Annotated in this window: 54 protein-coding genes and 2 pseudogenes (1 of these 56 running past the window's edge); 30 read left to right on the forward strand and 26 right to left on the reverse strand. The window is 68.3% G+C overall.

Features of this window, described 5'->3' with window-relative positions:
- Nucleotides 1–116 carry the 3' portion of a winged helix DNA-binding domain-containing protein gene (locus tag IU450_RS22690; RefSeq protein ID WP_324197774.1) on the forward strand. Its footprint begins 1012 nt before the window's first position, so only the last 116 of its 1128 coding nucleotides appear in the window; its start codon lies off the left edge, out of view; the stop codon is at nt 114–116.
- On the opposite strand, the gene IU450_RS22695 is transcribed toward IU450_RS22690, so the two are convergent.
- Nucleotides 97–864 (reverse strand): TetR/AcrR family transcriptional regulator, encoded by a 768-nt coding sequence (locus IU450_RS22695; protein WP_195151754.1) that lies wholly within the window; start codon nt 862–864, stop codon nt 97–99. The two genes, IU450_RS22690 and IU450_RS22695, sit on opposite strands and share 20 nt — an antisense overlap.
- 99 nt (nt 865–963) lie before the next feature.
- On the opposite strand from IU450_RS22695, the gene IU450_RS22700 reads away from it, so the two are divergent.
- Nucleotides 964–1926: an ATP-binding cassette domain-containing protein gene (locus IU450_RS22700; RefSeq protein WP_195151755.1), complete on the forward strand. Its 963-nt coding sequence runs from the start codon at nt 964–966 to the stop codon at nt 1924–1926.
- The gene (locus tag IU450_RS22705) at nt 1923–2747 is read left to right on the forward strand and encodes an ABC transporter permease (protein ID WP_195151756.1); all 825 of its coding nucleotides are present in this window, start codon (nt 1923–1925) and stop codon (nt 2745–2747) included. The genes IU450_RS22700 and IU450_RS22705 overlap by 4 nt, the downstream gene beginning before the upstream one ends.
- A 279-nt stretch (nt 2748–3026) precedes the next feature.
- Here the strand turns inward: IU450_RS22705 and IU450_RS22710 are convergent, their stop codons facing one another.
- Nucleotides 3027–4457, reverse strand: a complete 1431-nt coding sequence (locus IU450_RS22710; RefSeq protein ID WP_324197775.1) for an MFS transporter — start codon at nt 4455–4457, stop codon at nt 3027–3029.
- Nucleotides 4458–4470: 13 nt separating this feature from the next.
- Nucleotides 4471–5271, reverse strand: a complete 801-nt coding sequence (locus IU450_RS22715) for an acyl-CoA thioesterase (protein WP_195151758.1) — start codon at nt 5269–5271, stop codon at nt 4471–4473.
- Nucleotides 5272–5324: 53 nt separating this feature from the next.
- On the opposite strand from IU450_RS22715, the gene IU450_RS22720 reads away from it, so the two are divergent.
- The 6 genes from IU450_RS22720 to IU450_RS22745 all read left to right on the forward strand — a co-directional run bounded on the left by IU450_RS22720 (nt 5325) and on the right by IU450_RS22745 (nt 8982).
- Entirely contained in the window at nt 5325–5798 is a 474-nt protein-coding gene (locus tag IU450_RS22720; protein ID WP_195151759.1) for a winged helix-turn-helix transcriptional regulator, read from the forward strand.
- A 55-nt stretch (nt 5799–5853) separates the two neighbouring features.
- A complete protein-coding gene (locus tag IU450_RS22725; protein WP_324197776.1) occupies nt 5854–6267 on the forward strand; it encodes an NUDIX domain-containing protein in 414 nt (137 codons plus the stop codon).
- Between the two features lie 32 nt (nt 6268–6299).
- Entirely contained in the window at nt 6300–6797 is a 498-nt protein-coding gene (locus IU450_RS22730; protein WP_195151760.1) for a hypothetical protein, read from the forward strand.
- Between the two features lie 185 nt (nt 6798–6982).
- A complete protein-coding gene (locus tag IU450_RS22735; RefSeq protein ID WP_195151761.1) occupies nt 6983–7723 on the forward strand; it encodes a response regulator transcription factor in 741 nt (246 codons plus the stop codon).
- Between the two features lie 215 nt (nt 7724–7938).
- On the forward strand, nt 7939–8679 hold the full coding sequence (locus IU450_RS22740; protein ID WP_195151762.1) for a DUF2599 domain-containing protein: 741 nt from the start codon (nt 7939–7941) through the stop codon (nt 8677–8679).
- Nucleotides 8680–8694: 15 nt separating this feature from the next.
- The gene (locus IU450_RS22745) at nt 8695–8982 is read left to right on the forward strand and encodes a hypothetical protein (RefSeq protein ID WP_195151763.1); all 288 of its coding nucleotides are present in this window, start codon (nt 8695–8697) and stop codon (nt 8980–8982) included.
- A gap of 22 nt (nt 8983–9004) precedes the next feature.
- Here the strand turns inward: IU450_RS22745 and IU450_RS22750 are convergent, their stop codons facing one another.
- Nucleotides 9005–12763 (reverse strand): helix-turn-helix domain-containing protein, encoded by a 3759-nt coding sequence (locus IU450_RS22750; RefSeq protein ID WP_195151764.1) that lies wholly within the window; start codon nt 12761–12763, stop codon nt 9005–9007.
- 163 nt (nt 12764–12926) lie between these two features.
- Between IU450_RS22750 and IU450_RS22755 the strand changes: the two genes are divergently transcribed.
- Both IU450_RS22755 and IU450_RS22760 read left to right on the forward strand, forming a co-directional pair.
- On the forward strand, nt 12927–14363 hold the full coding sequence (locus tag IU450_RS22755) for a phenylacetate--CoA ligase family protein (protein WP_195151765.1): 1437 nt from the start codon (nt 12927–12929) through the stop codon (nt 14361–14363).
- On the forward strand, nt 14360–15502 hold the full coding sequence (locus tag IU450_RS22760) for a ThiF family adenylyltransferase (protein ID WP_195151766.1): 1143 nt from the start codon (nt 14360–14362) through the stop codon (nt 15500–15502). The genes IU450_RS22755 and IU450_RS22760 overlap by 4 nt, the downstream gene beginning before the upstream one ends.
- Nucleotides 15503–15509: 7 nt before the next feature.
- On the opposite strand, the gene IU450_RS22765 is transcribed toward IU450_RS22760, so the two are convergent.
- The 5 genes from IU450_RS22765 to IU450_RS22785 form a co-directional block, all read right to left on the reverse strand.
- Nucleotides 15510–16262, reverse strand: coding sequence for a response regulator (locus tag IU450_RS22765; RefSeq protein ID WP_228834960.1), 753 nt, complete (start codon nt 16260–16262; stop codon nt 15510–15512).
- A 112-nt stretch (nt 16263–16374) separates the two neighbouring features.
- Nucleotides 16375–16974, reverse strand: coding sequence for a GTP-binding protein (locus tag IU450_RS22770; protein WP_195151768.1), 600 nt, complete (start codon nt 16972–16974; stop codon nt 16375–16377).
- Complete coding sequence (locus IU450_RS22775) at nt 16955–17329, reverse strand: DUF742 domain-containing protein (protein ID WP_195151769.1); 375 nt, start codon at nt 17327–17329, stop codon at nt 16955–16957. The genes IU450_RS22770 and IU450_RS22775 overlap by 20 nt, the downstream gene beginning before the upstream one ends.
- Nucleotides 17326–17751, reverse strand: a complete 426-nt coding sequence (locus tag IU450_RS22780) for a roadblock/LC7 domain-containing protein (RefSeq protein WP_043691167.1) — start codon at nt 17749–17751, stop codon at nt 17326–17328. The genes IU450_RS22775 and IU450_RS22780 overlap by 4 nt, the downstream gene beginning before the upstream one ends.
- 1 nt (nt 17752) lies before the next feature.
- Nucleotides 17753–20107 (reverse strand): ATP-binding protein, encoded by a 2355-nt coding sequence (locus IU450_RS22785; RefSeq protein WP_228834961.1) that lies wholly within the window; start codon nt 20105–20107, stop codon nt 17753–17755.
- A gap of 253 nt (nt 20108–20360) precedes the next feature.
- Between IU450_RS22785 and IU450_RS22790 the strand changes: the two genes are divergently transcribed.
- Complete coding sequence (locus IU450_RS22790) at nt 20361–21914, forward strand: succinic semialdehyde dehydrogenase (protein WP_195151771.1); 1554 nt, start codon at nt 20361–20363, stop codon at nt 21912–21914.
- A 68-nt stretch (nt 21915–21982) separates the two neighbouring features.
- Here IU450_RS22790 and IU450_RS22795 read toward each other — a convergent pair whose 3' ends face one another.
- Entirely contained in the window at nt 21983–22477 is a 495-nt protein-coding gene (locus IU450_RS22795; protein WP_195151772.1) for a DUF779 domain-containing protein, read from the reverse strand.
- A gap of 72 nt (nt 22478–22549) precedes the next feature.
- A complete protein-coding gene (locus tag IU450_RS22800; RefSeq protein WP_195151773.1) occupies nt 22550–23764 on the reverse strand; it encodes a helix-turn-helix domain-containing protein in 1215 nt (404 codons plus the stop codon).
- Between the two features lie 143 nt (nt 23765–23907).
- Between IU450_RS22800 and IU450_RS22805 the strand changes: the two genes are divergently transcribed.
- Complete coding sequence (locus IU450_RS22805) at nt 23908–24330, forward strand: MmcQ/YjbR family DNA-binding protein (protein WP_195151774.1); 423 nt, start codon at nt 23908–23910, stop codon at nt 24328–24330.
- A gap of 4 nt (nt 24331–24334) precedes the next feature.
- Here the strand turns inward: IU450_RS22805 and IU450_RS22810 are convergent, their stop codons facing one another.
- The 4 genes from IU450_RS22810 to IU450_RS22825 form a co-directional block, all read right to left on the reverse strand.
- On the reverse strand, nt 24335–24658 hold the full coding sequence (locus IU450_RS22810; RefSeq protein ID WP_195151775.1) for a hypothetical protein: 324 nt from the start codon (nt 24656–24658) through the stop codon (nt 24335–24337).
- A 95-nt stretch (nt 24659–24753) separates the two neighbouring features.
- On the reverse strand, nt 24754–25893 hold the full coding sequence (locus tag IU450_RS22815; protein ID WP_195151776.1) for an alkaline phosphatase family protein: 1140 nt from the start codon (nt 25891–25893) through the stop codon (nt 24754–24756).
- A 43-nt stretch (nt 25894–25936) separates the two neighbouring features.
- Entirely contained in the window at nt 25937–26248 is a 312-nt protein-coding gene (locus tag IU450_RS22820; protein ID WP_043691172.1) for a nuclear transport factor 2 family protein, read from the reverse strand.
- A gap of 60 nt (nt 26249–26308) precedes the next feature.
- The gene (locus IU450_RS22825) at nt 26309–26935 is read right to left on the reverse strand and encodes a TetR/AcrR family transcriptional regulator (RefSeq protein ID WP_195151777.1); all 627 of its coding nucleotides are present in this window, start codon (nt 26933–26935) and stop codon (nt 26309–26311) included.
- Nucleotides 26936–27046: 111 nt separating this feature from the next.
- On the opposite strand from IU450_RS22825, the gene IU450_RS22830 reads away from it, so the two are divergent.
- From IU450_RS22830 to IU450_RS22840, 3 genes are read left to right on the forward strand one after another with little or no spacing between them, the layout of a single operon-like run.
- A complete protein-coding gene (locus IU450_RS22830) occupies nt 27047–28111 on the forward strand; it encodes an SDR family oxidoreductase (protein WP_195151778.1) in 1065 nt (354 codons plus the stop codon).
- Between the two features lie 11 nt (nt 28112–28122).
- On the forward strand, nt 28123–28323 hold the full coding sequence (locus IU450_RS22835) for a hypothetical protein (protein ID WP_195151779.1): 201 nt from the start codon (nt 28123–28125) through the stop codon (nt 28321–28323).
- 48 nt (nt 28324–28371) lie between these two features.
- On the forward strand, nt 28372–29256 hold the full coding sequence (locus IU450_RS22840) for an LLM class F420-dependent oxidoreductase (protein ID WP_195151780.1): 885 nt from the start codon (nt 28372–28374) through the stop codon (nt 29254–29256).
- Between the two features lie 10 nt (nt 29257–29266).
- Here IU450_RS22840 and IU450_RS22845 read toward each other — a convergent pair whose 3' ends face one another.
- From IU450_RS22845 to IU450_RS22870, 5 genes are all read right to left on the reverse strand, one after another.
- Nucleotides 29267–29533: a hypothetical protein gene (locus IU450_RS22845; protein ID WP_195151781.1), complete on the reverse strand. Its 267-nt coding sequence runs from the start codon at nt 29531–29533 to the stop codon at nt 29267–29269.
- Nucleotides 29534–29670: 137 nt separating this feature from the next.
- Nucleotides 29671–29832: a hypothetical protein gene (locus IU450_RS22850; RefSeq protein ID WP_195151782.1), complete on the reverse strand. Its 162-nt coding sequence runs from the start codon at nt 29830–29832 to the stop codon at nt 29671–29673.
- Nucleotides 29833–30352: 520 nt separating this feature from the next.
- Nucleotides 30353–31708 (reverse strand): MDR family MFS transporter, encoded by a 1356-nt coding sequence (locus tag IU450_RS22860; protein WP_416382896.1) that lies wholly within the window; start codon nt 31706–31708, stop codon nt 30353–30355.
- Nucleotides 31705–32832 carry a PLP-dependent cysteine synthase family protein gene (locus tag IU450_RS22865; protein ID WP_195151783.1) on the reverse strand — a complete coding sequence of 376 codons (1128 nt, stop codon included), beginning with the start codon at nt 32830–32832 and terminating at the stop codon, nt 31705–31707. The genes IU450_RS22860 and IU450_RS22865 overlap by 4 nt, the downstream gene beginning before the upstream one ends.
- 101 nt (nt 32833–32933) lie before the next feature.
- On the reverse strand, nt 32934–33329 hold the full coding sequence (locus tag IU450_RS22870; RefSeq protein WP_195151784.1) for a hypothetical protein: 396 nt from the start codon (nt 33327–33329) through the stop codon (nt 32934–32936).
- A gap of 358 nt (nt 33330–33687) precedes the next feature.
- Here IU450_RS22870 and IU450_RS22875 point away from each other — a divergent pair, with 358 nt between their 5' ends.
- On the forward strand, nt 33688–34263 hold the full coding sequence (locus IU450_RS22875) for a hypothetical protein (protein WP_195151785.1): 576 nt from the start codon (nt 33688–33690) through the stop codon (nt 34261–34263).
- Between the two features lie 41 nt (nt 34264–34304).
- On the opposite strand, the gene IU450_RS22880 is transcribed toward IU450_RS22875, so the two are convergent.
- On the reverse strand, nt 34305–34922 hold the full coding sequence (locus IU450_RS22880; RefSeq protein ID WP_195151786.1) for a TetR/AcrR family transcriptional regulator: 618 nt from the start codon (nt 34920–34922) through the stop codon (nt 34305–34307).
- 143 nt (nt 34923–35065) lie between these two features.
- On the opposite strand from IU450_RS22880, the gene IU450_RS22885 reads away from it, so the two are divergent.
- The gene (locus IU450_RS22885; RefSeq protein ID WP_195151787.1) at nt 35066–36058 is read left to right on the forward strand and encodes a Rieske 2Fe-2S domain-containing protein; all 993 of its coding nucleotides are present in this window, start codon (nt 35066–35068) and stop codon (nt 36056–36058) included.
- On the forward strand, nt 36055–37140 hold the full coding sequence (locus IU450_RS22890) for a dihydrodipicolinate reductase (protein ID WP_195151788.1): 1086 nt from the start codon (nt 36055–36057) through the stop codon (nt 37138–37140). The genes IU450_RS22885 and IU450_RS22890 overlap by 4 nt, the downstream gene beginning before the upstream one ends.
- 47 nt (nt 37141–37187) lie before the next feature.
- Here IU450_RS22890 and IU450_RS22895 read toward each other — a convergent pair whose 3' ends face one another.
- Both IU450_RS22895 and IU450_RS22900 read right to left on the reverse strand, forming a co-directional pair.
- Entirely contained in the window at nt 37188–38471 is a 1284-nt protein-coding gene (locus IU450_RS22895; protein ID WP_195151789.1) for an IS256 family transposase, read from the reverse strand.
- Between the two features lie 92 nt (nt 38472–38563).
- Entirely contained in the window at nt 38564–39211 is a 648-nt protein-coding gene (locus IU450_RS22900; RefSeq protein ID WP_195151790.1) for a TetR/AcrR family transcriptional regulator, read from the reverse strand.
- A 151-nt stretch (nt 39212–39362) separates the two neighbouring features.
- Between IU450_RS22900 and IU450_RS22905 the strand changes: the two genes are divergently transcribed.
- The 4 genes and pseudogenes from IU450_RS22905 to IU450_RS40990 all read left to right on the forward strand — a co-directional run bounded on the left by IU450_RS22905 (nt 39363) and on the right by IU450_RS40990 (nt 42370).
- Nucleotides 39363–40025, forward strand: coding sequence for an SRPBCC family protein (locus tag IU450_RS22905; RefSeq protein ID WP_195151791.1), 663 nt, complete (start codon nt 39363–39365; stop codon nt 40023–40025).
- A 40-nt stretch (nt 40026–40065) separates the two neighbouring features.
- Nucleotides 40066–40149, forward strand: a pseudogene (locus IU450_RS39865) (RidA family protein); the annotation flags it as partial.
- Between the two features lie 265 nt (nt 40150–40414).
- Nucleotides 40415–41635, forward strand: a complete 1221-nt coding sequence (locus tag IU450_RS22910) for a lipase family protein (RefSeq protein ID WP_195151923.1) — start codon at nt 40415–40417, stop codon at nt 41633–41635.
- Nucleotides 41636–41725: 90 nt separating this feature from the next.
- Nucleotides 41726–42370: a hypothetical protein gene (locus IU450_RS40990; protein ID WP_195151792.1), complete on the forward strand. Its 645-nt coding sequence runs from the start codon at nt 41726–41728 to the stop codon at nt 42368–42370.
- Nucleotides 42371–42419: 49 nt separating this feature from the next.
- Here IU450_RS40990 and IU450_RS22920 read toward each other — a convergent pair whose 3' ends face one another.
- Both IU450_RS22920 and IU450_RS22925 read right to left on the reverse strand, forming a co-directional pair.
- A complete protein-coding gene (locus IU450_RS22920) occupies nt 42420–44882 on the reverse strand; it encodes an FHA domain-containing protein (RefSeq protein ID WP_195151793.1) in 2463 nt (820 codons plus the stop codon).
- A gap of 125 nt (nt 44883–45007) precedes the next feature.
- Complete coding sequence (locus tag IU450_RS22925) at nt 45008–45289, reverse strand: hypothetical protein (RefSeq protein ID WP_195151794.1); 282 nt, start codon at nt 45287–45289, stop codon at nt 45008–45010.
- A gap of 368 nt (nt 45290–45657) precedes the next feature.
- Between IU450_RS22925 and IU450_RS22930 the strand changes: the two genes are divergently transcribed.
- Nucleotides 45658–46185, forward strand: a complete 528-nt coding sequence (locus IU450_RS22930; protein ID WP_324197782.1) for an ADP-ribosylglycohydrolase family protein — start codon at nt 45658–45660, stop codon at nt 46183–46185.
- A 199-nt stretch (nt 46186–46384) separates the two neighbouring features.
- Nucleotides 46385–46552 carry a DUF4236 domain-containing protein gene (locus IU450_RS22935; protein ID WP_195151795.1) on the forward strand — a complete coding sequence of 56 codons (168 nt, stop codon included), beginning with the start codon at nt 46385–46387 and terminating at the stop codon, nt 46550–46552.
- A 278-nt stretch (nt 46553–46830) separates the two neighbouring features.
- Here the strand turns inward: IU450_RS22935 and IU450_RS22940 are convergent, their stop codons facing one another.
- Nucleotides 46831–52311 carry a carboxyl transferase domain-containing protein gene (locus IU450_RS22940; protein WP_195151796.1) on the reverse strand — a complete coding sequence of 1827 codons (5481 nt, stop codon included), beginning with the start codon at nt 52309–52311 and terminating at the stop codon, nt 46831–46833.
- Between the two features lie 667 nt (nt 52312–52978).
- Here IU450_RS22940 and IU450_RS22945 point away from each other — a divergent pair.
- The 5 genes and pseudogenes from IU450_RS22945 to IU450_RS39880 form a co-directional block, all read left to right on the forward strand.
- Entirely contained in the window at nt 52979–53125 is a 147-nt protein-coding gene (locus IU450_RS22945; protein WP_195151797.1) for a hypothetical protein, read from the forward strand.
- 331 nt (nt 53126–53456) lie between these two features.
- Nucleotides 53457–54536, forward strand: coding sequence for a saccharopine dehydrogenase family protein (locus IU450_RS22950; protein WP_195151798.1), 1080 nt, complete (start codon nt 53457–53459; stop codon nt 54534–54536).
- Nucleotides 54537–54612: 76 nt separating this feature from the next.
- The gene (locus tag IU450_RS39875; RefSeq protein WP_228834964.1) at nt 54613–54909 is read left to right on the forward strand and encodes an L-rhamnose mutarotase; all 297 of its coding nucleotides are present in this window, start codon (nt 54613–54615) and stop codon (nt 54907–54909) included.
- The gene (locus tag IU450_RS22965; RefSeq protein ID WP_195151799.1) at nt 54909–56159 is read left to right on the forward strand and encodes an alpha-hydroxy acid oxidase; all 1251 of its coding nucleotides are present in this window, start codon (nt 54909–54911) and stop codon (nt 56157–56159) included. The genes IU450_RS39875 and IU450_RS22965 overlap by 1 nt, the downstream gene beginning before the upstream one ends.
- A 58-nt stretch (nt 56160–56217) precedes the next feature.
- Nucleotides 56218–56292: pseudogene (locus IU450_RS39880) on the forward strand (LacI family DNA-binding transcriptional regulator); the annotation flags it as partial.
- Between the last annotated feature and the right edge of the window lie 268 nt (nt 56293–56560).

Genomic DNA, 56560 nt, shown 5'->3' on the forward strand with positions numbered 1-56560 from the left:
CCGTCGCGATCTCGATGTTCGACGGTGCGCCGCTGCCGAAGCGGGGGCTGGAGGAGGCTGTCGCGCACGTCGCGCTGGCGGCCGGGCGCGAGAAGCTCACGGTGCGAGCCGCGTAGCGCGGTCGCGGTGGGTCACATAGTGTTCCAGGCCGTCGAGGATGCGCTGTAGCCCGAAACCGAAGTGGTCGAAATCCGGGCCGAACGCGTCGTCCGACAGCGCGGCCATGACCGGGTAGCGGCCGCTGGCCATGGCTTGTTTCAGCATGGGGATCTGCGCCTGCCAGAATTCCGCGTCGGTCAGGCCCGAGACGCGTTCGGCCTCTTGCTCGTACAGCTGCGTGCGGGCCGCGCCGAGCACGTAGCCGGAGACCATGATCACCACCGAGACGAGCTCTCGGTCGGGCAAACCCATCGGCCGGATCGCGCCGAGCACATTCTCCATGCCTTCCATCGCCCCGGGGCCCAGCACCGGGCGTGACTGGTTCACTCCGATCAGCCACGGGTGACGTCGGTACATGGCGAGGGATTCGTAGGCGAGGGTTTCCAGTGCGCCACGCCATCCGTCGAGACGATCGCCGAGACAGTCGATCGGGGCCTGCACCCGGTCGAGCATCAGATCCAGTAGTTCGGCCTTGCTGGGCAGGTACCGGTACAGCGACATGGTTCCGGTGCCGAGCTCGGTCGCGACCCGGCGCATCGTCACCGCGGCGAGGCCCTCGCCGTCGGCCACCGTGATCGCCGCGTCGACGATCCGGTCCAGCGACAGACCGGGTTTCGGCCCACGGCTCGGCCGGGGGCCCGCGCCCCAGAGCAGGTCGAGGGTGCGGGCGATGTCGCCGCTGCCGCTGGTCTCCGTGCCGGTCATGATCGTCAGCTTATCGGCTTGGCAGAAAACTGGGTACGTTGTACCCTAATTCGGGTACGTTGTACCCAGTTTCCGGGTACGCCACGGGGAAGGTGAGTAGTGAACGATTTCGCGGTCCTGGCCGAGGGACTGGAGAAGAGATACGGGGACAAGCGAGCCCTGGACGGATTCGATCTGACCGTGCGGCGCGGCACGGTGCACGGGCTGCTCGGGCCCAACGGCGCGGGCAAGACCACCGCGGTGCGCATCCTGTCCACGCTGATCCGGCTGGACGGCGGCCGGGCGAGCGTGGCAGGCCTAGACGTCGCCAGCCGGCCGCGCGAGGTACGCGCCCGCATCGGGCTGACCGGTCAGTACGCCGCCGTCGACGAGGTGCTCACCGGGCGGCAGAACCTGGAGATGTTCGGCAGGTTGTTCCACCTCGGTGGACGCCGGGCGAAGCAGCGGGCCACCGAGCTGCTCGAGCGCTTCGACCTGACCGAGGCCGGTGACCGCGGCGTCGGCAAGTACAGCGGCGGCATGCGCCGCAGGCTCGATCTGGCGGCGTCGATGATCCTCGCGCCGGACGTGCTGTTCCTCGACGAGCCCACCACCGGGCTCGATCCGCGCAGTCGCGGCGAGGTCTGGGAGTCGGTGCGCGCCTTGGTCGCCGACGGCACCACGGTGCTGCTGACGACGCAGTATCTGGAGGAGGCGGACAAACTCGCCTCCCGGATCACCGTCATCGATCAAGGACGCGCCATCGCCGAGGACACCCCGGACGGATTGAAGAGCACCGTGGGCGGCGACCGTATCGAGGTCGTGGCCGCGGACGTGGCCGACCTGCCCGCCGTCGCCAAAGTGGTGGCCCGGGTGTGCGACGGCGAACCGGACATCGACGACACCGAACGACGGGTATCGGCGGCGGTCACCGAGCGCGTCGCGGCGCTCACCGAGGTCGCGCGCACACTCCAGGACGAAGGTGTGGACGTGGAGGACATCGGTTTGCGCAGGCCCAGTCTCGACGACGTCTTCCTGCAGTTGACCGGCCACCGCACGACCACAGAGGAGGCGACCCGATGAGCACCACCGACCTCACCCCGAGCCGCTCGCGTTCCCGCGCGTACTGGGCGATCGCCGATTGCTGGAATGTGGTGCGGCGCGGGCTGACCCACTATCAGCGTCAGCCGGTCAACATCGCCTGGCAACTCGGCTTTCCGATCCTGTCGGTACTGCTGTACGGCTATGTCTTCGGCAGCGCGATGAGCGTGCCCGGCGGCGGTGACTACCGCAGCTTCCTGATGCCGGGCATGTTCGCCATGACGATGGCCTTCGGCTTCGTCAACACCGCGACGGTGGTCGTCTACGACGCCACCAACGGCGTGATCGACCGCTTCCGCTCGATGCCGATGGCCCCCTCCGCGGTGGTCTCCGGGCGCGGCGTGACCGATCTGATCGTGGCCTGCGCCGAGTTGACCATTCTGATGCTGACCGCCCTGGTCATCGGGTGGCGGCCGGACGGGGGAGTGCTGCGTGGCGTCGCGGCCTTCGGTCTGCTGCTGTTGCTGCGGTTCGCGCTGATCTGGGTGGGTGTCTGGCTCGGATTGCTGGTGCCGAACCCGGAGGCCGCCGGCGGGCTGTTCGCGGTCGCCTTCCCGCTCACCATGATCTCCAGCATCTTCGTCGCGCCCCAGCTGATGCCGGACTGGCTGGGCGTCATCGCGGCGTGGAACCCGATCTCCTCCACGGTGGCCGCGACCCGTGAGCTGTTCGGCACGCCGGTCGGCAGCGGAGATTCCTGGGTGGAACAGCACTCGTTGCTGATGGCCGTGGTGTGGCCGCTGATCCTGACCGCGATCTTCCTGCCCCTCGCGGTCCGGCGATTCCAGCGCCTGAGCCGCTGACCCATCGCCGCGTAAAAGCGCCGGTCGGCGCCCGGTATCTGCTGATACTGGGCACCGACCGGCGGCGGTCGCATCCGGCGCGCCGACCGGTCCGCTGCGTGGTCGGCAGCGTCCGGCCGACGAATCATCCGGTGTACACGTCTTACGGATAGCGCCATGGCGAATCGGGATAGCCAAGGGCACGGTTCATCGAGCGGGTTCGGCGACATTGCCGGTCGAGCCGAGGTCGCCGCGTCGTACCGAGCCGAGTGCCGCTCATGGCGAACAGGCGCGGGTGGATCAGGCGCGGACCGATTCGGTGACCGATTCCGATTGCGTGGCAGCGGTTTTCGGCATGCGGGCGGCCATGCCGACCAGACCGGCGATCACCGCCACCGCGGCCGTCACGTACCACCCGCGCCGGAACGCGTCGAGTGCCGCCTCCGGACCGGCGGGTGTGCCGAGCACCGCGACCAGGACCGCGACCCCGACCGCAAGACCGATCTGGCGCGCCATGCTCAACACGGCCGACCCGGTCGCGAACCGCTGCGGCGGCAGTCCGCTCGTGCCCGCCGCGAAGGCGGTCGGCAGGGTGAGGCCGACGCCGATGCCGCTGACCACCATGCCGCCGAGCAGGCCGCCGAGGTAGTCGGGCGTCAGGGTGATCGCCCGCGCCCACCAGAGCATGCCCGCGCCGAAGACGACACCGCCCGCGGCGATGACCGGCCCCGCGCCGATCCGGCCGATCAGCCGTCCCGCCAGGACGGCGACCACCGGCACCATCAGCGGGCCGGGCGCGATGGCCAGACCGGTGCGCAAGGCCGACCAGCCCCAGACGTTCTGCGCCCACAGCACCACCGACAGCAGCATCGCGCCGAAGGCGACGTTGAAGAAGACCGCGTTACCGGTCATCCAGGCGAAGTTGGGTGCGCGCAGCAGCGCCGGATCCACCACCGGGCTGTGGTGGCGGGCCGAGGAGACGACGAACGCGATCGCCAGGATCACCGCCACCGCGAAAGCGACCAGCACGCCCGCCGAGGACCATCCCCAGTCCGGGCCCTTCACCAGTCCGAGCACCAGCCCGGCGATCGCGCCGACCAGCAGCGCGGCACCCAGCAGGTCGGGCAGCCGCCCGCCGTCGCCCGGCGGATCGGGCAGCATCCGCACTCCGGCGACCACCGCTATCAGGCCGATCGGCACGTTCACCAGAAATACCCAGCGCCAGCCGAATTCGACGAGAACGCCGCCGAGCACGGGACCGAGCGCTGCGCCGAGCCCGCCGAAGGCGACCCACAGCCGGACTGCCGCCGCGCGGCGCTGCGGCGGACTGGCCGCGAGTACCAAGCCGAGCGAGGCGGGCGTCAGCAGCGCGCCGCCCGCGGCCTGTACGACGCGGAACACGACCAGTGACCCGACGTCCCACGCCGTCGCGCACAATGCCGACCCGGCGACGAACACCACGAGCCCGAGCAGGAAGGTGGTGCGGATGCTGCGGCGGTCGCCGAGTCGTCCCGCCGGGACCAGCAGGGCGGCGAACACGATCGCGTAGGCGTTGAGCACCCAGGACAGTCCCGAGATCCGCGCTCCGCCGAAATCGCCGGCCATATCCGGCAGGGCGACATTGACGATGAACAGATCCAGGCTCGACAGCAGCACGCCGATCGAGACGACGGCGAGCACGGCGCGGAAGTCGGCGGCGGCCCGGCTCTGCTTCGTAGCGGAGGAATGCACGATCGTCTCCGTTTCAGCCGAGCACACGGCGGGTCTGGCGGGCCGAGGCGAGCAGCAAGCCACTCCGGTCCCAGATCGAGGTGTCGTCCACCGACCAGCCGCCGCCGGTCGACGCGTTCACCGTGCGCACCAGCACCGGCAGCCCGCCGGTGGGTTCGGCGTGCAGGTGCATCGACAGCGCCACGGTGGGGATCGCGACGGGTGCGCGCAAGGTGGGAAAGACGGCGGGCGGCAAGGCGTCGGCCAGGATGGCCAGCACCGCCGCATCCGCGGGCACCTCGGGAACGAGTCCGATCCAAGCGCACATCATCCGTTCGTCCGCGCCGGTGAGCGGCAGTGGTCCGGCGGCGGGGCGGATGTCGAAATGAGCTGCCGCCGGGACGATTTCCGGTGGAAGGGCGAACGGCGCACAGGATCGGGGATCGGGTACCCGCGGTGCGGGCGTGCCCGCGTACGCCTCGACACCGGTTTGCGCGGTGCGGCCGAGTGTGACCGACGCCGAGGCGATCGGACTGCCGTCCTGCTCGGCGCGCACCTCCAGTGCGACGGTGCTGCGGCCGACGACGTGCTCGGTCGCGTCGAAGGCCAGCACACCTTCGGTGGGGCGGCCGGAGAACCGGAGATCCACGGCCCGCACCGGCAACGGTTCGGTTGCCGCCGCGCGTGCGACCTCGATGAGCAGAGCCGCGATCACGCCGCCGTGCGGTCCGGTCCACCCCCGCCAGGACCGGTCGACCCGCGCTGCCCAACCGCCGGGCTCGGTCGCGGTGAGCGCGAACTCCGCGGCGAGAGTCCCCGTAGTGAGTTGCTTCATGCAACGAACCATAGGGTAGTGAGTTCTATGAAGCAACTGACTATGCTGGGGATATGCGCAGGACGAGCTTCGAGGACATGAACTGTTCGCTGGCCCAGTGCCTCGAGGTGGTCGGGGAGTGGTGGACGCTGCTGATCGTGCGCGACGCCCTGTTCGGCGTGACGCGCTTCGAGGACTTCCGCGCCCGCCTCGGCATCGCCCGCAACGTGCTCACCCAGCGCCTCGAGCACCTCGTCGAGCACGGGGTGCTGACCAAGGAGCCGTACCAGGACAACCCGGTGCGCCACGACTACCGGCTCACTCCGAAAGGTCGCTCGCTGTGGCTGGTCGTCACCGCGATGCGTCAGTGGGGCGACGAATGGGCCGCGCCGGACGGCCCGCCGGTGCAGACCAGGCACACCGGGTGCGGACACCTCGCGACCGTCGAGCCGGTGTGCTCCGAGTGTGGTGAACACGTCGCCCCGCGCGACCTGCGTCCGGTTCTCGGCCCCGGAGCCAAGGACGCCTCCCTGCTTCCGTCCCGCTGAGGCGAGCGACGACGCCCGCCCGGCGTCCGGCGCGGCGCGGCGTTAGGCTGCGGCGGTGGCGGACGGGCGAGTGCGGCAGTTGATCGATACGGTGGCGTGGGTGCGCATCGAGGAGGGACGGATCCTCTGCGCCAGGCCGCGCGGCAAGGACGTCTTCTATATCCCCGGCGGCAAGCGGGAAGGCGGCGAAACCGATCTGCAGACGCTGCTGCGCGAGATCGAGGAGGAACTCACCGTCGCACTGCTGCCGGAGACGGCCGCGCACGTCGGCACCTACGAGGCGGTGCACGGCCCGGAGGACGGCGCGGTGGTGCGGATGAGTTGCTATACCGCCGACTATCGCGGCACCCTCGCCACAAGCAGCGAGATCGAGGAAGTCGCGTGGTTCCGCTACGCCGACCGCGCCCTCGTCCCGCCGGTCGACCAGCTGCTGTTCGACGATCTGGTGCACGCGGGCCTGCTGCGGTGAATCGCGGGCCCAACAGCGCTACCGTCGGCGGTATGTCGTGGCTTCGGGCACTCCTGCGTTACGCCGCGTACGCGCTACGGGCACTGCCGCTGGCCGTGCGGCGGATTCCGACCCGGCTGCGCGTGCCGCGGCGAATGCTCGGCGAATCGGTTCTGCCGCACAAGTTCTCGGCGGCACGATCGGTGTCGCACTCCGTGCTCAGCGGCGCGGTCGGCCTGCTGACCTGGTTCCTGGCGTTGCTGGCGGTCATCGCCGCGTTCCGGGGCATCTGCTATCCGCTCGTCACCGGAGACGATCTCGAGGGCTCCTGGGGCGGGCCCACGTTGCCGGGCGCATGGGTGGTGCACGCGGCGCTCGGCATCGGGCTGCTGCCGGTCTGGCTGCTCGTCCTGGCCGGGCTCGGCGCGTTCCAGTTGCGGCTCACCCGCGGTCTGCTCGGCCGGAACGGGCCGTGGTGGCCCGCGCCGGTCGCGGTGGCGTTGGCCGCGGGCGGCGCCCTGCTGTTGCACGCGTGGCTACGGCAGCTGTGAGGCAGGCCTGCCGCCCCTCTGGGTCACTGATCACTTGCTCGCGGGCGCGTTCGGATCGTTTCCGCCCGGCGCGTCCGATGGCGAGCAACATGTTGCTCGACCGAACCATTTCGGAGCGAAATCTGTTGGGAAGCACCGCATTCGGGCTCTTGCGTTGATCGGCACCCACCGTCGAATATCGCGCTATGGAATCAAGCTTGCGGCTGCTGGTCGCCTCACCGCTGGGGCAGATCATCGCTCCGACTCTGTCGCAGGCGTTTCCTGCGTCGAATGTCTGTGTGGCCGGTGATGGAGATGCCGTCCGCAGCGAGGTCGTCGGGCGTTTCCGCTTCGACGTCGTGCTCTGTGACCTGATCTGGAACCATCCGGAATCGGAGTATCGCTTCGATGGCTTGGACGTCATCGACCTGCTACGCGACAGCAACCGCCACACCGCGGTCCTGCTCGCCGCCCAGGGCCACAGCATGGAGCGTGACCACCTCGACGAGGCCAGGGATCGGTCCGGCGAGATCGCCGAGTTCTACGACAAATCCTCGGGCGTGCCCGCCTTGCTCGAGGCCGTGCGGCGGGCCGCCACCGGAGGGAGCACGCCCCTGTCGCCCGCACGGGCGGGACCGCCGTCGTTGTGCACGCTGTTCGGCGCTCACCATGGCCGCACCGCCGCGCGACTGGCCGGCGCGATCGCCGCCGGATCAGCGTGGGACTACCCGTCACTGGCGCGCGTGGCCAAAGTGGGCGGGCACACCGCGAACAAGGCGACGAACGCCTACATCGGACCGATAATCCGCGAACGCGGAGAGTTGCCCGACGATACGCCGCTGACCCAGGGCGCGATATTCCGATGGTGCGGTGAGCACGCCCACTATCTGATCAGCTGGTGCCGACGCAACGGGCACGCGGATGTGCTCGGCCCGCGATTCGTCTGACGCCCCGCGCCGCCCCGGTGTCGGCAGTTCCAGCGCTGCGGCAAGATCTTGCCCGGCACGCCGGGAATCGGCTGTTCCTTGCCGATTGCCACAAGGTGGCGGTCAATCCTGTCCTCCGTGCTTCGATGACCGTTCTTCCTCGATTTCTCGTGCTTCCATCGAAGTGCGCCTGCCGATAACTGGCGGCATTCCCCGCACCTACGTTGGAGTACTTCATGTTCCATGAATCCCTGCGCTCTGCGCGCTTGCGTGGCGCGGCGCTCGCGACCGTCCTCTGTGCGCTCGTGTTCGGCGCGGTGTTGCCCGCCCCCGCGCACGCGGACGCGCGATACCCCGTGGCGTGGACCAAAATCGGGATCTACCCGCAAAGCGCTCCCTCCATGGGTTCGGGGCAGATCGGCAAGGCGCTACCGGACGGCGCTGTGGTGACGATCGTGTGCGAACAACGGGGGCAGTCGGTATCGAACGGCTTGAACACCACCGATATCTGGGAGCGGCTCGACACTGGCGCGTGGTTGCCGAACGCCTTCATCAAGACCGGTGTCGACGGCTGGACGCCCGGCGTTCCCCGGTGCGACGAACTCGCGAAGAAGGCACCGGCGAACACCCAGGATCGCTCGGCCGACCGAGCCGAGGTCGAAAAGGCGACTCGCTCGGTCTGCGGGGACTACGTGGCCTCGTTCAAGTGGATCAAGCGAGACGGCGTCGAATCGCTGAGCGTGGTGCCGACCGACTGCGGACGCCTGACCGCGTTCGTCAACAAGCAGGCGTCGTTCGACGAGCTGTACCACAAGGTTCGTGCCAACTGGGCCGACAATGTCTACTGGAGCATGCACAATCAGTGGACTTGCCACGCGGACTGGGCGCCGCCCTACTTCAAGAACGAATGGAACCTGGAGAAGGCGCGGCCCAATGTCGGCTATTGGAACACCGTGTTCAAGGGTTGCAATCCGTAGAAGGGTCGGGCCGTCGTGTTGCTGCTTCCGGTGATGCTGATACTCGCGGGCGCCGCGGGATTCGTTCTCCTCCGTGGGCCCCGAGCCCGGCTTCCGCGAATCTGGAGCAGTGCCTTCGCGGTCGCCGGATTGGTGGCGGTATGCGTCGGTGCGGTGCTCTTGTACAACTCAGCGATCGAGGCCGACGAGCGCGGGGTGTCGGCTTCGGAGACGATGTTGTGGTGGGAGTACGCCGTTTTCGTCGCTGGACTCGTGTGCACGGTGTCGGCGTGCTTCGTGGCGCTGCTGTGGCGACGGCGATGAACGTCGAGGCTCCCTTGCGGCACTAGCCTGCGCACAGGTCGTACCGGGGGACGCCGGGCAGATAACGCTGCCATTCCGTAGCGGTCAGGGGCGTGCTTCCACTGCGGCACAGGTCGGCGGCGACCTGCTCGGTTTCGGTCGCCCACAGCCGTACCACCTTGTCCGGCCCGGCCGCGAGCAAGAGGTCTCCGCGCAGGCCGTAGACGGCGTCGTTGACTCTGCCGGTGTAGGCGCTGAGCACGGCGGATCGTCGCGGTCGGCGGGGATCGGAGATGTCCCACACCCAGATTCCGTTGTCGCTGGCGCCGCCGACGAGGCGCGTACCGTCCGGACTGAAGTTGACGCTGATGATCGCGTCGGCGGCGCCGGCGAGTGTGGACAGCCGTCGCGGCGCGTCGGGTTCGGAGACATCGAACAGCTGCACGGTGTGGTCCATGCTGCCCGCGGCGAGGATCTGAGCCGTGGGGCTGAATGCCACGGTGGTCAGGTCGTTGGTGAATCCGGACAGTCTCGTCAGTTCTACCGGGCGGGCGCGATCACGGATGTCCCAGCGGCGCACCGACTCGTCGGAGGTGGCGACCGCCAGGTTGCCCCCGGTGCTGTCGATGGCCACGATGCCGGGCAGCCCTGGTCCCGCATCGAGGTCGGCCAGCCGACGCGGCGCGGCGGGACCGGTGGTGTCCCACGCGGTCACCACGGTGTCGTCCTGACCCGCGACCACCAGCATCGTGGCGTCCGGGGAGTAGGTCAGGCTGGCGACGATGCCGTTGACGGCGCTTATGGTCGATTTCAGCCGGGGATGCCACGGATCGCGAATGTCCCAGAGCAGCACACGACCGGACCTGGTGGCGACCGCGGCGGACGAGCCGTCGAGCGACAGTGCCACCGCGCCGCAGGTCTTCTCGTCCGGGCCCACCGGAAGTGCCGGGTACTCGACCGGGGTGGCCGGGTCGCCGACGTTCCACAGGTGGGCGGTACCGTCGCTGGCGCCCGCGCCCACCAGCACGAGTTCACCCCGGCGATCGATCGGCGTCTGGAAGACCACACTCTGCGCACCGCGCAGGATCGGGCCGGGCAACGGCCAGATCCGCACCGCGCCGTCCAGGCTGCCGGTGATCACCGCACGGCCGTCCAAGGCGAATCGAACCGAGACCACGATGACCGGATTGGGCAGTTCCATCTCCAATTGCCCGGAGTCCAACCGCCATACCCGGGTCTTGTTGTCCGAGCTGCCCGCGGCCAGCCTGCTGCCGTCCGGACTGAACGCCACGTCGTTGACGTAGCTGGTGAACCCACGCAGCGGTGGTTGGGCGGCCGGGCGCGCCGGATCGCGGACATCCCAGCGGCGGACCTCGTTGCCACGTCCGGGGGCGGCGAGGACAGTGCCGTCCGGCCCGAACTTCAGTGCGTGCGCCTGTGCCGTCGACCCGTCGGGAGCGACGTCGGCCAGCAGCGGAGGCTCAGCGCCGCTGCCGGCCCAAATGCGCAGCGAGCCCGCCATTCCGGCAGCGGCGACCAACCGGCCGTCCGGGCTGAACGCGACCACCGGCGCACCCGCGGGTAGGTCGAGTGCGCCCAGTGGCACCGGGGCCCGGGGATCGGTGATGTCCCAGCGCGCGATGGTGGAGGACGCGGTGCCCGCGGCGAGCGAACGTCCGTCGGCACTGATGGCGAGGTTGCGATACGCCGCGGCGGCGGCTGCCGGGGTGGATCGCCGCTGCGGAGCCGCGGGATCGCTGAGATCCCAGAGATCGATGTGGTCGTTGAACGACGCGGCGAGCAGCGATCCGCTCGCGGTCATCGAGATGGCGCCGAGTACGTCGCCGGACTTCGCCGCGGTGATGTGACCGGCGTGCCGTGCCGTGCCGCCAGGGCCCAGACGCAGGATGTCGATGGAGGAGTCGCTCCTGCCGACGGCGAGAACGCTTCCGGTGTCGTCGGTGGCGACGAGCGCGCCGCCGTCGGGGCCGAGCAGCCGGTTCGGCGTGTGCACCGCGGAGCTGTCCAGCAGCGCCGAACGCGCCTCGAGGGTCGGCTCGAGCCGGAACGCGGCGAGGGCGAGCTGAGCCGACAGGGCGGGATCCGTGCCGCGCAATCGCTCTGCCTGCGCGGCGATCTGACGCGACATCGCCTCGTCACGTGCCTGCGCCGCGTTGGCGCGCGCGACCAGCGCCACGACGGTCAGCACGATCGCCGCGACCAAGGCGATCGCCAAGCCGACGACCATCTCCTGCAGGATGCGAGTACGACGACGTTCCCGCGCGCGCACGTCGGCCTGGTGAGCGACGCTCGCGGCGATGTACTCGCGCTCGCTCTGGTTGAGATCGTGATCGTGGCCGTCGGTGCTCGCCCAGTCCCGGACGAATTCCAGTCTGGCCGGCCCGAGCAGCAGGCTGGGGTCCTGGTCGTTGTCGAGCCAGATGTGGGTGGCCTCGGTCAATCGGCGGTGCACCGTGAGGGTTTCGCGATCCTGGTTCACCCATCGCGTCATCCGCGACCACGCGCCCACCAGCGCCTCGTGCGTGATCTCGACGGTTTCCTCCTCGATCGTCAGCAGCCGGTGCGTGGCGAACCGCTCGATCACGATGTTGACGTCGGACACGGAGTCGTCGTCGAAGAACAATTCCGGGCGCTGCACCCGCCGCCGGGTGATCGCCTCCTCGTCCACGTTGAGCAGCCGCAGGAACGTCCGGCGCGCGATCTGCCGTTGCGGCTCGGTGAGTCCTCGCAGCACCGTCTCGGCGGTCTGCTCGACCGCGCCGGCGATGCCGCCGACGGCGTTGTAGTCCGCCACCGTCATCCGCCGACGGGTGGAGCGCTGCCAGGTCTCGAGCAACGCGTGCGACAGCAACGGAAGCGCGCCGGTGTCATGGGCGGCCGTCGATCCGCGGGGTGCGAGTTCGACCACGAGGAGGTGAACCAGTTCGTCCTCGACCGTCCAATTGGCTTTGCGAGCAGGTTCGACGATCGCCTCCCGCAGCGCTTCCTTACTGAGCGGGCCGACAAGCACCGACTGGTGGGCCAGCGCGTCGTGCAGGATCGGCTGCTCGGCCGCATGGTGGTAGAAGTCGGCTCGCAATCCGAGCACGTATGTCCGCTCCGGAGCGGCAGTGGCGAGCGCGGTGAGGAATTCGGCTCGCTCGGCATGGTCCGGGCACAGCGTCCAGGTCTCTTCGAATTGATCGATGATCACGACCTCGGCCGCGGTCGCCGCCGCGAGCGCGCGGGCAGGATGGGCACCCGGCGTGATCACCGACACCGTCCGGCCCGCCTGCCGCAGCGCGGGCAGCAGTCCGGCACGCAGCAGCGACGACTTCCCGGAGCCCGACGCGCCGATCACGACGAGAATCCGGTGTGGCGACCCGGCGAGCGCTGCGATGCGCCGGTGCAGCTCCTCCGTCAATTGCGTGCGCCCGAACAGCCATTCGGCGTCGTCCGGTTGGAAGGCCTCCAGGCCGAGATAGGGGATCGGGCCCTGGTCACGTTTGCGTCCGGTGGTCGGGCGGACCTGCCGGACGGCGGCCAGCCACCGCTCCTGCGCCTGGGCATCGTGAACGCCGCACGCGGCGAGCACATCACGGAACATCCGCTCGTTCTGCTCGGTGGGCACGTGATGACCGGCGAACCATCCGCTAACAGTGCCGTGCAGGCATCCCGACCGTTCGACCACTTGCCGCACGGTGAGCCCGGCGTCGGTGCGCAGGCGCCGGAACGCGACGGCGAATTCTTCCCGATTGGAGACAGGCAGGGGTTGCAGCCCCGTTCCTCCCCCGTGTGCCATGAGGGGATTCTATCGGCCGCGGGGTGGAGCCGCCGCGTGTCGTACGGACCTTGTATTGACTACTTTCTGCCGCGTCCACGCTGTTCAGACGATCTTCTCAGCCCGTAGTTCGCCGATGCCGACCATGGCACGCACAACGGCGGGTGGGAAGGAATCACCGAATATGTCCACTCCACTGTTGTCACCCGTCGACACCGCTCCCGGCTTCGAGCGTGCACTGGATGTCTTTCACCGCGCTGCGCATCAGGTGCCGGCCTACAGCGAGTTCCTCGCCCGGCATGGAATCGACCCGGCAAACGTCCGGACGCCGACGGAATTCGCCACTGTGCCGCCGATGACGAAAGAGAACTACCTGCGGCACTACCCGCTCGAGACATTGCTGTGGCACGGCGACGTCACACAGGCGGGCACCTGGTCGTGCAGCTCCGGATCCTCCGGCCGGCCGACCTATTGGCCGCGCGACCTCGTCGCCCACGAGGAGGCGATCGAGCTCTACAGCCGGATGTTCCGTAGGCACTTCCAGACTCACCGGCGTTCGACGCTGCTGGTGATCTGCTTCGCCATGGGCAACTGGATCGGCGGCACGTACACCTACACGGCGGCGCTGGCATTGCGCGGCCGTGGCCACAAACTGTCGGTCATCACCCCGGGCATCGAACTCGAGACGATCCTGGCGAACATCGCCGAGCTGGGGCCGCGCTACGACCAAGTAGTCATCGCCGGATATCCGCCGTTCGTCAAAGACGTGCTCGACCATGCGCCCGAAGAGGTACTGCGGCAGGATCTGCGTGTGCTCCTCGCGGGCGAGGCCATCACCGAGCAGTGGCGCGACTACGTTCTCGAACGGATCGGCAAAGCCGGGCGCCCCGAGGACATCTGCGTCGTCTACGGCACGGCCGACGCGGGCATCATGGGGTGCGAGACCCGGACCACCATCGCGGTCCGGCGAGCGGCGCTGCGGGATCCCGCGCTGCGGGAAGCTTTGTTCGGCGCCGGGCATCACCAGCCGACATTCGTGGAGTACGACGCAGACTTGCGATTCACCGAGGTGGACAGCGAGGGCCGGTTCCTGTTCTCCGCCGACACCGCTATTCCCTTGGTGCGCTATCGGATCAACGATGTCGGAGAGGTCATGTCCGCCGCTAGTCTCACCGACACGCTGCGCGAGTACGGCCACCGGTTGCCGGTGGTCACCTCGACGGACTCCTGCGGTTTCCTGGCGCTGCACCGGCGCACCGATGTCGCGGCATCGTTCTACGCGCTGGAGATCTATCCGGAGAACATTTGCGCCGCCCTGGAGGACCCGGTGGTCGCCCGCACGGTCAGCGGCAAGTTCGTGCTGGCGGTCGAACACGACGACCGGTTCGAGCAGACGCTGCATCTGCGTGTCGAGCTGCGCGAGGGCGCCTGCCCGGCAAGCGGGTTCGGGCCGATACTGCAAGGCACGGTCACCGAGGCGCTGCGGCGCACCAACGACGAGTACCGGCGCCTGCACGTGACGCTCGGCGCCGCTGCCGAACCGGTGATCAGTCTGCACCGCTTCGGCAGCGCGGGCTTCGAGGCCGGTATCAAGCACCGCTGGACGCAGGTGCGGGCATGATCGAGATCTTGCATCCCGTCGCCGACCGCGGGCGCATCGCCGAGCTGCTCGCACCCCGATCGGGATACCGATTCGTCGATTGCTGGACCAGCGCACTACCGGAACTGGCCGTCATCGACCGCCCCGAGTTCGCCGCAGGGACCGCGGCGGCCGACCACGCACTGGCAACCTACATGGCGTCCGCCCTGGATGACGGTTCGATCGATCGGATCAGCCGCTTCGTCGTCTACCCGTGGCGCGGAACCATCGTCAAACTCCCCGATGCGGAGCATTTCTGGCGTCTTCGCACCGCGCGCAACCGGCACTTGCTCACCGGTGACGAGCAGGAGGCGTGGTCGCGGGCCTTGATCGGCGTCGCGGGGCTGAGCGTCGGCGCCTCGGCGCTGGCCGTGTGCGCACTGACCGGTGCTCGGCGATTCCGCCTCGCCGAACGCGACACCCTCGGATGCAGCAATCTGAATCGCCTGCAGGGCTCGGTGTGCGACGTGGGCGAGCCGAAACTCACCCTCGCGCAACGCCGCACCTTCGAGCTGGATCCGTACTGCGAGCTCACGGGTTTCCCGGCCGGCTACCAGCCCGAGACGGCCGCGGCTTATCTCGGAGCGCCGGGGCCGGGGGAGCGGCTGTCGGTGGTGATCGAGGAAATGGACGACTTCGCGATGAAAGTCGACATCCGGCGCAGGGCTCGTGCGGCGGGAATCCCGGTGCTGATGGTGACCGATCACGGGGACAACGCTTTCCTGGACGTGGAACGCTACGACCTTCAACCGGACTACCCGCTGTTCCACGGAAAGGCGGGCGAGGTGACGAAACTGTCGCCGAACGACCTTCGTGACCCGCGCCGCCGGATCGAGCTGGCTGTCGCGATCGTCGGCAGCCGCATCAGCCCCCGAACGCGCTATTCGCTCACCCAGGTGGGGCGCAGCCTGGCTTCCTGGCCGCAGCTGGGAACGGCGGTGTCGCTGGCGGGTGCCCTGGCCGGTGTGGCGGCGCGGGCGATCGTCTGCGGTAAGGAGTTGCCTTCCGGGAGGTACCGCATCGATCTGGACGAGTCGCTGTTCGGCGGCCAGGATATGGCCGAGCGCGGCTGGAACGAGTTGGGGGAGGAAGAATTCCTGGCGAAGCTCGACTTCGGCTAGCACAGCGTCAGGTATCGGTCGCCGGTTCGTCCGGCGACCGATACATCGGCCGTAAGACGTCGGCGTGGCCGTTTCTGCGGCACCAGCTGGTCAGGTACCGAGCGTGCAGGCCGCACCATCGGTAGACGGCGCCCAAGGTCATCGGCAATCCGGCTTCGTGCTCGCCGCGCTGCACGATGATCGGGCCGAGATAGGTGCTGGTCACCTTGTTCGCGGTGTTCACGCCGACGCGTGCCGCACGAGCCAGGGACGGTGCGTCCGACGCGCGGCCCGCGGCGATCGCTCCCGCGAGCCGGCCCGCCGTGGAGCCGCGCTGACCGCTGAATAACGTATAGAGCGGGGTGCCGGAACCCGGTGCCACATCGACGCCCGCCTTCGCGCCGACCGCGGCGGACCGGATGGCGTCGAGCAAGGCCTCGACGCCGGAGGACTTGGCGCACACCCCGGCGATCTCGGGACGCAACCGAGCCTCGTCCAGCAAGTCCTGCTCCATGCTGTGGCCCTGTGTCGCCATCAGGACCGGTGCCGGTCGGTTCGCTTTCGCCAGCATGTTCACGACATCGAGACCGTCGAAGGAGAATTCCAGGGCCGGGTTGTTCCAGACCAGGTCGGCCACCACGACATCGAAACGGAAGGTTGCGGTGACCGCCTCCTGAACCGTGCGACGATCCGGCGCGACGATGACCACCGCGTCGTCCAGCGCCTGCGTCAGAGCTGGAGCGATGACCTTCCCCAGTGGAGAGGCGATCAATATCCTCATCCCCGTTCCCATGCGCCAATCTTTATATGGGACAGGATGTTCGAGCAAGCTGATCGGGCACCACGCCGAAAGGTCTGCCCATGCAGGCAATTAGGCGACCGCCCGGTTTGAATCAGGTGGTCGCGTGCGCCCGCTGTGCCCGCTGGATGAGGTGCTCGACGAGGGTGAGCAGAACGTCTTTGCACGATCCGCGGTCACGAGCGTCGCAGAGCATGACGGGGGTGACCGAATCGAGGTCGAGGGCGTCGCGTACCTCGTCGATGGTGTAGCGGGGTGCGCCGTCGAAGCAGTTCACGCCGACCATGAACGGCAGGCCGCGCCGTTCGAAGAAGTCCACGGCGGCAAAAGAGTTGCCCAGCCTGCGGGTGTCGGCGAGAACGACGGCGCCGAGCGCGCCGCGCGCCAGTTCGTCCCACAGGAACCAGAACCGGTCCTGGCCGGGCGTGCCGAACAGGTACAGCACCAGGTCGCGATCGATGGTCAGTCTGCCGAAGTCCAGTGCGACCGTGGTCGTGGACTTCTGCTCCACGCCCGACAGATCATCGATGCCGGTGCTCACCTCGGTGATCAGTTCCTCGGTACGCAGTGGCGGGACTTCGCTGATCGCCGAGACCATGGTGGTCTTGCCGACGCCGAACCCGCCGGCGACGAGGATCTTGACCGACGCGGCCAGTTGTGGTGTGCCGCTCGGGTCAAAGTTTTCGGATTCCATCCAGTACCGCTCGCAATATGTTGAGGTCATCGGGTCCGGCCTCCGTCGGAACGGGAGCGCGGAAGATCAGTTGCCCGTCGCCGATCAGGTCACCGACGAGGATCTTCGTCACCGCCAGCGGCAAGTGCAACTGCGCGGAGAGTTCGGCGACGGTCTGCGAAACCCGGCACAGCCGAAGGATGTCGGTGTACTCGGGTTCGCTCCGCCGCAGTGTGGGCGCGGAGTTGTCCGCGACCACGGTGGTGAGCATATCCAGTTCGGGTCCGGTGAAGCTGGTGCGCCCGCGCGTCAGCGCGTACGGACGTACCAGCGGGCCTGCCGCCTCGTCGAACCAGGGCTCACGCGGGTTGGTCATGGCCGGTTCTGCTCGACCTGTCCGACGAGATCCTGGCGTGGTGTGGTCGACAGGTAGCTGCCGACGCGCTGAACGGTCAGATTCATCTCGTAGGCCACCATGCCGAGGTTGGCGGACTCGGCGGCTTGCAGGGCCAGGCAGGCGTTGTCGCCCGCGGAGGTCACGAACAGCACCGCGCGATCGAGTTCGATGACCGCCTGCCGCACGCCGCCGCCGTCGAATCTGTTGCCCGCGCTACGCGCCAATCCGTAGAGCGCCGAGGACATCGCGCCGAAGTGTTCGGCGTCCTCGCGGCTCATACCGCTGGATCGGCCGAGTAGTAGCCCGTCGGTGGACAGCACCACCGCGTGGCGCACGCCGGCCAGCCGGTCGACGAGATCGTCGAGCAGCCAATTGAGATCACCTGCGGGAGAAGCGGACACTCTAGCCTTCCTGTTCGTCGGGGATGATGGCGCGGCGGCCCTGTCTGGTTCCGTTCTCGATGGCGGACATCAGATCACGGGCCTGTTCGGCGGAGCGTTCGGATTGCGCGGTGGCGGCCTGTTCGTGGACCGGCTGCGCCAATTGCGGTGCGAGGTTGGTCTGTCGGTTGCGCCGGGGCAGCGCCGGACGGCCGTCCGGGCCCGGGTGCGTCGGCGCCTCGGTGTACGGCCGAGGCGCGTAGCGCGGGGCCGCGGCGGGTTCGGCCGCCAGCGTCGCGACCGAGGACGTGGCGGTCTGCGCGGAGTCACCCGCCTCCGGGCCGGTGACGGGTGCGGCGATGAGTCTGCGGCGACTGCCGGGATCGGTGAGCTCCGCCGGTCTCTGCGACCTGCCCGAATCCCCCGCGACCAGGGCGGACGGAATGATCACGATGGCCTTGATGCCGCCGTAGTCGGACTCCGACAGCCGCACCGAGATACTGTGGCGTGCGGCGAGCTGCGCGACCACGAACAGTCCGAGCCGGGAGTCGGCCGACAGTGCCGCCACCCCGAAATCCGGTGGATTACGCAGCGTCTCGTTCATCCTGGACAGGTCGGCCTCGGACATGCCCATGCCCTGGTCGGCGATCTCGACCACTACACCTTTGCCGACCACGTTGCCTGCCACCTCCACCCGCGACTGCGGCGGGGAGAAGGAGGTCGCGTTGTCCACCAGCTCGGCGAGCAGGTGGATGAGGTCGGCGACCACCGTGCCGAGCACGTGGATCTCGGGCAACCGAGCCACCCGGACGCGGGCGTAGTCGAGGGTCTCGCCGACCGCGCTGCGCACCAGGTCGACCAGCGGAACCGGGTTGCGCCACTGCCTGCCCGGCTTGCCGCCGCCGAGGATGGTCAGGTTCTCGGCGTTGCGCCGCTCGCGGGTTGCGAGGTGGTCGAGCCGGAACAGCGTGTCGAGCAGAACCGGATCTTCCTGGCGCTGCTCGGCTTCGTCGAGAATCTCCAGCTGCCGGTGCACCACGATCTGGCTGCGATGCGCGATGTTCAGGAACACCGCTTTCACGCCCTCCCGGGTGCGGGCCTCGGCCACCGCCGCGGAGACGGCCGCGGAGTGCGCGTGCTGGAACGCCTTGGCCACCTGGCCGATCTCGTCGCTGCCGTAGTCCAGGTTCGGGGATTCGGCGGCGGGATCGACGGCTTCACCGTCGCGCAGCCTGCGCAACATGTCGGGCAGTCGCTCGTCGGCCAGCGCGAGCGTTTCTCCCCGCAGCCGCTTCAGCCTACGGATGACGCGGTTGGCCAGGATGACCGCGACGACGAGCACCAGAACGCCGACCAGCAGCATTCCGCCACCCGTAACGGCGGATCTGGTCGCCGTCGCGGCGGCTTTGTCTTCAGCGACCTGCTGGACATCCTTGTTGTACACCGACCAGGCGTCGAGCAACCCGCGGCTGACTTCGGCCGCCGCCCGGCGCCATTCGTCGGTGTTCAGCGGTAGCGCGGGCAAGGTCGGTTGCCGTGTGCCGGTGCCCGGACTCGCCGAGGAGGGCGGTGCGGTCGCGGTCGCCGTCGCGGCGCTGACGCGCTGGACGATGGCGTTCTCCATCGCGGTCAGCTGTTGCCAAGCCGTGCCGGTGGACAGCGCCTGCAGGCGGGCTTTGATCGGGCCGTCCAGTTCGGCGATGAGGGTGGCGATTTCGGTGTGGTAGAAGCCGGTCTGGCGGGTGTACTCGTCGATCGGGATGGGCGGGGGAGTGGCGCCGTGGACGTAGACCGCACCGAGGGCGTCGCTGCGCGCCATGGCCTCGCTCACGTAGAACAGGCGGACGCCTGCCACTGTGCCCACGGCGATCTCGCTGTCCGGCGCGCTCTGCACGGTGGACTTGGCGCCGGTGGGGATCGGGTCGAGCAGCCGGTTGTAGAACATGTACGCGTCCGGGATGGGCAGTGCGCCCGCGTCGGCGGCGGAGCGCACCGTGGTCAGGCTCTGCGTCAGCATGACGAGGTCGGCGTCGTCTTCGGTGATCTTCGACTCGTCGACGTCGCGCAGGCTCGCGGAGGCCGTGAGCAGACGCCGCACCGCCGCGTCCACGCGCATGCGAGCGGTGCCGAGCGCGGCGGCGAGGGTGTCGTCGCCGGATAGCTGGGAGAGCGTCAGCTGGCGTTCCTGCTGGACCGCGTCCATGACCTCGCTGGTCACCGGGATGGCGTTCTGACTCTCCGCGGCCCAGTCCTTGGCTTTCGTTCCTTCGGCTACCAGGTAGCCCGCGCCGCCCAAACCGGCCAACAGCAGAGTCAGACTCGGAATGAGCGCGATAGCCAGAATCCGGGTGCGGACCCCGAGCCTCGCTCTGAACATCGGCATAACGTAAACCACGAACCCGGCTATCCGGACGTCCGGTCCCGGTGAGTGGGACTGAATTTGACCAGAGCGGCGGCGCCGTGCGTCGCCGATGAGCACTGCCCGGACGCAGCACTGAGCTACCTGATATTCGGCACAGATTCCGCTGCGGACGCCCCCGCCGCGAATTCCGCCCACGGCAGGTTCATAGCGGGCGGCGCGGGGCGTAGATTGTGTGTATCTCGAAGTTACTCACAAGTAGGAGGCAACGATGCCCGCGCCGAAAGCCGATGTATTCGATCGCCTCAGCGCGCTGGCCGCGATCGGGGCGCCCGCGGATCGTCAGCGCAGGACGATCGCCGAGACGTTCACCGGGGATCCGCTGGGCAGCGTGCCGGTGGGCACCGCGGCCGATGTCGCGGCCGCCATGGACCGGGCCCGAGTCGCGCAGGAGCACTGGGCGGCCCGGCCGGTATCCGAACGCGCGGCCGTGCTGGATCGTTACCGTGCGCTGGTGGTGGAGCACCGCGAGTTCCTGATGGACGTGGTGCAGGCCGAGACCGGCAAAGCGCGCTGGGCGGCCCAGGAAGAGATCATGGGCCTGATGTTCGCGGCCCGCTACTTCGCGAAGATCGCACCCGGGCTCCTCGGCGCCCGCCGGGTACCGGGCGCCTTCCCTGTACTCAACCGCGCTTCCGTCCGTTACCAGCCGAAAGGCGTGGTCGGCGTCATCGCGCCGTGGAACTACCCGCTGCTGCTGTCGATCGGCGATTCGATTCCCGCGCTCATCGCGGGCAACGCGGTGGTGGTCAAGCCCGACAGCCAGACCCCGTTCTCCACGCTGGCGGGCGCCGAACTGCTGTACCGGGCGGGCCTGCCGCGTGAGCTGCTCGCGGTCGTTCCAGGGCCGGGCGGCGTGGTCGGCACCGCGATCGTCGAGGCGTGCGACTACCTGATGTTCACCGGTTCCTCGGCGACCGGCCGCACCCTGGCCGAGCAGTGCGGACGCCGGCTGATCGGCTTCTCCGCCGAACTCGGCGGGAAGAACCCGATGATCGTCGCCGACGGCGCCGACCTGGACAAGGCCGCCAAGGCGGCCGTGCGCGCCTGCTTCTCCAACGCCGGACAGCTGTGCATCTCGATCGAGCGGCTCTACGTCGAACGGAAAGTCGCCGCGGCCTTCACCGAGAAGTTCGTCGCCGCCGTGAACGCCGCGAAACTCGGCGCCGCCTACGACTATTCGGCCGATATCGGCAGCCTCATCTCCGAAGCGCAACTGGAAACGGTGTCCAAGCACGTCGCGGACGCCACGTCGAAGGGAGCGAAGGTGCTGACCGGCGGCAAGGCGCGCCCGGATCTCGGTCCGCTGTTCTTCGAGCCGACCGTGCTGAGCGAGGTGACCGACGAGATGGAATGCGGTCGCGACGAAACCTTCGGTCCGCTGGTCTCCATCTACCCCGTCGACGGCGTCGAGGAGGCCGTTCGCCTGGCCAACGACACCGACTACGGCCTCAATGCCTCGGTGTGGGCGGGGAGCAAGTCCGAAGGCGAGCGGATCGCGGCGCGGTTGCACGCGGGAACGGTCTGTGTGGACGAAGGTTACGCACCGGCCTGGGGCTCCACGGCCGCACCCATGGGCGGCATGGGCATTTCCGGTGTGGGGCGCCGTCACGGCCCGGACGGGCTGCTCAAGTTCACCGAACCGCAGTCGATCGTGGTGACCCGGTTCATGAATCTCGACGCGCCGAGGCTGTTCCCGAAGGGGAAGTGGCAGCCGTTCCTGATGTCCGTCGCCCGCAGCCTGCGTTTCCTGCCGGGACGCTGAGGCTTGACGGCCGCCCGGGTGGTCGTGCCCACCCGGGCGGACCATCCGCCGGTCGGCTCGTGCAGGGGTCACGCCAACCGGTCGGCTCCGGTGCGCGGCGGTCCTCCGGCCGCCAGCGCCGCCGCTTCGTCATCGGTGAGCAGCCGTGACCTGAGGACGAAGCGCATGTTCTCGAGGGTGTCCGCGACCCAACCGCCGGCCTCGTCGGGCACATCGACGGTGAGGTGGGTGTGCTTCCAGTGCTCGTACTGTTCGCCGCTGATCCACAATTCGGTGTGCCAGGGAAGGTTTCCCAGCAGGACGTCTTCGCCGTCGATCCGGGATTCCCGAATGGGCAGCCACCGTGGCCGGCCACCGTCGCGGTGTCCGCCGGACTCGTGCAGCAGCACCGCTCCGTGCTGGTCGATCACTCGGCGCAAAACGGCCCTGGCGCGGTCGGTGATGTCCACCCGGTGCGTTCGATGCGCCGCCACCGCACCGCCCGGACGGCGTGGACGGCGCGGCCGGAGCGCGTCGGGTAGTCGGCGATCCCGGGGTGCCGCCCCCGGTCTGGTGTAGCTCATGATTCCTCGCAGATATCTCGGACCGGCCCACTATGGTCCGCGGAGGTTGGTGCGAGGTTGGTGCGGAAATCCTCAGTCGCGCAACGCCGTATGCAGCCGAGCCGCCACCGTCGCACGCCGCAGGTCGTCCGGCGGAAGCAATCGCAACGCGTGCTCGTGCACCGCGATATCGCGGGGAGCGCGTTCGCCGAACGCCACGGCGTGCTCGGCTCGGTCGCCGGCGAGCACGGCTGTGCGCACCCCGACGTCGAGGTAGTCGCGCCACCGCAGCACGCCGGGCGCCTCCGAACCGGGTAGCAGCGGTCCCCGGTACAGCCAGACCGCCGAGGTGGTGTCGCCCGCGGTGATGGCGGCGAACAACTCGACGGCGTCGCAGGCGACCGGACCGGTCAGAACGTAACGGCGATTGCTGATTTCGCCGCCGATCGCGCGGCGCAGGTGCGAGACATCGGCCTTGAGCGTGCTGGTGGAGACCGCACGGTCACCGTAGAGGGCGGCGTGCAACTGCTCCGGCGTGAAGCCGTCCGGCTGGAGGGCCAGCAGTGCGAGTATCTCCAGCTGCCGCGGCGGAAGGGAAAGCGGCACGCCGTCGCAGAGCAGACGTGCGGCGCCGAGGCATTCCAGCCGGATCCCGGGCGCGGGCGCGGGCTCGGTGGTGCGCAGCATCGTCTCCACCGCCGTCACCAGCGCGCGTACCGAGGTGAGCACCGCGGGATGGGAGCGGTCCCAGGAACTGGACAGATCCAGCGCGCCGATCTGTCTTCCGTCGGGTCCGTGGATCGGTGCGGAATAGCAGACCCAGCCGTGCAGGGCGGCGACCAGGTGCTCGGCGGAGAACACCGTGGCGGCGCGATCGGTGTGCAACGCGAGCGCCACACCGTTGGTGCCCATGTGGCTTTCGTCCCAGCAGCCGCCGGGCGCGAGGTTCACCTGCTCGGCCTGCCTGCGCAGCGCGCGGTCGCCGCAGGACCACAGGACGGTGCCCGCCGGATCGGTGACCACGGCCAGATACCCGGAGTCCTCGGTGACGGCCCGCAGCTCGCCCGCGAGCGTTGTCACCGGTCCACGCAGTGGGGACGCGGCCCACCGGTCGCCGATATCGTCCACGCCGGGCGCTTCCGTGGTGGCGGGATCGACAGTGTGCAGTGACCGCCGCCAGGATTGCGCTACTTCCTTGCGCAGCACGGTATGCCGGGGTGGGGCGGTGGTCTGGGGAGCTGTCGCCCAGCGCTCCCATTCTCTTTGCAGGTCGACCCGCTGTTGGGTGAGGGTGCGGAACTGCGCCACGTGGAAGACCCGTCGTCGTGTGAGCTCATGATCGCTCTCTCATTCTGGCGGACGCCGACGGGGGTGGCGAGCGGTTCGAGCCCTACCGGCCGGTCGGGAAAGATTCGGAGCGAAGTGGCGCCACGACGCCATAGGCTGCCGGCATGGCGACCGGTTTCCAGCGGGCATGCCTCGCCGATGTGCACGAGGTGGCCGCGGGCATGCCCCACGTGACGCGCGTCGACGGACCGCGCGGTAACCCGATCTATCAGGTCGGGGGTAAATCGTTCGTGTTCTTCCGCAATCCCCGTCCGGATGCCGTCGACCCGTTGACCGGTGAGCGCTACGCCGATGTCATCGTGATCTGGGTGCCCTCGGAGGCGGACAAACAGGCACTGGTCCAGGACCCGGACTCGCCGTTCTTCACGACGCGGCATTTCGACGGGCATCCGTCGGTCCTGGTGCGCGCGGCCCGTCTCGGCGAGCTGAGCCGTCGAGAGCTCATTGAGGTCGTCCAGGACGCCTGGCTGGCCAGGGCCTCGCGCAAACGCGCGGCGGACTGGCTGGCCGCCCATCCGCCGCGCTGAGCGGTCACTTCCGGATGAAAATGCCTGCGACGTCGGCGTTCTTGATCGGGGTGTCGGTATTGGCCTGGGCGCCGCACAGCAGATCGACCGACACCATCGTCGCGTCCACGACGGTGCCCGCGGGCTCGCGGTCGTCCTGGCTCTGCTGCTTGACGAACTTGGTGATCGTCGTGCGTTTGGTGTCCTGGTCCTGCTTGACGTACTCGCTGCACGGGGTGTCACCGCCGCGGTTGAGGGCGCGTTCGATGTCGGTGCAGCCCGCGAGCGCCATGGCGACCACCGCGATCCCGAGGCCGGTTCGGCCGGTCCGTGACAGCGTGGCGTTCATGGTCTCCTCCTGAGGTTCGGGCACGGCGATGCCCGCCGCGATCGGCTCCAGACTAGAGCCAACGCGCGCTGGTGTTCGCCGACCGGCCGGGACGGCTAGGCGCGGTAGACGCACAACGGGACGTTCATCTCCGCCGCGGTGAGCGAACCGTGGTGACCGATCAGCCAGGACTGCAGCGGTTCGGCGCCGGTGCGGATGACGCCACGCCGCCCACTGGCGACCACGACCAGATCGCCGATGCGCTGCGCGATCGCGTGCTCGACCGTGGGACCGAACCAGCCGCGGGCCACGATGTCGTCCTTGCCGAGCACATCGAAGTCCGGGCCGAGCGTGGCCTGCCAGGCCGCCGCGACGTCGGATGCGGCGCCCGGCACCGTGTAGACGTGCCGGGCGCGGGGCTCACCGCCGAGCGCTCGGACGCCTTGTTGCAAGGCTGGCGTGGTGTCGAAATCGATGCGGTCCTCCAGTTGCACCATGCCGTGGTCGGCGGTGACCAGCAGCGCGGCGCCGGGTGGCAACTCCTCGGCGAGGGTGGCGGCGAGCCGGTCGGCGTTGGCGAGTTCCAATTCCCACGACCGTGACTCGGGCCCGCGCACGTGTCCGGTCATGTCGAGGTCGCCGTGGTAGGTGTAGACCAGTGCGCGCGGCCCGGCGCGCAGCGCTTCGCCGACACCGGCCACGAGGTCGCCGAACGACAGCTGGGGCCGGAACTCGCAGCCGCGCAGAACCGCCTTGGTCAGCCCCGACCCTGCCTGATCGCGCGGCGATACCTGGGCCACGGCGATGCCGTCGGCAGCGGCGCGCTCGAAAACTGTTGTGCGAGGCTGGAACTCTTCCGGAACGAGTTCGCTTCGCAGATCGGACTTGGGAACGCCGTGCAGCCGCCAGGACAGCGGGGTGAACAGCTGGTCGTAGCCGGGGACGTGGAACAGATAACCGACGATGCCGTGTTGGCCGGGCGGAACGCCCACCCCGAGCGAGGTGAGGCTGGTGGCCGTCGTGGTCGGGAAGCCGGCCGTGAGCCGGACCGGTGCGAGACCGGACAGGAACGGCGCCGCAGCGGGATTCGCGACGAGGTGCTCGTAGCCGAGCCCGTCCACCAGCAGGACGCAGACCCGGTCGATATCCAGTCCGAGCCCGAGACGGTCCTCCTCGCCGGGGACGCCGAGACCGGCGAGGACAGAGGGAAACAGATCGGCCAGAGAACCGGTACCGTAACGCGGCGCGACGAACACGAAGGTCAGGATGTCAACGTCGATGGGGGCATGGCAAGGGCGTTCAGGCTTGGCCCGTCTCGAAACGGCTCACCTTGCCGTCCCGCAGGACGAACCGCCAGGTGGTCCGCATCGAACCCCACCGCGAATTGGTGTAGTCGGCAACCAGTTCGATGCCGTCGTCGCCGACGGACTCGACCCGCATGCGTGCGTTGCTGTCGAAGATCTCCGCTTCGGTCCACTGGACGAGATTGCGCTCGACGCCGTCGTCGGACATCGTGGCATCGTCGGTGAGGACCGCGTAGAACCGATCCTGATCGTTGGCGTTGAGCGCGTCGACGAACTCCTGCACCGTCGGATCCAGCTGCGCGGTCATCCGTGTCGTCCTCTCGGATCGGTGTGAGAAGCATCGGATAGCAAACGTCTGGCGTCTACTCTAGGTCAGCGGTGGCGTGCTCGGCTCGATCACTGTCGCGAACGTCCGCATGACATCCTCCACCAGCGCCGGGGCAGTGGTGCCGAACTGCACCGCGCGCTTTTCCAGCTGTCCGTCCAGCCACAGTGAGGCCAGGCCGTGGCCGAGTCCCCAGAACATGACGGCCAGTGTGTCGGCTTTGTCGGCGGGCAACACTCCAGCGCGCACACATTCCGCGATCGTGTCGGCCAGAACCCCGAACGCCGCGTCGCCCGCGGCCATGGTGTCCGGGTGCTTGTCGGGCTGGGAGAGCTCCGGCCGGAACATCAAGCGGAAGTAGGCCGGTTGCTCTCGGGAGAACCGCACATAGGTGTTCGCCAGTGCGGTCAGAGCGGCCATGGGTGTGTCCGCTTCGGCGCGGGTCGCCGCCAGTTGTGCGCCGAGCAACTGGAAACCCTGGGTGGACAGTGTCGCGAGCAGGGCGGAACGGTCGGGGAAATGGTGGTAGGGCGCCGCGGTGCTCACGCCCGCCTCGCGCGCCACCCTGCGGAGGCTGACCGCCCCGAGCCCCTCTGTCTCGATCAAACGCAGGCAGGCGGCCAGCAGTGCGTCGCGTAAGGCGCCGTGGTGGTAACTGGTCCGCGTCACTGTCCGAGCGTATGCGACGACTCCTGGACAACCTAACTATGCGATGCTTAGATTATCTGAGCGGCGCTCAGATAGGCGGCGCGGTAGCCACTCCACGAGACGGGTGAAGAAATGAGCACACGGGTATCGGTCACCGGCGCAACGGGATTCGTCGCCGGCCACGTCATCGCCGAGTTGCTGGAGCACGGCTACGCCGTGCGCGCGACGGTCCGCGACCTCGCCGACACCGGCAAACGAGCCCACCTGGTCGAGCTGGCGCGCCGGACCGGGGGCGAGTTGGAGTTCGCGCAGGCCGACCTGAACGGCGACGACGGCTGGGTACCCGCCGTCGCGGGCTGCACCGAGGTTCTGCACGTGGCGTCTCCGTTCCCGTCGACCCCGCCGGACGACGAGAACGAGCTCATCGATACCGCGGTCGAAGGAACCCTGCGCGTGCTGCGCGCCTGCGCCGCCGCGGGCACGGTGCGCCGGGTAGTGCTGACCTCTTCGATCGCGGCGATCGCGTACGGTCACGCCGACGATGCCGTGCGCACCGAGGCGGACTGGACGGTGGTCGAACGCAGCCCGGCCTACCAGAAGAGCAAGACGCTGGCCGAGCGGGCGGCCTGGGATTTCGTCGCGAAACTTCCGGCGGACGCGGGATTCGAACTGGTCGTCGTCAATCCCGGCATGGTGCTCGGACCAGCGCTGTCCGCGGCGACGAGCACCTCGCACGAGCCGGTGCGCAGGCTGCTCGCCGGGGACGTACCGGGGACTCCCAGGGTCGGCTGGGCCCCGGTGGACGTGCGCGATCTGGCCGTGGCGCATCGGCTCGCCTTGGAGACGCCGGAGGCGGCGGGCAACCGCTACATCTGCGCGGGCGAGCACCTGTGGATGGGGGAGATGGCGCGCGTTCTCGCCGAGGAATACGGGCCGCGCGGGTTCCGGGTGCCGACCAGGGCTCTGCCGAACTGGGTCGTGCGTTCGGTCGCGGTCTTCGACAAAGGCGTCCGGCTGACCCTGCCGACGCTGGGACGTACCGAATCGCTCAGCGCCGAGAAGGCTCGGCGCGAGCTGGGTTGGACCATGCGCCCGGTGCGCGAAACGCTGCTCGACACCGCCGAAAGCCTGCTGCAGCACGGGATCGTCGCGTCGCCGCGGCGCAAATCCGGCCCACGGGCCGCCGTGAGCGTGTGAGGGATGCCGTCATGCTGATCGCGACCTTGATCATCACCACGATCGCCATGGTGCGGCGCGCGTTCGCACGTCGGTCCCCGAGCGGGAACTCCGCCGAGCTTCCAGTTCGCGGCGCGGTCCGGAGGACACTGCGCAGGCCGCTGCCGATTACCGCCGCCCTCGTCACGCTGCTGGGCGTAGCGCTGGCGGCGGGCACGCTCACCCAGTGCTGAACCGGCCCCGATGCGCGCGGGTCCGGCCCGGTTCGCTAGACAGGACACGTGACTGCGCAGCGCCCCTTCCGGTTCGGTGTCAACATGGTGGTCCCTGAGTCCCGGTCGAATTGGATCGAAAAGTGCCGTCGGGCCGAGGAACTCGGCTTCGACGTGATCGGCGTCGCCGACCATCTCGGCCTGCCCGCGCCGTTCCCGGCGATGATCCTGGCCGCCGAGGCGACCGAGCGGGTGCGCTTGAACACCTTCGTGCTGAACACCGCGTTCTACAACCCCGTCCTGCTGGCTCGTGACGTGGCCGGCGCCGACCAGTTCACCGACGGGCGCATCGAACTCGGGCTCGGCGCAGGCTATGTGCAGGCGGAATTCGAGGCCGCGGGCATCCCGTTCGAAAGCGGGAGCAAGCGTGTCGAGCACCTGGAGCAAACGGTGATCACGCTGCGCGGCCTGTTCTCCGATCCGGAGTATCAGCCGCAGCCCGCCCAGCCGTCGGGGCCGCCGGTGCTCATCGGCGGATGGGGTGATCGGTTACTCGCCGTCGCCGCGCGGCACGCCGACATCATCGCCTTCACCGGCGCGGCGGCCGCGCGCAACGGTGGGCCGTTGCAAATGGCCGGGCTCGCGGAGACCGAGGAGCGGGTCGCCTACGTCCGGGAACTGCTCGGCCCGCGACTGGACAAGGTCGAGTTCAACATCCTGGTGCAACGAGTGGTCCCGCCCGCCGAACGCGCGAGCGTGCTGGAGGTCTTCGGCCCGGCGCTGCCGCCGGACGTCGCCGACTCCCCGGAGGACCACCCGATCCTGCTCATGGGCACTCCGGAGGAAATGGCCGACCGCCTGCGCGATCGGCGCGACCGCTTCGGCATCACCTACGTGACCGTCCTCGAGGACAGCATGGAGAAGTTCGCCCCGGTGATCGCATTGCTGCGCTGATCGGCGCGACTCACGGCAGCGGGTCGACGATGACGCGGGAATCGATCTGCCGGAGCTTTCGCGGCCGGCTGGTCAGGCAGGGCCACGTACGAGCGACCGCCTCACGGGTGACATGGCCCGCCGCGACCAAGGCATCAGCGGCCGGACCGGCACTCCGGTCTCCCGCGAGTGCCGGGGTGGCCGTGCGCTCGAACGACGGGATCACCGTGTGCGGCAGACCGACGAGCACGGCCAGGATGTCGAGCCGATCGGCCGGGATATGGGTGCGCGCCGCCACGAGGACCGTGCTCGGAACGACGATGGTGTTGCCCGCGTCGACCGTCGCCTAGACGATTGCCTGGGCGTAGTTGGCGCGATGGGCGAAGGCGACGACCGCCGCGGCGTCGAAGACGACGCCGCCGAGAACCGGGGCGGTCACGTCGCGGCAGTGTGCGACGCGTCCCCTTCTTCGCCGGATAGTGGCGGTGGACCCGGAACGGCGTGCTGGACGACGCTGCTCCCCAGCAACCGAGCGACGACGTCGTCGGGCAGCGTGGGGGTGGCCTTTCGCGGGCTGTGCTCCCGAAGCGACGGCATGCCACGACTCTAGCCGGGCCCGGCTCTGCGCCGGGAGTCCGCATGACGGTCGCGATATCGAAAGTGTCTGCCCAGTAGAGCAATTCGACTTCCTCGAGAGAGATCGGGCGAGGGTCTCCGGGTCAATGTCGATCTCGGTGATCTGCCGCACGCGGTTGGCCTCGTTCGAGAGGAGGCTCGGAGGCTCGCCGCGTGACGGGGGGCGAGGCGGTCGGACTTCGGCAGACACCTGGTGCGAAGAGGTTTCGTCACGACGGGCCGGTCAGCCCAGACTCGTGACCGGCTTCGCCGCGGTGAGGTCTTGCTCGATGCTGCGGGCGGCCGCGAGCAACCGGGGGATCAAGTCCGCGCGGATGCTCTCGATGGTCTTTCGGGTGGCGGGGGGAGACGTTCAACGCGGCGATCACCGAACCGGAGTTGTCGTGCACCGGCACGGCGACCGAGCGCAGTCCTTTCTCTCAATTCCCTCCTCGGGCCGGATCGGCCCGGCGACCGACCGCCAGTTGTGGGGAAGCCGTCTTCAGGCGTGGGTTTTCGCCGCCCTGTGACCGGGTCCGGCGTCTTCGATTTTCTCGTCGGTCGGTCTCGTGGCGAGGGTGTCGCCGGGAGCCGAGTCATGTCGTCCACCCGCCTCCGGCTGGTAGCGCTTCTCGTCGGCAGGCTCCGAACGATCCAGCCGATGCAGCGCGAACGCCGCGACGACACCGATAACGCTCAGGCCGGCCCACACCGCCCAGTCGGACCCGGCGTCGCGCGCGGCGCCGACCACGGCTCCGGTCGCGAGATTGCCGACGAGAATGCCGACACCGACGACGGTGTTGTAGAACCCGTAGTGGGTGGCGACGAGCCTCCCGTTCGACAGGGTCACGACGGTGTCCATCTCGAACGGGAACACAGCCGCTGTCCCGACCGCCAGCAACGCCGCGGCGACCAGCAGCGCGGCGGCCGCAGCCGGCGCACCGAACCGGTCCGGACCGGGAACGGCCACCAGCGGCACAAACGAGGCCGCGAGAATCCCCATTCCGACGACCAGGCTCCGCCCCGTACCCCACCTTGCCCGCAACCACGCGGTGATGCGTAGCTGACCGGCGACCGCCACAACACCGGAGATCACGAACAGCGCCGACACCAGTGCCTGCGACCGCGCTCCCGCGACGAACTCCGCCTGCAGCGGCAGCGCGAGATACACCTGGAACGACAGCACATAGGAACCGACCATCGCCAGCGCGAACCACAGGAACCGGCGATTGACGATCACTGTTCGCCAGTCCTCGAGCACCGAATTCCGCTCGCCGGACCTGTCCGCGCGTCGCGTCGGCAGCGCGAACAACTGCGCCACGGTCAGTATCGCGAACACGATCGCGGCGACACCGGCGGCGGCCCGGAAGTCGACTGCCATCAACGCCAGACCGACCAGTGGCCCGGCCAGGATGCCCGCCTGATAGAAGATGTTGAATACCGCGAAGGCCTCGACTCGCCGTTCGCCCGTATCCGCGGCTAGATAGGCTCGCACGGCCGGGTTGAACAGCGCACCGGCGAACCCCGTCGCTGCCGAGGCGATCAACAGACCCGGCAGCGAAGTCGCGAATATCAGCAGCGCGAACCCACCTGTTCGCAGCAGACACCCCGCGACGATCAGCGGCTTGTAGCCCAACCGGTCGGCCAACGTGCCGCCGATCAGGAACATGCCCTGCTGAGAGAAGTTCCGGACCCCCAGCACCAGCCCCACCGCCCACGCCGCCAGACCGACAGGCCCGGCGAGATAGCCGGCGAGGTACGGCATCAACATGTAGAAGCCGAGGTTGATGCCGAACTGGTTGATCATCAACAGCCGGGCGGCCGGGTCGAAGCTGCGGAACTTCGTGAAGACGGTCACTGTGCCCACTCCCGATCGTGGATGAACTGCCTGGGGTCGATGACGGTGGTGGATCGGGTCCAGGACCGTACGACGCGTTCCGCGGGATGAGCGATCGTGTCCGGTGCCGGCGGAGGCGGCGAGTCGAGCAGGCCGTGCTCATCGCAGTAGGCGTCGTTGTAGACGGTGTCGAAATAGCGGTTCGGCCCGTCGGGGAAGATCGCCACGATCCGCGCGTCGGCGTCGTAGGTCCGCGCCGCCCAGCCCGCGACGAGCGCGACAGCGCCGACGCTCCACCCTCCCGTCGCGTGGTGGGTGGCTGCCAATGTCCGGCATGCCCAGACAGCCTCCGACGGCGCGACCCAATGCACCTCGTCGAAGGCGTCGTAATCGACATTGACCGGATAGATGCTCGATCCCAGCCCCCGCATCAATCGCGGACCCGCGGGTTGTCCGAAAATCGTGGACGCCACGGTATCCACTCCGATCAGCTTCATCTCCGGATCGAACCGGCGCAACACCCGCGCGACGCCGGAGGAGTGCCCGCCGGTGCCGACCGCGCACACCAGTACGTCCACCCCACCGAGCTGTTCGACCAATTCGAGCGCCAGCGATTCATAGCCGTCGACATTGTCCGGGTTGCTGTATTGATCCGGGCACCATGCGTCGTTCTCGCCGGCGAGCAACTCCGTCACCCGGTCGCGGCGGGCCTGCTGCCAACCGCCCGTCGGATGGGGCGCGGTCACCACGTCGACCCGCGTCCCGTACGCGGTGAGCATCCGCGCGACGATCGGCTCCAGACCCGGGTCCGTCACCACGGTCACCGGATGACCGGTGACGATCCCCGCCAGCGCCAACCCCAAGCCGAGGGTGCCGCTGGTCGATTCGATGATCCGCGCCCCCGGAGCCAGATCACCGCGCTCCTCTGCCCGGCGCACCATGTGCAGCGCGGGCCTGTCCTTCATACCGCCCGGATTGAACCCTTCGAGCTTGGCCCAGAACCCCCGCCCCTGTGGCGCCAGCGGCGCACCGACCCACAACACGGGAGTGTTGCCGATCAGCGTGTGCGGGTGATGAGCGGGTCCCGGCGCACCCACCAGAGCCGCCGAGCGATCGGTGAGTGCATCGAGCACGACCTTGTCCATGACTGTCGCTTTCTGTATCGAACTGCCCGAAGGCAGCGCAGACGTGAGCGGGCAGCGGACACCGGCCGACGGCACAACAACGTCGACCTGGCGCTGACCGATCAGCAGCGAGCGATACAGAATCGCGTGAGCGTGGCCCGGCCATCAGCGACGGGCACCCTCGAAAGCGGTGGGCCACGCACACCTCCCGCAGTGATCCCGCGAAGGCCGACGACAGCGAGAAAAGCCAAGGTCAGCGCGAAAATCAGCAGCTGCGGTACGAGATTCTCCGCGGCGCCGCGCGGCGCCGCCTTGGCGAGGCAGTGATCGAAATGGGCCACGCAATGGCCGTCCAGGACGTCGTCGGTCACCGCATGCCCGTGATCGTCCGCGAGCGAGAGCACGACATGCTCGACGCCCGAGACCGCCGACGCGTGGTGGATATGCACGTGCCCCTGAGTCATCGAGCAATCGACCATCGACACGACGAGCAGCACCGCCGCGAGCAGCGCGACCACGGCGCCGGAAGCCGGGAATCGACCGACGAGCGTCGCCGCGACACGGCCGTAACCGGCCGAGCGTGCCCGGCCCCGGCGGCCCGAGTCGTGGAGGCGTCGCGCCGATGAGGCGGGCAGGCGACCTCGTCGCTGCCCCGTCATCTCGACCGCCATTCTCCCGACACGCCTGCTTTTATACCCCTTAGGGGTATCGCATGCAAGTGTGACCGCTGTCGGTGGAGAAGGTGGCTCCGAGTGTGGCAGCGCGAGCCGGAGCCTCCCCGAAGTGGGAACATCCGCGGGAAGGACGCCGTCCATCGGACCGGGATACCCTCGGCCGTTGCGATTGCCCGAATGCGAAGGCCCGGAGGAGGACTCGATGGGTGCCGAACGTACCGTTCGCGAGGTCGTGGACCTGATCGTCGAACTCGGTCTCATCGATCCGGACATACCCACGCGGCAGACTTTCGTGGCGGAATCGCTCGATGAGCCGCTGACCTACTACGGACACACCGAGCGCAGCGCCGTACTCAATCTGCTCAGCGAGGTGGGTATCCGATACACCTTCGACTACAAGACGTTTCGCGGCATCGATGAATGCACCGACGACGAACGGCGGGAATGGTACGAGTCCGAGCTGGAATCGATTGCCGCCTGTAGCCGCGGCATGGTGGCCGTCACCAACGTCCGGCTGGTCGAGAACGAGACGAAATCGGAGCTCCGGTTCGACTGCAACGGCGTCACCGAGTCGTGGCCGGTCTACCCCGGTGACGACGAAGACGTGGAAGCCTCGCTCGTCTTCGCCACCAACCTCACCGAAATCCACACCGGTCTCGTCGAACGATTCTGTGTCGTGAATCCCCCGGACGAAGACGTCAGCGGAGAAGCCGTTTTCGGCGACCCGGAGGCGCTCAATCGCCTGGGTGCGCCTTTCGGCCTCACCTTCGCGCCATAGATAAGCGGACGGCTCAGGTTGCCCCACACCTGGGGCTGTGGTCAGGTTTCGAGGTAGGCGACGATTCCGCCGATCAGTGCCTGGAGGGCGTCGTCGAGGTTGCCATAGGTGCCGAGGGTGCGTTCGGATGTGATTCCGCGCATGGCTGCCGGGATGAGTGCGGCCACCTGCCGCACTTTGGCCGGGTCGAGTTCGAGATCTGCGAAGGCTTTCTGACAAGCCTTGTCCCAGTTCGGCTTCCACGAAGCGAGTTCGGCGGCGGTGAGCGGGTAGTCGCGTTCGAGTTCGGTGTGGTCGCGGGGGAGGGCGGCGCGGAGGGTTTCGATGGCGAGTGATTCGGGTTTGCGCAGTCCTGCGGCCATCGCGGTGATCATGGCGGTCACTCGTTCGTGCAGTGTGCCGTCGGACTTGATTCCGGCGGGAAGGTCGCCGCGTTTGTCTGCGGTATAGCGCAGGACCGCTGCCCACAGGCCGTCGATGTCGCCGAACTGGTATTTGACGACGCTCCAGGTCGCGCCGATGTCGCGGGCGATCCGGTTGCCGGACACCGCGGCGGGGTCGCCGGTCGCCAGCGTTGCGATCGCCGCCTCGAGCATGCTCTCCCGGGATTGGATCCCGCGCCTGTTGGCACGTCGCCCGCTCGCCGCCGCTTCCGTCACGAGGCTCGAGTTTATCGGCCGGGATCGACGGCTCCTAGTTTCGTAGAACCCTCTTGAATTCTTTCACAGAGGGTTCTACGCTCAGATCGCCGCGTGGCTGGGATTTCAGGAGCCCAGCAGCCCCGGGAGCGTGGAGGATCGATATGGCGAAACCGCCACTGCCGATGGAGCCGACGGGTTGGTTCCAAGTGGCCTGGTGCAGCGAGATCGCGGCCGGTGCGGTGCACAGGATGAAGTATTTCGGGCGCGAGATGGTCGCCTGGCGTTCGACGTCCGGCCGGGTCGCGGTATTCGACGCCTACTGTGAGCACCTCGGCGCTCACCTCGGTTACGGCGGTCATGTGGCGGGGGAGAATCTCGTGTGCCCATTCCACGGCTGGGAATGGAACCGTGCGGGGCGCAACGTCTGCATTCCGTACGAGAGCCATCCGAACAAGGGGCGTCGGATCCGCAGCTACCCGGTGGTGGAGCGGAACGAAGCGGTGTGGATCTGGTACGACGTCGAGGGCCGCGCTCCGTATTTCGAGGTGCCGGACATGTTCGAGGCATTCGGCGACGGCAAGACCGCGGCCGACTACTACCCTCCGGTGCCTGCGGCCACGCTGTATCGGCCGGGGTTGGAGTTGCACCCGCAGTACGTCATGGAGAACGGTGTCGATTTCGCGCACTTCAAGTTCGTGCACAAGACACCGTTCGTCCCGGAGTTCACTCGTCACGACTTCTCCGGTCCCGTCTCCTACGTCGACTTCACCATCGCCTTCGACGAGGGGGTGGCCGAGGACAAGGTCGACAGCGGCGTCGAATCGATCAACGCGGGGTTGGGATGCTCCATCACCAAGAGCTGGGGCATGGTCGACAACCGCACCATGCCCGCGGTGACACCCGTGGACGAAAACACCTCCGACGTCCGCTTCACCGTGTGGATCGGACGCAAACCCGGGGACGACGGCCCCGAGATCACCCGCTACGGAAAGACCATGGCCGGCTTCGTCATCGAGCAGTTCGAGGCCGACGTCCACATCTGGGCCCATCAGCGCTATTCGGATCCGCCCGCGTTCTCGCGCAAGGAATTCGCGGGATTCAAGGCACTACGTGAATGGGCGATGCAGTTCTACATCGAAAGGCCCACCCAATGAACAGCTCCGACAAGGTTCGCGTATTCCAGGTCGCCACCGGCAACCTCGGCACCGAGATGATCGGCCGCATCCAGAGCCATCCCGACCTCGAACTCGTCGGACTGCACTGTTATTCGCCGGACAAGATCGGCCGGGACGCGGGCGAGATCGTCGGCATCGGAACCATCGGCGTGACCGCCACCGGCTCGGTCGAACAGATCATCGCCGCCGAACCGGACGTGCTCACTTTCCACGGGGTGTTCCCCGACGAGGACCTCTACGAGAAAGTCCTCGAGGCGGGCATCAACGTCGTGACCACCGCGGACTGGATCACGGGATACCACCGCGACGCCAACCATCCGCATCCCGCCGGCCGGAAGGTCAGCGAGGTCATCCAGGCCGCCTGCGAGCGGGGCAACGCCACCTTCTACGGCACCGGCATGAATCCCGGTCTGTGCCAGATCCTCGGCATCGTGCACACCGCCGACGTGGCCGATATCGAGAACATCACCGTCACCGAATCGGTCGACGTCTCCTGCCACCATTCCGTCGACACCTGGAAAGCCGTCGGCTACGGTCGTCCGATCGACGACCCGGCCATCCCGGACTCGCTCTACAGATACACCGCCGTGTTCGCCGACTCGGTCTACCTCATGGCCGACGCGTTCGACTTGGAACTCGACGAGGTGAGCTTCAGCTACGAACTCGGCGCCTGCACCGAGGACGTCGATCTCGGCTGGTACTTCCTCCCGAAAGGCTCGCTCGGCGCCAACTACATCAAATATCAGGGGATCGTCGAGGGCGTGCCGCGCGTGGAAACCCACCTCGAATGGCAGATGACCCCGTCCACCGAGCCGGCCTGGAATATCAAGGGCTGCTACATCACCCAGATCACCGGCGACCCGAACATCTATAGCAAACACATGGTCATCCCGCGCAAGGGCACGGATCTGTCCAACCCTGAGAACTTCGCCTCGATCGGCATGACCGTGACCGGGCTACCCGCCCTCAACTCGCTCAGGTCCGTCGTCGCCGCCCGACCCGGCATCATCACCAGTGCCGACCTGCCACTGCGCGGATTCGCCGGACGCTTCAAACTCTGACCGGCGGCGGGGGACTATCTCGCTAAAGGTGTTTCCGGCGGTTTCTCTCAGTAGGTTCGGGCGTCGGGCCAGCGGTCGGCGAAGGTGATCGCGAACGCGTTGACCGCAGGCTTCCAGCGCATCGTCCATCGTGCCCGACCGGCGCCGGTCGGGTCGAGCGAACGAGTCACCAGATACAGGCATTTCAGGGCGGCTTGCTCGGTGGGGAAATGCCCTCGGGCCTTGATCGCGCGCCGGTAGCGGGCGTTGAGCGACTCGATCGCGTTCGTCGAGCAGATCACCCGCCTGATCTCGATGTCGTAGTCGAGGAACGGGATGAACTCATCCCATGCGTTGTGCCACAGGCGGATGATGGCCCCGTATTTCGAGCCCCAGCGTTCGGTCAGCTCATCGAGCGCTGCCCGGGCTGCATCTGCGTTTACCGCGGTATAGATCGGTTTCACGTCCCGTTTCAGCGCGTCCCAGTGCTGGCGTCCGGCCAGCCGGAAGGTGTTGCGGATCAAGTGGATGATGCAGGTCTGCACCGTGGCCAGCGGCCACACGTTGCCGACCACCTCCAGCAGTCCTTTGAGCCCGTCGCAGACCAGGAAGAAGACATCCTTGACCCCGCGGTTACGGATCTCGGTGAGCACACTCATCCAGAACTTCGCGCCCTCCCCACCGCTGCCGGCCCACAGGCCGAGGATGTCCTTCTCCCCGGTCACGGTGACCCCGATCGCGGCATAGATCGGCCGGTTGGCGACTTGACCGTCGCGCACCTTCACGACCAGCGCGTCGATGAAGATCGCGACGTACACCTCGTCCAGGGGTCGGCTCGACCATTCCTGCATCTCCGCGACGACTTTGTCGGTGATCCGGGAGACCGTCTCCTTGGACACCGACGCGCCATAGATCTCAGCGAAATGCGCCGAAATCTCCCCGGTTGTGAGGCCTTTCGCATACAACGACAGCACGATCTCATCGACCCCGGACAATCGGCGCTGCCGCTTGCGCACGATCTGCGGTTGAAAGCTGCCGTCCCGGTCGCGCGGCACCTCGATCGGCACCGGCCCGGTCGTCTCGGTCAACACCGTCTTCGACCTGGTCCCATTACGCACATTCACCGATTCCCGGCCCTCGGGCGCCTGGTTGGGTTCATACCCCAAGTGCTCGGTCATCTCCTCGTTCAGCGCGGTCTCGAGGACGGTCTTGGTGAACTGCTGCAGCAACCCGTCGGGCCCCGTCAGGGACAAGCCCTGCTGTCTGGCCATCCTCACCAACTCCGCCGCTGCCAGCTGCTCGGCCGAGGCCTCGGCCTTCTTCTTCGCCACGGCATCAAGTGTCGTCATCACGGCACCTTCCCGCTGACCATCCGATCAGCGAATCAGGCCGGAAACACCCATAAATCCACAGTCCCGGCGGCGGGGTCAGCTCGGGGTGGCGGTCAGTCTGTCACAAGGGTGTTCAGTTCGTCGGTGAACAGTAGGGCGGGGTCGAACTCCATACCGGTGAAGTGTCCGGCGAGTTCGAGGGAGAGTACGCCGTGGAGCCGGGTCCAGAAGGACACGGCGCGGTGCAGAGTTGTGGTCGCTACCGAGGGACCCTCGGCCCATCGGCGATGGTGTTCGAGGTGGGCGTCGAACGGTGTCGCCGATGGTTGCGACGGCAGCGCGGAGCATGCCTCGATCAGCATCGTCATGATCTCGTTCGAGATCGCGGTGGTGTCACCGGGCGCGTGGTAGCCGGGGACGGGTGTGCCGTAGATGAGGAAGTATCGGTGGGGGTCGGCCAAAGCCCATGTCCGTAGGGCGTCGGCCAGCCCGGCCGGGTCGGCGCCTGAGTCCCGGGCCGTGCGCAGGGTGTCGGCGAGGCTTCGGTAGGCGTCGCGGATGAGCTCGGTGAGCAACTCGTCGCGGCTGGCGAAGTACCGATACAGGGCGGGGCCGCTCATGCCCACCTGCTTGGCGATGGCGTTGAGCGACAGTGCGGACGCTCCTGCCGTGGCGATCTGCTGCCGGGCACACTGCTTGATCTCCGCCCGCATCTGCACTCGATAGCGCTCCCGGGGGCTCTTCGCAGTTGGGTTCGTCATCGACCACTCCCTTCCCGGCTGTGCGCCCCCAGGTTGAGTTAGAGGCTATCACTTTTGCTCTTGCCTCTCACCCACGAGCTGTTATACCTTCTAACAATTGCGAGCAGTAATCACTCGCTTTCGTGCAAGCCCGTCGATGAGGAGCAGACCCATGACCGACATTCGCCCGTCCAGCACGCCGAAGGCACAGGCCGAGACCGGTGCCGCCCGCCGCTCCGGGCGGGCCGCCCTGCTCGGGATCGCGTTGACCGCGGCAATGCTCGGCGCCCCCGCCACCCCGGCTGTCGCCGACGGCCCCGCGGTGGACTCGGCACCGCTGACCTGCGAGGGGAAGGGCATCGACGCCGCCGCCCCGATTCACTACCGGACCGAGACCTTGATCAAGGCGCCACTGGACACCATCTGGAATCTGCAGACCGACGTGGCCCGCTGGCCGTCCTGGCAGAAGCCGGTCGCGAGCGCCGAACGCCTGGATTCGGGGCCGCTGCAGGCTGGTTCGCGATTCCGGTGGACCACCCCCGCCCCCGCCACCGCCACGACCCCCGCGACCACCCTGACCATCACCTCCACCGTCCAGCAACTGCAGCACAATCAGTGCATCCGCTGGAGCGGGCCTGCGATCGGTGACGGGCTGGGCATCGACGGTGGAATCCATGTCTGGACCTTCACCCCGGTGGACGGCGGCGTCCTGGTGCGCACCGAAGAGAACTGGCACGGCGCCCAAGTCGAAGCGAACGTGCCGACCTCCACCCACTTCCTCGGCGCGGGTCTCGAAGCCTGGCTGGCCGACCTGCGGACCGCAGCCGAAGGCTGAGACAACACCCGTCCAGCAGATCGAGCACGTGCCGGAGGCGCCGCCTGCCTGGCTCATCGGGTCCGGCCATCTTTTCGAGCCGGACGTGCTCGTCGAAGTCGAGGCGACTGCCCTCCTGGACTGATCGCGATCGCCGTGTTGCCGGGCCGGGGGAATGAGCGGATCACCGGCCGCTCCAGGACTCCGGCCCGCTGAACGGGTCGGGTGGCCGTGCGTGACATCGCGCGCAAAGTCTCGATTCGCTGGGGCTTCGACTCTCCGCCCGGCGTGTCGCTGAAGGTTTGCTGACGTTGTCGGATTTGAATGCAAGCTGGCTGGTCGACGAATGCCGCCAACTACCCGTGGAGGTCAAGGTCGTGATCCGGCAATTTCTTCTTTCCCGCGGCAGCATGCGCAGCCGTTCAGGTCGGGCCCGCGGTGCGATCGGCGGCGTGGCACTCGGGCTGCTCCTGGCGACGACGGCAACCGCGGAACCGCTGTATCCGCGGCCCGATCCGGACCCTTTCTATGCCGCCCCGGCGGATCTGGCGGAGTACCGACCAGGGGATGTGCTCGGTGTGCGGGCACTGCCGCCGCTGGCGATCTTCCCCGGCTCCACCGTCACGCTGGTCAAATTCCGGTCCACCAATTCGCGCGGAGCGCCGATCGCGGCGACGACCACGGTTCTCACCCCGTTCGGCCAACGGCCCGGCGGGCCGTTGCTGTCGTATCAGCACTTCATCAATGCGCTCGGTACCGGCTGCGCGGTGTCGCACAAGCTGTACGGCGACGATCTGAACCTGACGGTGACCACGCCGATCTTGAACGCGGCGTTGGCGCAGGGCTGGAGAGTCGCGCTGCCGGATCACCTCGGACCGCAGGTCGCTCTCGGGGCCGCGCGTTTGGGTGGCCAGATCGTCTTGGACGGCATCCGTGCGGTGAAGCGGCTGCCGGCATTCGACGTGCAGCACAGCCCAACGGTGATGGCGGGCTACTCCGGCGGCGGCATGGCCACCGCATGGGCGGCCGCGTTGCAGCCGACCTACGCACCGGAGCTGAAGCTGGCGGGCGCGGCCATCGGCGGTGCTCCGATGAACCTGCTGACCATGGCGGAGGCGCTGGGTCTGAACCCGCACCCCTCGTTCGGGTTGGCCATGGCAGCGGCTATCGGTCTGGAGCGGGAGTACCCGGACCGCCTGCCGATCAGCTCCTACCTCAACCCGCGCGGCCTGGCGGTTCGTGACGGCATGGCGAACAGCTGCAGCAACGATATTCTCACCGCGGGCATCGGCGGCAGCGCGGGCGAGTACCTCACCAGCACCTCGATCTTCGACAACCGCGAAGCCCGATCGGTGGTGGAGGAGAACAGCCTGGAACTCTACGCCGGGGTGCCGGACACGCCGATCCTCGAATGGCATTCGCCGGACGACCAGCAGATTTCGGTCGCTGCCATCGAAAACACCGTCCGCCGCTGGTGCGCGGCAGGGGTGCGGGTGCAGACGCTTCGGGTGCCCACGGTTGGACAGGGGCCCGCCATCGAGCATCTGGCCCCTGCGGTTCTGGGGGCACCGGCTGTTATGCAGTGGCTCGACGCCCGGGTTCGCGCAGAGCCAGCCCCCACCAACTGCTGATGAGCGCGGCCTCAGTAGGGCGTGACTTTTTCGCGACCTTTTCGTAATGTATCGGTGACCTATCCTCGACTGTTACTGGTAATCGACACCATGCCTGGTCAACACCGCAAACGAACCGCGACCCGGAAGCTCACTTCCGTGGCTGCGTGTGTCATCGCGGCGACTGTCGCAGTCGTGCTGTGGGCGGCGATGCGACCGAGCACGGTTACTCGGAATGCCGCGACGGTCGATTCGCCTCCATCGTCCATAGTCGGGGCCGTTCCGGCTCCGACCACCGTGCCGCCGACGCCTCAGGCAGCCCCGGCGGCCGCCGCCGAGCAGTCACCACCCTCGGCCAAGCAGGCCCAACAGCACCCGCCCCCACCGCCTCCCGGTGTGCCGTGTTCGACCGAACTCGTCGGCACACGGCCGCACGTGGCACAGGTGGGAAACCTGCTCAAGAAGACGTTCGGCGTCACCGACGTCGGCGGCGCCATCGGCCGTGGCGACGGCGACCACAGTGCCGGCCTGGCGCTGGATCTCATGACATCCGATTCCGCGCGCGGCGACGCCATCGCCGATTTCGTGCTGGCCAACAAGCAGCGTTTCGGGGTGACCTACGTGATTTGGCGGCAGCGGTACAACGACGGCAACGGTTGGTCGTACCTGGAAGACCGCGGAAGCCCGACGGCCAATCATTACGACCATGTGCACGTGTCGTTCGAGAAGTCTGCCGTCGTGGACGTGACCTGCTGATCGTGCGCCGCCGCCGGTACCGCGGCTCGTCCGTACGTGCCGAGCGGCGTCAGATCGTCGCCAGGCGGGCACCGCGGCGCCGGGGGCGCAGCTGGTACAGGCGGTACCAGGCCAGCGCGAGGAAGAGAGCCCCTAGGCCGGCGACGACGCCCATATCGAGGAGCCACGCGCCCATGGTGTGTTTCCACAGCGGGTCGGGTCCGCCCTCATGCGGTGAGAGAGTGTCGAGGTCGAGAGTGGCGGCTCCCGCGCCGAACCCCCAACGGGCCGGCGCTATATAGGACAGTTGCCCGAGGACAGGTGTGCCAGGGAGCCGCACCATCCCGCCGGTGAGCACGAGTTGCGCCATCGAGAGCACGATCAGCAGCGGCAGTGTCTTCTCCGAGGTGTTCACCGACACCGATACCAGCAGGCCCAGCGCCAGCGAGGCGATGCCGAGCAACGCCATCGCCAGGATCAGCTCCACCTCGACCGACGTGAACAGCCCTTTGGGCGGCATACTCACCCCGATGGTGCCGATCAAGACCAGCACCGCCGCCTGGAGGGTGGTGATCACCCCCAGGACCAGGAGTTTCGACATCAGATAGACCCCCGCCGAGAGCCCGGCCGCGCGTTCTCTGCGGTAGATCGTCTGTTCCTTGACGATCTCGCGGATCGAGTTGCCGGTGCCGACGAAGCATGCGGCGAATGCCAGAACCATGAGCTTGGTCTCGGCATCGACATTGGTTCCCGGCGCCCCGACGAACCCCTCGCCGGACGGCACCAGGGCGATGAGGGCGCCGAGCAGCAGCGGCATTACGCCCAGGAGCGCCAAATAGCTTCGGTCCGACGCGATCACCGCCAGGTATCGCCGGCACAACGTGCTGAGCTGGCTCAACTTGGACTGCGGCGCGGGAGGAGGAACCGGTGGTTTGACTTTCGCTGGGCCGACATCGTCGGTCAGTCCGACCGCCACATAGTTCTGGAAGCTCGGTGATGCTCGGAACTCGCCGGCCCAGTCGCGATCCACCTCGCGGTCGAATGCCTGGAACACCTCGGCCCAGCTGCGCTTCCCGAACTGCTGCAACCCTTCTGCCGGGGGCCCGTAATAGGCCAGCCGACCGCCGGGCACCAGAACCAGCAGGCGGTCACAGGAATCGAGATTCGCCACGCTGTGCGTGACCACGATGACGGTCCGACCGTCGTGGGCCAGTTCGGACAGCATTTCCATGACCGTTTTGTCCAGGCCCGGGTCGAGGCCGGAGGTCGGTTCGTCGAGGAACAGCATGGACGGCTTGGTCAGCAACTCCAGCGCGACGCTCACGCGTTTGCGTTGCCCGCCGGAGAGCTTGTCGATGCGGGTGTCGGCGTGCCGCGCCAAGCCGAGTTCCTCGAGGACCTCATCGACCCGCTGCTCGCGCTCCTCGCTGCGCGTATCACCAGGGAAGCGGAGTTCGGCCGCATAGAGCAGGGCGCGCCGCGTCGGGAGCTGGTTGTGCAGGATGTCCTCTTGCGGCACCAGTCCGATCCGGTGCCTGAGTTCGTCGTAATCGGTGTACAGGTCGCGTCCGTCGTAGCGGACCGTCCCCTCCGTCGCCGGCTGCAACCCGGTGACCGCGCCGAGCAGCGTCGATTTGCCCGCTCCACTGGGCCCGATGACGCCGACGAGCGATCGTTCCGGGATCGGGAAGCTCATTTCGTCGAGGAGCACCTTGCCTTCCGGTGTCCGCACCGTGAGGTTCTGCACCGAGACCGACACGGCGCCGGTGTCGACGGACTCCCGCAGTTCGTCGCCGACCAGCCGGAAGGTGGCGTGCCCCATGCCGATCAAGTCGGATTCGGCGAGGTCCGCGGTGTCGACCCGGGAGCCGTTGACGTAGGTGCCGTTGTGGCTGTCGAGGTCGACCACCCGATACGTGCCATCGCCGATCACCTGCACTTCGGCGTGATGGCGGGAGACCATGAGGTCGGGCACGACGATGTCGTTGTCGGCGGCACGCCCGATCCGGAGCTTGGGCGATGTGATCCGGACGGTCGCCAGGGGGTGGGCCATCGGAGACGACGATCGCGATACTCGGCGGGGAAGACCTGGTTCGAACTTCGTGACCGTTGCTTCATCATCGAGGATGTATCCGGGATCGGGGACGACCATCGTGTCTCCACCCGCACCCGCAACGACATCGACATCGGACTCGTGGCCTGTTGCTTCCACCGAGCAGGCCAACTGTTCGCCGTCTACGGCGTGACCGAGCTGGAACGTCTCGTCATGGTCGATCACCATCCGCTCTACGCGGTGACCGTCGAAGAAGGTGCCGTTGAGGCTGCCTGCGTCCTCGATTTCCCAACCGTCCGATCCCCCTTCCAGAACGGCGTGCAGCGAGGAAACCCGGGGATCGGTCACGACAATGTCGGCTTCTGGATCGCGACCGACATTATATGCGCCCCCGGCGCGCAGCCGATAGACGCGTTCCCTGGTCTGCACCACAAGAACCGGCGCTTCGGGGAATTCCGTGGAGGACGAATGATCCGCCATATTCGGAGTATACGACCGAGCCGCAGTGTGCCCGCAATACTCGGGCGTCCGCCATCCCGTCGGGGTGTCCGCTCCGCTCCGGTCTTATGCTCGCCACCGCACCTCGCTGACCAGTGCAAATAGACTCATCGACCCGCAGGGCCGATCACATCCGGCCGACGGAAATCCAGCCGCTGAACGGGCCACCCGGCATGCCGCACGAAGGAATCCCGGCGGAATTCGGAAATCCGAACCCGTCGGACCTCGGGCGCGAGATCGACGCTGAATGTTTCCCGATTCGTTTCCATCGCACTCTCATCTTTGTTATTCCCAGCATTTCCGCCGACGGTGCGGACGCCGATGTCGACCGGCTTTTGCTCCACACGGCCCGTCGACCGCACCGTGCTGCCGCGGGGCGCGTGGCTCAACGGGCGCTGGTATTCGACCGGCGAGTAGGTATGGGCGCGGTGGCGGTCGACGCTGTCGAGTCGAGGTCCGTACCAACCGACGCATATCCGGCACGGCCAGCATCGGGCGCGATGCATATCGACTTGATGCTCGATTCACTGGATGGGCTATCTGTGGGGGCGCGCTGGGTGCGGGATTCCCCATCATGGGCCGCTCGATACCGGATCCGCGCGGAGGCAATCTCGCGGCCGGAGCCGCGTTCGATCACCAAGGTTCCTGTGGCAACGGTGCGGCCATGCGGGGCGCCCCGCTGGGCGCGCCTTCTATGCCGATGATCCGGAAAGAGTTGCCGCCGAGGCGGTCCGGTCGGCGCAGGTGACGCATATGCATCCCGAAGGGAGTCCTCGGCGCGGTCGCGGTCGCACTCGCGGCCGGCCGGGCTGCTCATGCTCGCCTGACCGGGATCCGGCCCACGCCAAAGGAATTCATCACCACCGTCCTCGGCCGCCTGGACGACGGTGACACCAGCCGACTGATCGTCCGTGCTCGCACCATGCTCGGAGCCTCCGCGCAGGAGGCGGCGGATGAACTCGGCAACGGGTCTCTGGTCACCGCGCAGAACACGGTGCCGTTCACGATATGGGTAGCGGCGAAGCATCTGGACGACTACCCGGCCGCGATCACCACATGTATTGCGGCAGACGGTGATATCGACACAACGAGCGCTATCGTCGGCGGGATCGTCGCCGCCTACACCGGCTCCGGAGCTCACCCTGGTCCGATCGTCGGAGTGCCGCAGACGTGGCTTGCCGCGCGAGAACCGTTGCCCGGCTGGCTCGACCCGGTCCGTCGAACCCGACGGCGCAAGAATTCCGGACTCGGTCGCGTCCGAAGGTGGTTATCCGGCGCGTCGTGAGGGTAACCAGCCGATCGATCTCGCTGCTCATCGGCAGCTGCGGAGGTATGGGGCCGTCCGGCCGGGCGAGAGAGCGTTCGCCGCTCGGACACCGGCACGGCGAGTGAGACGGAGGGGGCTGTTTGATCGCTCGTGACCAGGGAAAGCCGTGGGGGATAGCCGGTTCGGATATCCTGAGGACAAGTCAGGGAGGCTGCTCATGCCCATCAAGTACCGCCAGCGCAAATCCTTTGGGCCGCTGAAACTCAATTTCACCCAATCGGGTCTGTCCTCGTGGAGTATCAAAATCGGCCCGTGGTCGTGGAACTCCCGCAGCAAGAAGAACAATGTCGACCTGCCGGGCCCGTTGAGCTGGCGCCAGCGCTGAGCGCACCGGCGCCTTGTCGGCAGGACGGACACGCGGGCACCCGAGGCTGGTGCGACCGGCCTGACCCGGTCCACCTGACCGAATCCGCCTGTTCGCCATGATGTTCCGGGGTGCGCTATCACGCCCGGGTAGACGATGGCCCTGATTCGCCAGGGCTGCGAACGCCATCACCAGGCGTTCGCAGCCTTCCTCCACCTTGCGACCGCCCTTATCTGTTACAGACCCGAGGGCGGCCCCGTCGATCAGGGTGGTCGGCGGGTGGGTACGTGCAGCTTCGATTACGGAGTCCGGGTGGGTTGGTCGGCCAGGCGTGCTTCGATGGCCTCGATGATGCGGGGGCGGAGTTCGGAGGGGTGAATGATGGCGTCGACCGAACCGACCTCGACAGCACGCTGAATGTTGTGCACCCGGTCGAATTCCGCGGCTACCTCGCCGAGCTTTTCCGTGCGGACCGACGAACGGATCTCATCGAGTTCCGCGGTCAGGGCCGCGCGGTCGGTGCCGCTTGCGCTCGCGGCGCGTGTCTCCAGTTCCCGTACTCGCGGGTCGACCGCAGTGCGTGTGTTGACCTCGTGGGAGAACACCACCGCAGCGGCCGGGGCGCCGCCGAGTACCGAGGCGAACGAGCCTTCCAACGCGAGCACGGTCATGTTCGGATTCAGCGCCTTCGAGAACACCACGAAAGCGCCGCCGTGGTATCGGGAGATGACGCAGAACACGATGGGACCGTTGAAGTTCACGATGGCGCGGCCGATCTCGGCGCCGTACTCCAACTGCAGTTTCCGCATCGACTCCGGCGAACCGTCGAATCCGGACAGGTTCGCCAGCACGACCAGCGGCCGGTTGCCGCTGGCGGCGTTGATCGCCCGGGCGGCCTTTTTGGACGACAGCGGGAACAGCGTGCCCGCGGTGTAGGTGTCGGGGCCGTCGGTGGACGGGAAGCCGCGCCGCGGCACACTCCGTGACTCGATGCCGAGCAGGCATACCGGGATACCGCCGAGCCGTGCGTCCTGAACCACGGCGGTGTCGGCGTCGGCCATGCCCGCCCACCGTTCCAGGACCGGGTGGTCCTGATCCGAGAGCGCCCGCATCACCGTCCGGATGTCGAAGGGTTTCTTTCGATCCGGGTTGGCGGTGGCGGAGAAGATCTCCCCGACCGTGGTGAAGTCGCTGTCCGCCGAGACATGCGGGAAATCGGAGACGTCACGATCGACCGGGTCGCTGGTTTGCGACCGGCGCGGTGCCTGCTCCCCGGGAGCGATGTAGGTGTGGTCGTAGTGGGACATCAGCACGTCCCGCGCCGCGGCCAGATTCGGCGCCCAGTACTGGGCCTGGCCGTTGGGGCCCATCACCCGGTCGTAGCCGCCGATGCCGAAGTTGTCCTCGGCCGAGACGCCGCCGGAGAAGTCCAGAGCCTGCTTGCCGGTGAGCACCATCGCCGAGTCCGGGGTCATCACCAGAATGCCCTTGGTGTGCATGAGCATCGTCGCCTCGGCGTTCCAGTACGGCTGCGCGCCGACGTTGATGCCCGCCACCACGATATTGATCTCGCCGCCGTCCTGGGTGAACTCGACGATCCGCTTGAGCGCGGCGGCCACCCAGTCCATGTTCTCGGTGCCCGACTGCATCGAGATCCGGGCGCCGGAGGACAGCGCGTACCACTCCAGCGGTACCCGCATCGTTTCGGCCAGGTCCAGGGCGGCGATCACGCGGCGGCACTCGCCTTCGGACAACGCGCCGAGCGATTTGGTCGGATCGCCGAGCAGCACCACCCGGGTGACGCCCTCCGGGTGCTGCTCGGTCGGCGTGGTGACCACACCGGCGACGATCGCCGCCTTGTTGCGCCCCTTGGGCCGGTCGACCGGCACCAAGGTGTGGTCGGCGTCCAGATCGTATTCGGAGAACTCGCCGAGCAGACTTGTCAGCTCGTAGGGGTAGACGGTGTTGCGGCTCGCCGCCCGGAGCACTTTCTGCCGGTACTCGTCCAGAGGCTCGACCGGGTTGTCGGTGCGCTCACCGATCGTGACCTGAGTGCCGGTGGCGTCGAAGGACATACGCACGGCGACCTTGACCAGCTCGCCGGTCTCCGGGGTGCGATGCCGGGCGATGAGCAGGATCTCCTCCAGCCCTGCGCCCAGAGTGGTCGGCTGGATGCGCTCGACGAGGGCGTCCAGCTCGGCGCGGGTGATGTCGAGCGGAGGCCAGATGTACATCACGATGCGGTTGGTGTGGAAGCGGGCGGCCGAGGACCGCAGCGACCGCGCCCGGCGGATCGAGTCCAGGCACGCGGCGATGGTGTTCTCCGCCGTCGGCAGCGCGAGCAACCGGCCGTCGTGGTCGCGCAGCGCGGTCAGGTCACGTACCTGCGTGAACGCGATGAGGCGCTCGTCGGCCGGGTTCTCCTTCGCCACGCAGCGGAAGAGGTAGACCTCCTCGTCCGAGGACGGCTGCCGGGTGAGGTCGAACTTGTGCAGCCGCGTCATCTGCATCCGCTGCGCGATGTACGGATGCAGGCCACGGATCAGCCGCTCCTCGGCCATGCCGGTCACCGACGGGCGGAAGGTGAAGTGATGGTGCATCACCGCGCCGCTGCTCCCGGCGACGGTGGCGGTGATCCGGTGCACCTGGTTCGGCAGGGGCCGCGCGGCGAGCGCCTCGTGCAGCGCGGCGGCCATCGCATCGAAGCCCTCGGGCTGCTTCTCCCAGCTCAGGTAGATGTCGGCCTCGATGGACGCGGCGCCGTCGGCCAGCTCGGCGAAACCGTTCAGCACGGTGTCGAGGGCGTCGAACCGCACCGCGGCCGAAACCAGGCTGGTGCCCTTGCGTTCGGCGATCACGAAGGTGCAGCCGCCCGCCTGCTGGGTACGGACGCTGGTGAGCCCTTTGTTGCCGTAGTAGCGGCGGGTGAGCACCTCCAGCATGACGGTGTTGTCCACGCCGCCGTGTACCAGGCGCTGGCCGAGCAGCCGCACCAGCGGCTCGGTGCTGCGCACCATCTCGGCGATGCGGTCGTCGCGATCGGGGGTGTCCGGGTGCGCGTCCAGATGACGCAGGTGCTTGCGGACGGTGTTGTACACCTCGGCGCGATTGCGCCGCAGCAGCGGCTGGCCGTACCAGGCGTACACCAGGCCGCGGGCGAGGTCGGCGATCACCGGGAAGCGCACCTGTGTCGCGCCGACCAGCCGTTCCAGCGCCAAGCCGACGGGCTCGCGCAACGCCCGCTCCGGAACCGGCTCGCGCAGCCACTCGCGCAGCAGCGTGGTGATGACCTCGACGGTGTCCGACGGCCGCTGCTGGGCGAGGAAGATCCGGAAGACCGCGGCCTCGAGGTCGGGCGTGCGTTCCAGATCCGTGACGCCGTAGTGGCCGAGCGCCTTGGCGAGCTTGGCGCGGTAGGACTCCGGCAGCCCGGCCCGCTCCACGTCGAGGCTTCGCATGTAGGTGTGGAAGTACTCGCGGGCGCTGTGCACGTGGCTCTGGCCGCCGCCGTCCTCGTCCCACGAGCGGTTGTGGCTCAGTTCGGCGAGGTCGGCGAACACCTGAACGAGTTCGACCTCCTCGCCGAGCGGCCTGCGGTTGTCCGCCACGGCCGCCCGGCGCGCGGTGAGGTAGTCGCCGAGGACGCGGCGGTCGTCGTGCGGGTCGACATCGAAGCCGAGCAGCAGGCTGCGCAGGTCTTGCAGAGTGCGCGCCACCCGCTCGTGCGGCTGAGCGGGCGCCGGCTCGTCCGGCAGATCCAGTTCGACCGCCGCCACGGCCGCGCCGTCGGCCTCCTCGCCGTCCTCGGCGAGGGGCTCCAGCCGCAGCAGCGGCGCGCCCGTCTCCACCTGGCTGCCGACGGTAACCGCGCACTCCTTCAAGCGGGCACGGAACGGCGCGCGCAGCACCGTCTCCATCTTCATGCTCTCCAGCACCAGCACGGGCGCACCCGCCTCGACCTCGGCGCCGACCTCGAGCGGAGTGGCGACGACCAGCGCGGGCGCGGGGGAGCGGACGACACCACCCTCGTCCCGGCTGATCCGGTGCGTCACACCGTCGACGTCGACCAGGTGGATCGGTCCGTGCGTGCCGGTGGTGAGGCGGTACCGGGTGCCGTTGACCACGATCTGCCCGGTGTGGTGGTCGAAGCGTTCCAGATCCACGTCGGCGATGCGGAGATCCCCGCCCGCCTCGACGCCGACCCGGAACCGGTGCGCACCGACACGCGCGACGCGCACCCGGTAGCCGACACCGCGCAGCTTGAGGTCGTGCGGCCGCCCGCTCTGGTGCTGCACCTGCGGACGTCCGCCCGCGGCGGTGGACAGCAGCCGGTCCCGCTCGACCCGCTCTTCCTCCTCGTAGGCGTCGATCGCGGCAGCGGCCACCGCGACGGTGGAGTGGCGGTGCGACACGAGACGGCCCTCGCCGCGCACCCGGTCGATCCAGCCCGTGTCGGCGACCGCGTCGATCACCTCGGGCTGATCGAGCAGGTCGAGGACGAAGCTCTTGTTGGTGGCGCCGCCCTCGATGACCACTCGGGTCTGCGAGACCGCCCGGCGCAGCCTGCCCAGCGCCTCGTTGCGATCGCGGCCGTAGGCGATGATCTTGGCGATCATGGAGTCGAAGTCCGCGGGGATGGTGTCACCTTCGCTGACGCCGGTGTCGACGCGGATGCCGGGCCCGGCGGGCAAGTCCAGGCGGGCGATGCGGCCCGGGGCAGGTGCGAAGTCGCGATCCGGATCCTCGGCGTTGAGCCGCGCCTCGATGGCGTGGCCTCGCTCCGCCGGGGGCTCGCCCTCCAGCCGGCCGCCGGAGGCCACGTGCAGCTGCGCCCGGACCAGGTCGAAGCCGGTGGTGGATTCGGTGATCGGGTGTTCGACCTGCAGCCGCGTGTTGACCTCCAGGAAGGCGAACAGCTGGTCACCGGGGTGGTACAGGAACTCGACGGTCGCCGCGCCACGGTATCCGACCGCGATCGCCAGCCGCTCGGCCGATGCTTTGAGTTCGGCGGTCTGCTCGGGGCGCAGCACCGGTGACGCCGACTCCTCGATGATCTTCTGGTTGCGGCGCTGCACCGAGCAGTCGCGCACGCCGAGGGCCCACGCGGTGCCCTGACCGTCCGCGATCACCTGCACCTCGACATGGCGCGCCCCGGTGACCAGCCGTTCCAGGAAGACGACACCGCTACCGAAGGCCCGCGCGGCTTCCTGGCGAGTGCGTTCGTAGGCGTCGACGAGTTCGGCTTCGTTGGTGATCACCCTGATGCCGCGACCACCGCCACCCGCGGTCGCCTTGAGCATCAGTGGGTAGCCGATCTCGGCCGCGGCGGTCAGGGCGGCGTCCACGGATTCGACCGCGCCCCGGCTCCACGGCGCGACCGGCACGCCGACCTCCTCGGCGATCAGCTTGGCGCCGATCTTGTCGCCGAGCTTGCGCATCGCCTCCGGGTCGGGGCCGATGAAAGTGATCCCGATCTGCTCGCACAACTCCGCGAACGCCGGGTCTTCCGCGACGAAACCCCAGCCGACCCAGGCGGCATCCGATCCGGTGGCCACCAGGGCACGTTCGAGTGCCTTCAGGTCCAGGTAGGGGCGTGCGGACGCGGGACCGAGGTCGTAGGCGATGTCGGCTTCCCGCACGAACGTCGCCGTCCGGTCCACATCGGTGTAGAGAGCGACGGTTTCGATCGGTCGCGCGGTCTCTGCCGCCAGATCCCGGACAGCGTGGATAAGGCGCATGGCCGCCTCTCCCCGGTTCACGATGGCGATCCGATTGAACACTCGCCTGGCTCCTTTCTCTCCGATGCGTCGGCCCGGTCGACGGGCTTGCCGATCGCGGCTCTGCGTAGTGTGCACTTCGAGTCCTGATATATACACAGCGTCCGGGTATTACTCGCCCGTATACCTGTATTACTCGCCGTATACGTGGTCGAGCCGTCCACTACTCGCAGCCGCGTCCGCCGAGCTCGGGGCCTGGCGGGCCCGATGTAGCGACTCCCGAGACGGGCCGGCCACCAGCGTTGCGAACACAAACCACATTAGGCCCCAAGTGCCTGAAGTGGGTGGATCAGACCATGCGCAGTACCGCGCGGCGTCGGGGTGGACGAGCCGCCACCGCAACCGCTCCGAACGCCTGCGCAGTTGGCGGGCGAGGCCGGTCATGGTCAGGTGCTGTTTTCCTTCGGCGAACTCGAATGCCTTGTGGAGCCGCCTGGGAACCTCGATCGAGAGTGCTTGTCCAGACCGGTTGATCGGTCGGAACGGTCGGTCGGAAATGTCGAACGCTCCAGCGTCCGGTGAACGTACCCGTGTCAGGGCTGGTCCAGGCCCCTTCGGTGAATGGTCCGCCTGATCCGGCTACGGGGCCGACGAGCGGTGCGCGCGGTTATCTCCGCGTCGATGAGCGGAGGTAGGTGTCCGGCGCGGCGTTGCGCGCGACACTGAGCCCATGACCACGCCATTCGAAGATCCCAACGAAAGTCCGCTGTTCGTGCCGCCCGACGCCGACGATCCGGTCGAAGCTCTCGCCGAAGCCATAATCCTCGGCGACGAACACTGGATCCGCATGCTCGGTGTCGAGGAGTCGACCGACTGAATGCCCGGCTGCGCTTCGGGCCGCGCATCGGATGCGCGGCTGCGTCATATCATCGGCCGGAGCATGCGGAACTTGCTCTGTGGTGAGCGATTCGAGGGTTCCTGCGCGTCGACGTGCGGTCATTGTCCGCGCCCCGCGACACTGCTGTGGTGTGCCAACGACGGGGTGATCGCGTCGTTCTGGCGCACCGTCCCCGGGGGCTGGCTACCGCGCTCGCCGAGGAACTGGTGCACCCGTCATGATGGCGAGTCGGGATATCGCATTCGCCGCGGCGCGACCGCGATTTCACCGTGGCCACTTCGACCGACGAACAGAACGTAGGTGACTGCCAATGCCGAAGATCGTGTTGTTCGGCGCCACCGGGTACACCGGCCGCTTGACCGCCGAAGCCCTGATCGCCCGTGGCGCCGCCCCCGTGCTGGCCGCCCGCAACGCCACCGCGCTCGAGAAGCTGGCCGCCGACCTCGGCGGCGCGCAGACCGCGGTCGCCGATGTGACCGACCCGAGCTCGGTGCAGGCGCTGCTGGGCCGGGGCGACGTGCTGGTGACGACGGTCGGGCCGTTCCTGCGCTACGGCGAACCCGCGCTGGCCGCGGCCGTCGCGGCGGGCGCGCACTACTTCGACTCGACTGGGGAAGGCCCGTTCATCCGCGCTGTGTTCGACCGCGACGACGAGGCGCGCAAGGCGGGGGTGGGACTGCTGACCGCGTTCGGGTTCGACTACGTGCCGGGCAACCTGGCCGCCGGTCTCGCCATACGCGAAGCGACGGACGCGGTCCGCGCGGACATCGGCTACTTCATCGCCGGCCCCGGCACCAGCGGCGGCACCCGTGCGTCCATGGCCGGGATGCTGTTCGAACGCGGCTTCGCCCTCCGCGGCGGCCGGGTCGTGTCCGAGCGGACCGGTGCACGGATCCGCGCCTTCGACGTCGCCGGTCGCCCGCGCACGGGAGTTTCGATCCCCGGTTCGGAACATCTCGCGCTGAGCCGCGCCTATCCGCGACTGTGTGAGGCCGACGTCTTCCTCGGCCTGCCACCGTTAGCCGCTCGTGGCCTGCAGGCCGGATCATTGCTCGCCGGCGCCGTCGCACGACTGGAGCCGGTGAAACAGCTCGCCGAGGGTGCGCTGGAACGCATCGTGAAGGGCTCGACCGGCGGCCCGGGACCGGAAGCGCGGGCTCGCACTCGCTCCTGGGCGGTCGCCGAAACATTCGATGACACCGGCCGTGTCCTGGCGTCGGTGACACTGGCCGGGGGCGACCCCTACGACTTCACCAGCGCGATCCTCGCCTGGGGTGCGCAGACCGCGCTGGACGGCGGGCTGCTCGGTACCGGCGCGCTCGGCCCGGTCGACGCGTTCGGCCTGGACGCGCTCACCACCGGCGCGGCCGATGCGGGGTTCAGCCGATAAAAGGGTGCGCCGCGGCGGCCGAGCTGCTCGGTGACTGCACCGTAAATTGAAACGCTTCAACGAGGCGGAGACCCCGATGCCCGACACCACCGAACGAGTCTGCTTCCTGCTGGCCCTGCGCCCGGAGCGGATCGACGACTACCTTGCCGCGCACACCACGGTGTGGCCGGAGATGCTGGACGCGCTGCGGGCGCTGGGCGAAAGGGTGCTGGCAGGACCGGTGGAGGCGACCTCGCTCGGCAACATACTGGTGCAGGCCCGCACGCACGGGCTGCTGCACGGCGACGTGGACGCGCTGCGGGCCGAGGTGGCCACCGCGTTCCCGCCGCAGCGGCACGCGCCGCGCACCGAGCCCGGCAGGAAGGCAAGCTGATGAAACGACAGGTACCCCGGCCCCGCGATCTCGCGGCGCTGCTGCGGTTCCGCAAACCGCGCCTGAACGCGACCCGACGCCGCCTCGACGCCGCGTTCACCATCGAGGACCTGCGCCGCATCGCCCAGCGACGCACCCCGCGGGCAGCCTTCGACTACACCGACGGGGCCGCCGAGGCCGAGATTTCGCTGGACCGTGCGCGGCAGGCGTTCTCGGACATCGAGTTCCACCCGGCGATCCTGCGCGACGTGTCCAAGGTGACCACCGGGTGGGAGGTGCTCGGCGGGCCCGTCTCGCTGCCCTTCGGCATCGCCCCCACCGGGTTCACCCGGATGATGCAGACCGAGGGCGAGTACGCGGGCGCCCGGGTGGCCGGGCGGGCCGGTATCCCGTTCTCGCTCTCCACCATGGGCACCGCGTCCATCGAGGACGTGGCCGCCGCGAACCCGCACGGCCGCAATTGGTTCCAGCTCTACATGTGGAAGGACCGGGACCGTTCCATGGCCCTGGTGGAGCGGGCCGCCGCGGCGGGATTCGACACCCTGCTGGTGACGGTGGACGTGCCGGTGGCGGGCGCCCGGCTGCGCGACACCCGCAACGGCATGTCCATCCCGCCCGCGCTCACCCCGGCCACCGTGCTCGACGCCTTGCCCCGGCCGCGCTGGTGGATCGACTTCCTCACCACCGAACCGCTGGCTTTCGCCTCGCTGGACCGCTGGTCGGGCACCGTCGCCGAACTGCTCGACTCCATGTTCGACCCGACGGGGAATTTCGAGGACCTGGCCTGGATCCGGGACCAGTGGCCGGGCAAGGTGGTCGTCAAGGGCATCCAAACCCTTGCCGACGCCCGCGCCGTCGTGGACGCGGGCGTCGACGGCATCGTGCTGTCCAACCACGGTGGGCGCCAACTCGACCGCGCCCCGGTGCCGTTCCACCTGCTGCCCGAGGTGGCGGCCGAACTGGGCCGCGACACCGAGATCGTGCTCGATACCGGCATCATGTCCGGCGCCGACATCGTGGCCTCCATCGCGCTCGGTGCGCGCTTCACCCTCATCGGCCGCGCCTACCTCTACGGCCTCATGGCGGGCGGCGAAGCCGGTGTGAGCCGGGCGGTGGAGATCCTCACCGGGCAGGTGGAGCGCACGATGCGCCTGCTCGGCGTCACCTGCCTGGAGGAGTTGACGCCACGGCACGTCACGCAGCTGACCAGACTTGCCCCGCGCCCGGTGCCTGGCCGAGATCGGGGGTGAGCATTACGGGCGAAGTGCCGGCACAGGCACGGAGGAGGTGCGAGCACCGGTGGTGAGCATGCGGGAGGTCGCCGCTGCGGCGTCGGTGTCGGTCGGCACCGTCTCCAATGTGCTGAACACTCCCGACAAGGTCGCCCCTGCCACCGTGCAACGAGTGCTCGCCGCCATCGACCGCCTCGGCTTCGTCCGTAACGACGCGGCCCGCCAACTCAAGGCAGGCCGCTCCCGGTGCGTCGGCCTGGTGGTGCTCGACATCAGCAACCCGTTCTTCTCCGACGTGGCGCGCGCCGCCCAGCAGCGCGCCGCCGAACACGATCTCTTGGTGCTGCTCGGCTCCAGCGACGACGACCCGCGCCGCGAGCGCCTCTACCTCGAAACCTTCGACGAGCAGCGGGTTTTCG

Origin of the sequence: Nocardia abscessus, from assembly GCF_015477775.1 — a bacterium.
Taxonomy (GTDB): domain Bacteria; phylum Actinomycetota; class Actinomycetes; order Mycobacteriales; family Mycobacteriaceae; genus Nocardia; species Nocardia abscessus_A.

Bases quoted from the DNA above. Each gene is read 5' to 3' on its own strand.
- IU450_RS22770 (WP_195151768.1), bottom strand. From the start codon at position 16,974: ATGGAATCCGAAAACTTTGACCCGAGCGGCACACCACAACTGGCCGCG.
- IU450_RS22965 (WP_195151799.1), top strand. From the start codon at position 54,909: ATGAAACGACAGGTACCCCGGCCCCGCGATCTCGCGGCGCTGCTGCGG.
- IU450_RS22900 (WP_195151790.1), bottom strand. From the start codon at position 39,211: ATGACGAACCCAACTGCGAAGAGCCCCCGGGAGCGCTATCGAGTGCAG.
- IU450_RS22750 (WP_195151764.1), bottom strand. From the start codon at position 12,763: ATGGCACACGGGGGAGGAACGGGGCTGCAACCCCTGCCTGTCTCCAAT.
- IU450_RS22735 (WP_195151761.1), top strand. From the start codon at position 6,983: ATGGAATCAAGCTTGCGGCTGCTGGTCGCCTCACCGCTGGGGCAGATC.
- IU450_RS22730 (WP_195151760.1), top strand. From the start codon at position 6,300: ATGTCGTGGCTTCGGGCACTCCTGCGTTACGCCGCGTACGCGCTACGG.
- IU450_RS22715 (WP_195151758.1), bottom strand. From the start codon at position 5,271: ATGAAGCAACTCACTACGGGGACTCTCGCCGCGGAGTTCGCGCTCACC.
- IU450_RS22945 (WP_195151797.1), top strand. From the start codon at position 52,979: ATGACCACGCCATTCGAAGATCCCAACGAAAGTCCGCTGTTCGTGCCG.
- IU450_RS22740 (WP_195151762.1), top strand. From the start codon at position 7,939: ATGTTCCATGAATCCCTGCGCTCTGCGCGCTTGCGTGGCGCGGCGCTC.
- IU450_RS22810 (WP_195151775.1), bottom strand. From the start codon at position 24,658: ATGAACGCCACGCTGTCACGGACCGGCCGAACCGGCCTCGGGATCGCG.
- IU450_RS22695 (WP_195151754.1), bottom strand. From the start codon at position 864: ATGACCGGCACGGAGACCAGCGGCAGCGGCGACATCGCCCGCACCCTC.
- IU450_RS22790 (WP_195151771.1), top strand. From the start codon at position 20,361: ATGCCCGCGCCGAAAGCCGATGTATTCGATCGCCTCAGCGCGCTGGCC.
- IU450_RS40990 (WP_195151792.1), top strand. From the start codon at position 41,726: ATGCCTGGTCAACACCGCAAACGAACCGCGACCCGGAAGCTCACTTCC.
- IU450_RS22885 (WP_195151787.1), top strand. From the start codon at position 35,066: ATGGCGAAACCGCCACTGCCGATGGAGCCGACGGGTTGGTTCCAAGTG.
- IU450_RS22835 (WP_195151779.1), top strand. From the start codon at position 28,123: ATGCTGATCGCGACCTTGATCATCACCACGATCGCCATGGTGCGGCGC.
- IU450_RS22755 (WP_195151765.1), top strand. From the start codon at position 12,927: ATGTCCACTCCACTGTTGTCACCCGTCGACACCGCTCCCGGCTTCGAG.
- IU450_RS22890 (WP_195151788.1), top strand. From the start codon at position 36,055: ATGAACAGCTCCGACAAGGTTCGCGTATTCCAGGTCGCCACCGGCAAC.
- IU450_RS22795 (WP_195151772.1), bottom strand. From the start codon at position 22,477: ATGAGCTACACCAGACCGGGGGCGGCACCCCGGGATCGCCGACTACCC.
- IU450_RS22850 (WP_195151782.1), bottom strand. From the start codon at position 29,832: ATGCCGTCGCTTCGGGAGCACAGCCCGCGAAAGGCCACCCCCACGCTG.
- IU450_RS22830 (WP_195151778.1), top strand. From the start codon at position 27,047: ATGAGCACACGGGTATCGGTCACCGGCGCAACGGGATTCGTCGCCGGC.
- IU450_RS22765 (WP_228834960.1), bottom strand. From the start codon at position 16,262: ATGAGGATATTGATCGCCTCTCCACTGGGGAAGGTCATCGCTCCAGCT.
- IU450_RS22950 (WP_195151798.1), top strand. From the start codon at position 53,457: ATGCCGAAGATCGTGTTGTTCGGCGCCACCGGGTACACCGGCCGCTTG.
- IU450_RS22910 (WP_195151923.1), top strand. From the start codon at position 40,415: ATGCGCAGCCGTTCAGGTCGGGCCCGCGGTGCGATCGGCGGCGTGGCA.
- IU450_RS22875 (WP_195151785.1), top strand. From the start codon at position 33,688: ATGGGTGCCGAACGTACCGTTCGCGAGGTCGTGGACCTGATCGTCGAA.
- IU450_RS22865 (WP_195151783.1), bottom strand. From the start codon at position 32,832: ATGGACAAGGTCGTGCTCGATGCACTCACCGATCGCTCGGCGGCTCTG.
- IU450_RS22820 (WP_043691172.1), bottom strand. From the start codon at position 26,248: ATGACCGCGCAGCTGGATCCGACGGTGCAGGAGTTCGTCGACGCGCTC.
- IU450_RS22720 (WP_195151759.1), top strand. From the start codon at position 5,325: ATGCGCAGGACGAGCTTCGAGGACATGAACTGTTCGCTGGCCCAGTGC.
- IU450_RS22905 (WP_195151791.1), top strand. From the start codon at position 39,363: ATGACCGACATTCGCCCGTCCAGCACGCCGAAGGCACAGGCCGAGACC.
- IU450_RS22920 (WP_195151793.1), bottom strand. From the start codon at position 44,882: ATGGCGGATCATTCGTCCTCCACGGAATTCCCCGAAGCGCCGGTTCTT.
- IU450_RS22935 (WP_195151795.1), top strand. From the start codon at position 46,385: ATGCCCATCAAGTACCGCCAGCGCAAATCCTTTGGGCCGCTGAAACTC.
- IU450_RS22760 (WP_195151766.1), top strand. From the start codon at position 14,360: ATGATCGAGATCTTGCATCCCGTCGCCGACCGCGGGCGCATCGCCGAG.
- IU450_RS22705 (WP_195151756.1), top strand. From the start codon at position 1,923: ATGAGCACCACCGACCTCACCCCGAGCCGCTCGCGTTCCCGCGCGTAC.
- IU450_RS39875 (WP_228834964.1), top strand. From the start codon at position 54,613: ATGCCCGACACCACCGAACGAGTCTGCTTCCTGCTGGCCCTGCGCCCG.
- IU450_RS22805 (WP_195151774.1), top strand. From the start codon at position 23,908: ATGGCGACCGGTTTCCAGCGGGCATGCCTCGCCGATGTGCACGAGGTG.
- IU450_RS22785 (WP_228834961.1), bottom strand. From the start codon at position 20,107: ATGTTCAGAGCGAGGCTCGGGGTCCGCACCCGGATTCTGGCTATCGCG.
- IU450_RS22775 (WP_195151769.1), bottom strand. From the start codon at position 17,329: ATGACCAACCCGCGTGAGCCCTGGTTCGACGAGGCGGCAGGCCCGCTG.